The following is a 41,994-nucleotide window of genomic DNA, read 5'->3' as shown; positions in this document are numbered from 1 at the left end:
GCCTTCAGCCCCCGGGGGGGGCGGCGTCGCAGCCGGGGGGCGGTGCGCCGGGGGGCCTGGCCGGCCCCCTGGGGCGGCGCGTCGGTCAGCGGGGCGACCCCGGGCGCGCCCGCCGCGGGCGGGGCGGGGGGCGGCGCCCGCCCCCCCGGGGGGGGGCCGCGCCCGCCGGTCGGGGGCCGTCCCCCCCGACCGGACTCCTGGGGATGCCTCCCGGCGGTGGCCGGGTGGTGTTCCCCGGCGCGGGCCGGGGGATCAGCCCTGGGCGGAGATGCGCGCCAGGCGCTGGGCCTCTTCCCGCGTGGACACGGCGATCGCGTCCTCGTCGGCGAAGAGGAGTCGGTTGTTCTCGACGATCTGCTTGCCGTTGACCAGCGAGAGGGTCACCGGGGCCGCCGCGCCGAACACGAGCGCGGTGACCGGGTCGGCGATGGAGGAGTGGGCCAGCGTGCCCAGGTTCCACATCACCAGGTCGGCGAGCTTGCCGGCCTCCAGCGAACCGATGTTGTCGGCGCGGCCGAGGACCTGGGCGCCACCGTACGTACCCAGCCGCAGGGCCTGGCGCGCGTTGAGGGCGCGCTCGCGGTGGACGGGGTTCAGGCGGTTGATGAGCAGCGCGTTGCGCAGCTCGGTGTGCAGCTCACCGGACTCGTTGGAGGCGGTGCCGTCCACGCCGAGACCGACCGGTACCCCGGCGGCGAGCATGTCCGGGACGCGGGCGATGCCGGCGGCCAGCCGGGCGTTGGAGGACGGGCAGTGCGCGACACCGGTCTTGGTGCGGGCGAACGCGGCGATGTCGGAGTCGTTCATGTGGACGCTGTGCGCCATCCACACGTCCTCGCCGAGCCAGCCGGTCGACTCGAAGTAGTCGGTCGGGCCCATGCCGAACAGTTCCTTGCAGAACTGCTCCTCCTCGACGGTCTCGCTGCCGTGCGTGTGCATGCGCACGCCCAGCCGGCGGGCCAGCTCGGCGCCCTGCCTGAGCAGCTCGGTGGAGACGGAGAAGGGGGAGCACGGCGCGACGGCGACCTGGGTCATCGCGTCGAAGGAGTGGTCGTGGTGCTTCTTGACGGTCGCCTCGGTGTCGGCGAGCGCGCCTTCGAGGGTCTCGACGGCGTGGTCCGGCGGCAGGCCGCCGTCCTTCACGCTGCGGTCCATGGAGCCGCGGGCGAGGGTGAAGCGGACGCCCATCTCGGACGCGGCGCGGATGATCGCGCCGGAGAGATCGCCGGAGCCCTTGGGGAAGACGTAGTGGTGGTCCATGGCGGTGGTGACGCCGCCCTTGGCCATCATCGCCAGGGAGCCCTGGGCGGCCGTGTACACCATCTGCTCGTCGATGCGCGCCCAGGTCGGGTACAGCGCGACGAGCCAGTCGAAGAGGTTGTGGTCGGTGGCCAGACCACGCGTGATCCACTGGTAGAAGTGGTGGTGCGTGTTGACCAGACCGGGGGTCACGAGGTGCCCGGTGCCGTCGATCCGGCGGACGACGTTGTCGAGGTTCTCGGGGGCCCTGCCCGCGCCGATGGACTCGATCTTGTTGCCGGCGACGACGATGTGACCCGAGGCGTATTCGGTGTCGTTGGCGTCGACGGTCGCGATCGCGCAGTTCTGGATGACGATGCGCTCGGCGGCGCTGTCCGGGGCTGCTGATGCTGCCATGGGACGTCCTCGTACTTTCAGTGGCGGTGCGGGCCCGGCAAAACCCAGGGGAATTGAGTGCCGGAGCCGGGGGCCTTGACAGCTGACAGTACTGCCGCCCCGTGTGATGCGTCCGGGTGCCGATTCAGAAGGTGTGGAGGTGTCGCGCCGTCCCGGGGCCACTGCGGAGCCCCGGGACGCGCGTGCCGCATCAGAGGTTGGTCATGTCCACGGGGATACGGGCGTCGACGCCGTCACGCAGGACCGTCGCCTCGATCAGACCGTACGGGCGGTCCGCCGCGAAGTAGACCTCGTTGTCGTTCTTGAGGCCGAAGGGCTCCAGGTCGACGAGGAAGTGGTGCTTGTTCGGGAGCGAGAAGCGGACCTCGTCGATCTCCGAACGGTGGTTGATGATGCGCGAACCCATCTGGTACAGGGTCTGCTGGAGCGAGAGGGAGTAGGTCTCCGCGAAGGCGTGCAGCATGTGCTTGCGCGCCTCGGCGTAGGACTTCTCCCAGTTGGGCATCCGCTGCTCGTCGTCCGACCAGCTGTAGCGCCAGCGAGCCGACACCTGGGTGGCCAGGATGCGGTCGTAGGCCTCCTTCAGCGTCGTGTACTTGTCCTTCACGTAACCCCAGAACTCGGAGTTCGTGGAGTTCATGACGACGAGGTCCTTGAGGCCGGAGATGACCTCCCAGTTGGTGCCGTCGTACGTGACCTGGGTGACCCGGGTCTCCTGGCCCTGACGGACGAAGGAGTGCTTCACCTCGTCCGACCCGATGAACTTCGAGTTCGCGTCGGAGGTGGGGATGCGCTCCCAGGCGTACTCCTCGATCCGGATGCGCGCGCGCTGGATCGGCTCCTGGCTGTTGACGAACCAACGCGCCAGGTGGATGCCGAACTGCTCGGCGGACTCGATGCCGTGCTCCTTGGCGAACGCGTACACCGTGTTCTTGGTGGTGTCGGTCGGCAGGCAGTTGGCGTTCGAGCCGGAGTAGTGGACGTCGTCCATGTCGCCCGAGAGGGCGACCGAGACGTTCAGGTCCTTGATGTGGTGCGTGTCGCCGTCCCGCGTGATCTTGACGACGCGGTTCTCTGCTTTGCCGTACTGGTTCTGGCCCAGAATCGTGGCCATGCTAGCTCCCTCGGTAAACGGAGTAGCCGAACGGGTTGAGCAGCAGCGGTACGTGGTAATGCTCGCCCGGGTTCACCGCGAAAGTGATGGTGACCTCGGGGAAGAACGCACCGCTGTCCCTTACGCGGGGGGCGTCCTGCTGCGCCTCGGCTTGCTTCTTCGAAAAGTACGACTCGGTCTCGAAGTCGAGACGTACGTGGGTGATGCCCTCCGGCAGGGCCGGGAGGTCCTTGCATCGGCCGTCCGCGTCGGTGGCGGAGCCGCCCAGGGGCGCCCACTGCCCGTCGAGGCCCGTACGGGCCGACAGGGAGATGGCGACGCCCTCGGCGGGGCGGCCGATGCTGGTGTCCAGGATGTGCGTGGACACCGAAGCGGTGGTGTCAGTGCTCATGCGCTCTCTTCCTCCACGAGTCGGGTCAGGCGGATCCGGTTGATCTTCACGAGCTCGCCGCGGGCGATTTCCCGCTCCTGTTCCGGCGAGTTCTCGATCCGGACCTTGACCGCGTCCCGCATGAACTCACCGGTCGCACCGGTGGCGCAGATGAGGAAGACGTGGCCGAACTTCTCCTGGTACGCCAGGTTCAGTTCGAGGAGCTCGGTGCGGAGCTCTTCGGAGGCGCCGGCCATGCCGCGCTGCTCGCGGGCGGAGGTCGGGTCTCCCGGCTTCGGGCGGCCGATCGGAGCGTGTCCCGCCATCGCCTCGGCGAGGTCCTCGGCGGTGAGCTCCGCCATGGCGGACTCGTTGGCCGAGAAGAGTGCCTCGACGGTGGTGAAGGGGCGCTGGGCGAGCAGCTTGCCGCCCCATGCCGAACTGGCGCACACCTCGTGCAGTACGGCCGTGGCCGCACTGTCGTCCAAGGCGTTGAACCGGGTGAGACCCGGGGTCGGACTCGAAGTCACGGGTAGACCTCCGTGGCCTGTTGTTGCTTTTTGACGGGCTGCGCATAGCTAACGCCCTCCACAACACCCCGTCAACACTTTGTTGAAACTTCCCGTACACAAAAGCCGCCGCCCGGGTGAATCGGACGGCGGCTGGTCACCATGGGTCAGCGAACGCTCACGATCGGCTGTTCTTCTCGGTCCCTTTGGGCGGGTTGGAGTCCCTGTTCAGGTAGTTGTAGACGGTGAAGCGGCTGACGCCCAGGGCGCCGGCGACCGTCTCCACGCCGTGCCGCACGGAGAACGCGCCCCGCGCCTCCAGTATCCGCACCACGTCCTGCTTGGCCTTCCGGTCGAGCCGGGCCAACGGTACGCCGTGCCGGCGCTCCAGCGCGGCCAGGATGTGGTCCAGCGAGTCGGAGAGCTGGGGCAGGCGGACGGCGAGCAGCTCCTGACCCTCCCAGCTGAGCACGACGTCGTCGGGCTGCGCCTGGGCGGGATCCATCAGCTCGCCGCCCATCGCGTCGACCAGCGGCTTGACGGCGGCGACGAAGGGGTGATCGCGGGGCTCGGTCACGGGGTGCCGCCTTCCGGGATCACATTGACCTGGAGGGACACCCGGGTCGCCCCGGCCTCCAGGGCGCCCCGCAGCAGCGCGGCCACGGCGGTCAGCACCTCGTCGGACTGCCCTTCGGCGGTGTTGCCGAACGGGCCGACGTCCACCGCGTCGAGCCGAGCCCGCTGGATGACCTCGCGCGCGGCCACGGCATGGGCGGGAGCCTCTTCGAGATCGAAGGGCTCGGTCGTGAACTCCACTCTCAATCGCACGCGGGCCAAGCTACCCCGCGGCCGGGACTTTTCGGGAGCTCGCACTTGACAGCCACGCGAACCTCCATGCAGTCTTCCATCAAGCAGAAACTAACTTCCGCAATACGGAAGGAGCGCACACCCCTCATGGGATACACGGACCAGCGCTTCGATGTAAACCTTTCGATCCTCTTCACGGAACTCCCGCTCCTGGAGCGTCCCGCGGCCGCCGCCGCGGCCGGCTTCACGGCGGTCGAGCTGTGGTGGCCCTGGATCGAGACCCCCACTCCCGCCCAGGCGGAGCTCGACGCCCTCAAGAAGGCTCTTGAGGACGCGGGCACCCAGCTGGTGGGCCTGAACTTCTACGCCGGACAGCTTCCGGGCCCGGACCGCGGCGCGGTCTCGGTACCCGGTGAGGAGTCCGACCGCTTCAACGCCAACATCAACGTGGCCGCCGACTTCGCGGCCTCGGTCGGCTGCAAGGCGCTCAACGCCCTCTACGGCAACCGCGTCGACGGCGTGGACCCCGCGGTCCAGGACGAGCTCGCCCTCAAGAACCTGGTCACGGCCGCCAAGGCCGCGGACCGGGTGGGCGCGATCCTCCTGATCGAGACCCTCAACAAGCCGGAGTCGCCGCTCTACCCGCTGGTGAGCGCCCCGGCCGGCATCGAGATCGTGGACAAGGTCAACGAGGCCACCGGTCTCGGCAACGCCAAGTTCCTGCTCGACCTGTACCACCTGGCGATGAACGATGAGGACCTCTCCGAGGTCATCGAAAAGTACGCCGCCAAGACCGGGCACGTCCAGATCGCCGACAAGCCGGGTCGCGGTGCCCCCGGCACCGGCGAGCTGCCCCTCGAAGAGCTCCTCGACCAGCTGAAGAAGGCCGGATACGAGGGCTACGTCGGCCTGGAGTACAAGGCCGCCGACGCGGCCGCGTCCTTCGCGTGGCTGCCGGCCGAGGCCCGCGCCGCCAAGTAGGCGGACCAAGTCCGGGCGATCAGCCAGGCACCCCCCGCACTTTTCGTACAAAGCATTAAGAGAAGGACCCTCATCATGAGCACCTCCACTGCGCTTCCCTCGATCGCCTGGATCGGCCTCGGCATCATGGGCTCCCCCATGTCCGAGAACCTGATCAAGGCCGGCTACTCGGTGACCGGCTACACGCTGGAGCAGGACAAGCTGGAGCGCCTGGCCGCCGCCGGCGGCACCGCGGCCGGCTCGATCGCCGAGGCCGTCAAGGACGCCGACGTGATCATCACGATGGTGCCCGCCTCCCCGCACGTCGAGGCCATCAACTACGGCCCCGAGGGCATCCTCGCGAACGCCAAGTCCGGCGCGCTGATCATCGACATGTCGTCGATCACCCCGCAGACCTCGGTCGACCTCGCGAAGAACGCCGCGGAGAAGGGCATCCGCGTCATCGACGCCCCGGTGTCCGGCGGCGAGGCCGGTGCCATCGAGGCCGTCCTGTCGATCATGGTGGGTGGCGAGCAGGCCGACTTCGACGCGGCCCTCCCGATCCTGGAGACGCTCGGCAAGACCATCGTCCTGTGCGGCCCGCACGGCTCCGGCCAGACGGTGAAGGCCGCCAACCAGCTCATCGTCGCGGTCAACATCCAGGCGTGCGCCGAGGCCGTCGTCTTCCTGGAGAAGTCCGGCGTGAACCTGCAGGCCGCCCTGGACGTCCTCAACGGCGGTCTGGCCGGCTCCACGGTCCTGACCCGCAAGAAGGACAACTTCCTGAACCGCGACTTCAAGCCCGGCTTCCGGATCGACCTGCACCACAAGGACATGGGCATCGTCACCGACGCCGCCCGCAACGTCGGTGCGGCCCTCCCGGTCGGCGCGGTCGTCGCCCAGCTGGTCGCCTCGCTGCGCGCCCAGGGTGACGGCGGCCTGGACCACTCGGCGCTGCTCCGCGCGGTCGAGCGCCTCTCCGGCGCCCAGGTCTGATCCGGGGGCCCGCCCTCGGGCCCTTCGTCAGGCCCCTTCCCGGGTCCGCCACGCCGACCCGGACGCTCCCCCCAGGGGGACCCCGAGTTTCCGGATGGTGCCGGTGCTGACACCTGTCCTGTCGCGCCCAAGCGCCGGCACCGTCCGGATTACCTCCACACTCTTTCTTTCAACAAACTGTTGACGTCGTGTTCACGCCGAAATTAGGCTGTTCCGCATGACGGAAGACGCCTTCCGTCTCAGCAGTTACCCGTACGGAAGGTCACCATGTCGAAGCGCACGCTGACGACCGAGTCCGGCGCCCCGGTCGCCGACAACCAGAACTCCGCCACCGCCGGCGTCGGTGGCCCGCTCCTGATCCAGGACCAGCAGCTCCTTGAGAAGCTCGCCCGCTTCAACCGTGAGCGCATCCCGGAGCGCGTGGTGCACGCCCGCGGCTCGGCCGCGTACGGCTACTTCGAGGTGACCGACGACGTCACCGCGTACACCAGCGCCGCCTTCCTGAACACGGTCGGCAAGAAGACCGAGACCTTCCTGCGGTTCTCCACCGTCGCGGACTCCCTCGGTGGCGCGGACGCCGTCCGCGACCCGCGTGGCTTCGCGCTGAAGTTCTACACCGAAGAGGGCAACTACGACCTCGTCGGCAACAACACCCCGGTGTTCTTCATCAAGGACCCGATCAAGTTCCCCGACTTCATCCACTCCCAGAAGCGCGACCCCTTCACGGGCAAGCAGGAGCCGGACAACGTCTGGGACTTCTGGGCACACGCCCCCGAGGCGACGCACCAGATCACCTGGCTGATGGGTGACCGCGGCATCCCGGCGTCGTACCGTCACATGAACGGCTACGGCTCCCACACCTACCAGTGGACGAACGAGAGCGGCGAGGCGTTCTTCGTCAAGTACCACTTCAAGACGAACCAGGGCATCCGCTGCCTGTCGTCCGAGCAGGCTGCCGAACTGGTCGGCAAGGACGCCAACTCGCACCAGACGGACCTGCTCCAGGCCATCGAGCGCGGCGTGAACCCGAGCTGGACCCTCTACGTCCAGATCATGCCCGCCGCCGAGGCCGCGGACTACCGCTTCAACCCGTTCGACCTCACCAAGGTGTGGCCGCACGCGGACTACCCGCTGCAGCGCGTGGGCCGTCTGGTCCTCGACCGCAACCCGGACAACGTCTTCGCCGAGGTCGAGCAGTCCGCCTTCTCCCCGAACAACTTCGTCCCGGGCATCACCGCCTCGCCGGACAAGATGCTCCAGGGCCGCCTGTTCGCGTACGCCGACGCCCAGCGCTACCGCCTCGGTGTGAACCACACCGTGCTGCCGGTCAACGCCCCGAAGGCGACGAAGGCCGACAACTACGGCCGCGACGGCGTCATGGCGCTGCGCAACGGCTCGCGCCACGACAAGAACTACGAGCCCAACTCGTACCAGGGCCCGGCCGAGACCGGTCTCGCCCTCGGCGCCCCGAAGGCCGTCTCCGGCTACACGGGCACCCACGAGGCCCCGGCCCACACGAAGGACGACAACTTCTTCCAGGCCGGCGAGCTCTACCGACTGATGTCGGAGGCCGAGAAGCAGCGTCTGGTGGCGAACATCGCGGGCGGCCTGTCTCAGGTCACCCTCGAAGACGTCATCGAGAAGAACCTGGCTCACTTCCACGCCGCGGACGCCGACTACGGCAAGCGCGTCGAGGAGGCCGTCCGCGCCCTGCGCGACGCCTGAGCCACCCAGCTGTACCGGGGGTCTGACGGGAGGTCAGACCCCGGGTGCTGAGCCCGAACCGCGGACCCGGATGAGGGGTGGTACGCGGAGCGGGCGGACAGCGCCGGTCCTTGTGGCCGGCGCCGCGTGAGGACCGTGGCGAGCGTGCGAGCCAGTGCGGTGGTAATGGGTTCCGAGGCCCGTCTCTTGACCTGAGGGAGACGAAGCCGGAGTTCTCGTCGCCCGCCCGCCACGGTCCCAGCCACTTGTGTACAGGGGCCACGCACAGAGTCCCCTGTACACAAGTCACCGGCCCCGCCCGGCGGCGCGAACGTCCTGTCGCGCCAGCCTCGCACCGTCGGGCGGTCATACCCAAAGCGCCGAGTCACGGACGGTCCCGTGACTCGGCGCTTTGTCATGCGCGGACGCCCCCTCACGCCCTGGCGGACGGGGCGAGTTGGCGCGCCGAGGGTGTCGAGGGCTTCGGCGGGGGTCATCGGTGCCATGCCGAGAACCGGCCATGGCGTCGCTGATCCCGGTGCGGGAGCCGCCTCCTGATCGGCCGGGTCGACTGGCGCAGGGTCCGGGTCATGTTCCCCACCGGAACCGCTGCCCGCGGGGCCGACCGCGGTACGGGCCCCAGGACTTCGAAGGCCGAGTCCGCCTCGGACTCGATCACCCCGACGGAGACGACGTCTTTCAGCGGCGGGACCACCATCCTCGGGCCGAGGCCGGTCACCGGCGTGCCCGGAGCCGGCTTCCGGCCGTACGCCGCCCCCGCGGCGCGGGCCGTGAGCGCCGGCAGTCGGAGGGCGGCCCGGACGATCCTGCCCTGGATCACCACCGGATCACTACCCGCCCGTGCCGCAGGGCGGGAGAACCCGTCGGTCCCGCCGACTGGGCGGCGTACGGCCGGAGGTGTGGGCACGGTGGCCCGGTCGGCCGGCAGGCCGGGGGCCATCGGCGCGCAGCGGCTCCGCCTGCCCGCACGACCGCCCGGTCTGCTCCGCGTAGACGTGCGCGAAGAGGTCCATCGGGTCGAGCACCGGCTCGCCCGTTCCTCGCACCCCGCAGGGGCCGCCGCCATCACCTCGGCCGCGCCCTGGGCCACCTGTACGCCCTCCGCGTCCAGCGGCCGCGCGAGGTCGGCTCGCGCTCCGGCAACGCCACCGGTCGTGCGCCTTCCACGACCGCCCGACTCCGTCTCTTCGACCGCGTGTTCGGCCTGCTGCCGGCCGGGGGCGTGGAGCGCCAACGAGCCGCCCGAGGCACCGCAGGACCTGATCGCTCTGCACATCGGCGCGGCCGACCTACGAGGTCTCCGCCGCCGCCCCCGGCGCGCGACCGGTGTCGAGGTGCCGAGCGCCGGCCGCGCCCCGGGCTGGGCCGGAACGGGAACGGCCCCCGGAAACCGATGATGGTTTCCGGGGGCCGTTCGCTGAAGCGGTGAAGCGGTGAAGCCGGTGGATCAGGCCGTGGATCAGGCGGTGATCGGGCGGATCGCGGTCGGGGCGTGACCCGGCTCGGTCGCCAGCTCCTCGAACTCGGTGACGTCGCTCATGTCGACCGTCTTGCTCATCGAGATGTTGGTGACGCGCTCCAGGATCGCCTCGACGACGACCGGGACGCTGTACTCGGCGGCCAGCTTCTTGGCCTCCTCGAAGGCGGCGCCCAGCTCGTTCGGGTCGGTGACGCGGATCGCCTTGCAGCCGAGACCCTCGACGACCTTGACGTGGTCGACGCCGTAGACGCCCAGCTCGGGCGCGTTGATGTTCTCGAATTCCAGGTTGACCTCGAAGTTGATGCCGAGACCACCCTGCGCCTGGCGGATCAGGCCCAGGTAGGCGTTGTTCACCAGGACGTGGACGTACGGGATCTTGTGCTGCGCGCCGACGGCCAGCTCTTCCAGCATGAACTGGAAGTCGTAGTCACCGGAGAGCGCGACGACCGGGTTCTCCGGGTCGGCGGAGGCGACACCCAGCGCGGCCGGGATGGTCCAGCCGAGCGGGCCGGCCTGGCCGCAGTTGATCCAGTGGCGCGGCTTGAAGACGTGCAGCATCTGCGCACCGGCGATCTGGGACAGACCGATGGTGGTGACGTAGCGGGTCTCCGGGCCGAACGCCTTGTTCATCTCCTCGTAGACGCGCTGCGGCTTCATGGGGATGTTGTCGAAGTGCGTACGGCGCTGCAGCGTGCCCTTGCGCTCCAGGTGCGATGCGACCCAGGCGCTGTAGTCCGGGAGCTTGCCCTCGGCCTTGAGCTCCTTGGCGATCTCGATGAAGAGCTCCAGCGCGGCCTTGGCGTCGGAGGCGATGCCGAAGTCCGGGGCGAAGATCTTGCCGATCTGGGTGGGCTCGATGTCGACGTGGACGAACTTGCGGTCGCCGAGGTAGGCGTCCAGGTTGTAACCGGTGTGACGGTTGGCCCAGCGGTTGCCGATGCCGAGGACGAAGTCCGACTCCAGGAACGTCGCGTTACCGTAGCGGTGCGAGGTCTGGACGCCGACCATGCCCGCGCTCAGCTCGTGGTCGTCGGGGATGACGCCCCAGCCCATGAGGGTGGAGATGACCGGGACGTTGGTCAGCTCGGCGAACTCGACCAGGAGGTCGGCGGCGTCGGCGTTGATGATGCCGCCACCGGCGACGATCAGCGGGCGCTCGGAGTCCAGCAGGAAGCGGACGGCCTTTTCCGCCTGGGCGCGGGTGGCGCGCGGCTTGTAGACCGGCAGCGGCTCGTAGGTCTCGGGGTCGAACTCGATCTCGGTCAGCTGGACGTCGATCGGCAGGTCGATGAGGACCGGGCCGGGACGGCCGGAGCGCATCAGGTGGAAGGCTTCCTGGAACACGCCCGGGACCTGCGCGGCCTCCAGGACGGTCGTGGCCTTCTTGGTGACCGGCTTGGCGATCGAGGCGATGTCGACGGCCTGGAAGTCTTCCTTGTGCAGCTTGGAGACCGGGGCCTGGCCGGTGATGCACAGGATCGGGATGGAGTCCGCGATCGCCGAGTACAGGCCGGTGATCATGTCGGTGCCGGCCGGACCGGAGGTACCGATGCAGACGCCGATGTTGCCGGGCGCGGTGCGGGTGTAGCCCTCCGCCATGTGCGAGGCGCCCTCGACGTGGCGGGCGAGGGTGTGCTTGATGCCACCGACGTTCTTGAGCTCCCGGTAGAACGGGTTGATCGCGGCGCCGGGGACGCCGAACGCGTGCGCGACACCCTCGCGCTTGAGGATCTCCACTGCAGCGGCGGCGGCTGTCATACGAGGCATCGAGGTCTCCTGCGGTGTGGCGGTCAGGCAGTTTCCGTCATACGGAAGTTTTGTTCTGCTATACGGAACAAGCTAAGCGGCGAGTTCCGCGCACGTCAAGGCGCTTCGACACCCCGGAAACCACCAAAAGCCGCTTCTCGGTCGGTCGGTCGCACAAATCGCGGCCCCCGTGGCGGGAAAAGGGGGTGACGCGGCCCCGGCCGGTCGCGCGTGGTGGAGCATGGACCTACGCACAGCGACGGAGGGGGTCCAGGTCTCATGGCGGAAGCGGTACCGGTGCGCTGTCCGGCGTGCCAGCGCGAGAACGGGTACACGGCGCCGGTCTACCCGTGCGCGTGCGGAAGTCCGATCACCCCGCCGCTGGACCTGGCCGCGCCCCCGCTGCCGCTGACGCACCGGACGTGGACGGACAGCTGGGTGACCGTACGGTGCGCGGCGTGCGGGCGCGAGAGCGAGTGGCCGCACCCGGAGGTGGGGTGCGGCTCCTGCGGGACGGTGGTGCTGGTTCCGGTCCACCCGCCCGAGCCGTCGTGGGACGGCCTCGGCCCCTGGGACGGCGTGGCGGGAGCGGGGGACGGCGTCCGGGCGGAGGGGGTCGGGACCGGCGGGCGCCCCGGCGCGGGCCCGACGGCGGCCGGGCGGCCGGGTGCCGGGGAGGGGCCGCGGGACGGCTCGGCCCCGGGGCGGGTCCCGTTCCGAGGGCAGGGTCAGGAGCCGGGCCGTGGCGCCGGTCCGGGAACGGGTCGAGGGGCGGCGGGGCGAGGGGCGGGGCGGGGGCCGGACGGGGCCGCGGCGGCGGGGCCGCCGGTGTCACGGCCGCCGTTTCGGCCCGTGACCATCCGTACGGCCCGGGACGCGGTGGCGACGGCCGCGCTGTACCTGCGCTGGCTCGGCTTCCGCGACGTACGGCAGCCCGACGGGCCGCCGATACCGTCCGCGGCGGTGGACCTCCGGGCCCCGGGAGTCGTGGCCCAGGTGGACCCGAGTACGGCGCCGGCCGGGCTGCGGGCGGTGGAGTGCGTCTGGCTGAACGGGCTGACGGCCTCCGCGACGAGCGTCTACTTCTCCCTCGCCGGGTACACCTCGGACGCCCGGGCGCGCGCCGACGACCTGGGGATACCGCTGTTCGTCATGGATCTCACGGGGATGCCCCAGCCGGTCAACGACCCGGCGGACGCACTCGTCGGTACGGGGCCCTAATCTCGGGGGTATTCCTTAACCGCGTCTGCCGAGGAGACCCGATGGGCCTGTACGACATCCCGCTGACCACCCTGTCCGACGAGCCCACCAGCCTGGCCGCCCACAAGGGCAAGGCGATCCTGTTGGTGAACACCGCCTCGCAGTGCGGCCTCACCCCGCAGTACTCCGGACTGGCCCGGCTCCAGTTCAAGTACGAGGAGAAGGGCTTCACGGTCATCGGCGTGCCGTGCAACCAGTTCGGCGGCCAGGAGCCGGGTTCGGCGGACGACATCCAGACGTTCTGCGCGGCGGGCTTCGGCGTGACGTTCCCGATGCTGGAGAAGTCGGAGGTCAACGGCGAGAACCGGCACCCGCTGTACCAGGAGCTGGTGAAGACCCCGGACGCGGACGGCGAGGCGGGGGACATCCAGTGGAACTTCGAGAAGTTCCTGATCTCCCCCGCCGGTGAGGTCGTGGCGCGCTTCCGCCCGCGCACCGAGCCGGAGGCGCCCGAGGTGATCGCGGCGATCGAGGCGCAGCTGCCGGCCTGATCCCACGCGCCCTGTCCGGCTTCCGGCTTCCGGCTTCCGGCTTCCGGGTCAGCCGAGGTCGGCCTCGTCGTACTCCGTGGTGGAACCGGCTTCGGTGAGCTCCCGCAGCTCCACCCGGCGGATCTTGCCGGACACGGTCTTCGGGAGCTCGCCGAACTCGATGCGGCGGATCCTCTTGTACGGGGACAGCACGGCCCGGGAGTGCTCGAACAGCACCCGGGCCGTCTCCTCCCCCGGTTCCCAGCCGGCGGCGAGCGTGACGTACGCCTTGGGGACGGCGAGCCGCAGCGGGTCGGGGGCCGGGACGACGGCCGCCTCGGCGACCGCCTCGTGCTCCAGCAGGGCGCTCTCCAGCTCGAACGGACTGATCTTGTAGTCGGACGCCTTGAAGACGTCGTCGGACCGGCCCACGTAGGTGAGGTAGCCGTCGGCGTCGCGCGAGGCGATGTCCCCGGTGCGGTAGCGGCCGTCCGCCATCGCCTCGGCCGTCCGCTCGGGGTCGTCGCGATAGCCCGTCATCACCCCGGCGGGGCGGGTCCGCAGGTCGACGCAGAGCTCGCCCTCGTCGGGGGACTCCTTACCGGTGACGGGGTCGAGCAGCACGATCTCGTAGCCGGGCGCGGGACGGCCCATCGAGCCGGGCTTGACCGGGACGCCCGGGAAGTTGCCGATCTGGAGGGTGGTCTCGGTCTGGCCGAATCCGTCGCGGATGGTGATGCCCCACGCCTGGCGGACCTTCTCGATGACCTCCGGGTTGAGCGGCTCGCCCGCGGCGACGGCCTCGCGCGGCGGGTTGCGGAGCAGGCCCAGGTCGGACTGGATCAGCATCCGCCAGACGGTCGGCGGGGCGCAGAAGGTGGTGACGCCACCCCGGTCCATCTCCGCCATCAGCCGCTCGGCGTCGAAGCGGGTGTAGTTGTAGACGAACACCGTCGCGCCCGCGTTCCAGGGCGCGAAGAGGTTGGACCAGGCGTGCTTGGCCCAGCCGGGCGACGCGATGTTGAGGTGGACGTCGTCGGGACGCAGTCCGAGCCAGTACATGGTGGACAGGTGCCCGACCGGGTAGGACGCGTGCGTGTGCTCGACCAGCTTGGGGCGGGCGGTGGTGCCGGAGGTGAAGTAGAGCATCAGGGGGTCGTCGGCGCGGGTCTCGCCGTCGGGCGTGAAGCCGCCGGCCGCCTGGTACATGTCCTCCAGGCGGCGCCATCCGGTGGGCACCCGCGGCCCCGCGGCGATGCGGGTGTAGGCGCCGGGCACCTCGTCGAACTTGCCGGTGTCCTCGTCGCGCACGATGACGTGGCGCACCTGCCCGCGCTCGACCCGGTCGCGCAGGTCGGCCGCGCCGAGCAGCGGGGTGGCGGGGATGACCACCGCGCGCAGCTTCATCGCGGCGAGCATCACTTCCCACAGCTCGCGCTGGTTGCCGAGCATGACCAGGATGCGGTCGCCCGCGGCGACGCCTTGGGCGCGCAGCCAGTTCGCGGCCGAGTCCGAGCGCACGGACAGCTCCCCGAAGGAGACCCCCCGGCTCGTGCCGTCCTCCTCGACGATCCGCAGGGCGTCGGCCCCGTTCCCGGCGGCGATGTGGTCGAACCAGTCCAGGGCCCAGTTGAAGCGCTCGGGGCGGGGCCAGGTGAAACCGGCCCGGGCGGCTTCGTAGTCCCCTCGGCGTTCGAGCAGGAAGTCGCGGGCGGCCAGGAACTGTGCGGTGGCGCTGTTCTCCGTCATGTGAGGCATCGTGCCGCGTGACGCTGTGGATCACTAGACGGCGTCAGCGCCGGATTGACCCGAAGCGGACCCCGCCCCGGCCGGCCGGGGTCCCGCGCGTCCCCGGGCCCGTCCCGGGGCTCGTCTCCGCCCCCGGGCCCGTCTCGATCTCCATCTCCGCGAGGAGCCGTTCCCCCTCGGCGACGATTTCCGCTTCGGCCTCCTTCGTCACCGTGCTGAACAGCTCTACGGTGAGCACCCCCGCCTCCGCCGTCCAGAGCCCGGCGAGGAACCCGTCGACCAGCAGGGTGCGGTGGGCCTGGTTCCCCGTCCAACTGCGTCCCTTGACATGCGGGGGAACGACCCGGCTGCGGTCGGCGTGCGAGAGCAGGAGGTTGTCGAACTCGGGCAGGAAGCGGGGCGGGGCGGGGGTGTCCGGATCGGGTCGGGGCGCGTCGGGGAGATCGAACAGCTCGGCACCGTTCTCGTCCCGGAAGACGAGCAGACTCGGCCTCAGCCGCTCGAAGGCGTCCCGGAGCCGGGTCAGCCCCGCCCAGCTCTGCATGTCCTTGACGGAGGCGGGCCCGAAGGCGCCGAGGTAGCGCGGCACCACCTCGTCCAGGCGCTGCGGCTCCCCTGCCGGGCGCCCGAGCCAGTGCTCGGCGGTGGTGAGCCGGACCTGCCCGCTGCGGCCCCACACGCCGCGCGGCGTGACCTGCACGAGCGGGAGCCGGCAGCGGGCGGCGACGGACAGGGCCTGCGGGTCGGCGTCCGGCCAGTGGGTGAGGAGTTCGCGCCGGATCTCCGCCATGGTGCGCGGCTCGGCCTCCACGAAGGCCCGCGCGGTCCGCGCCAGCCGGTCGAGGTCCACTCCGGTGAGTCCGGCCCGGAAGTACCCGACCTCCCGGTCCCGGGCGTCCTGGACGAGCGGCCTGAGGGTGAGGGCGTCGTGCGCGGTGTGCGTGTGGAGGGTGGAGCGCATCGTGACCATGCGGACCACCTCCCGGGACTCCATCAGGCCGGCCAGCTCGGCGGGGCGGAAGCCGGCGAGGCGGGCGTGCAGTTGGAAGTAGGGCGGCCGGACGTTCTGCGCCTGGAGTCCGACGAGGTGGGCGACGGCGTCGACCGCGGACATCCGGGCGCGGTGGAGCAGGAGCTGGCGGGCGAGCGTGGCACGGTTGAGCGCACGGGTGCCGAGTACCGGATGGGTGGTGGTGGAGGCCATGCCCGCACGCTAACGCGGCTTGCGGACACCTTCGGTCCGCGACGTCGTCGGCCGCCGCCCCCGCCGTCCCCTTTCGCCCGTATATCCTGCTTCTCGCCCGTAAACGTACGTTCGCCAAGCCACGGGAGCTGACTGCGATGCCGGAGCGCCCAGACCGCCGCCCCTCGTCGCGCACGGGCCGACCGCGGCCCTCCGCGCCGACACCGTCGGACCACCGCAGCGTGGTCGACTCCGCCGTATACCGCGACGGCCGCCGGGTGGCCTCCCCGGCCACCCTCGCCGACACCTTCCGACAGTTGCGCGACCAGAGCGACGGCATGGCGTGGATCGGCCTACACCGCCCGACAGAGGCCGAACTCCACTCCCTGGCGGCGGAGTTCAACCTGCACCCGCTGTCCGTCGAAGACGCCCTGGAGGCCCACCAGCGCCCCAAGCTGGAGCGCTACGGCGACACCCTCTTCGTCGTCCTGCGCGCCGCGCGCTACCTGGACGCGCCGGAGGAGGTGGACTTCGGCGAACTCCACATCTTCGTGGGCCCGGACTTCCTCATCACGGTCCGCCACGGCGCCGCCCCCGACCTCTCGGCGGTCCGCCGCCGCATGGAGGCCGCTCCGGAACTCCTCTCCCTCGGCCCGGAGGCCGCCCTGTACGCCATCCTCGACGCGGTGGTCGACGGCTACGCCCCGGTCGTGGAGGGCGTCCAGAACGACATCGACGAGATCGAGACCGAGGTCTTCCGCGGCGACCCGGAGGTCTCACGCCGCATCTACGAACTCTCCCGCGAAATGGTCGAGTTCCAGCGCGCCACCCGCCCTCTGGTCGGCATGCTCCACGGCCTGATGGCCGGCTTCGCGAAGTACGGCACGGACGAGGAACTCCAGCGCTACCTCCGCGACGTCGCCGACCACGTCACCCACACCAGCGAACGCGTGGACGGCTTCCGCCAGGCCCTTACCGAGATCCTGACGGTCAACGCAACCCTGGTCTCGCAACAACAGAACGCGGAAATGCGCGCCTTGGCGGAAGCCGGCTTCGAACAGAACGAGGAGATCAAGAAGATCTCCTCATGGGCGGCCATCCTCTTTGCACCCACGTTGGTGGGAACGATCTACGGTATGAACTTCGATGCCATGCCCGAGCTACATTGGGCAGCGGGCTACCCTTTCGCAATCCTGCTGATGGCGGTGGTCTGCACGAGCCTGTACGTCATCTTCAAGAAGCGCGACTGGCTCTAGTCAGCACATCGACGCCGTTGATCAACTTCACATTCGCGAACGATCTAAAAGGCCACCTCCGAGGGCCTGGGGGGAATCTGGGGGGAATCCACTCCGCTGGGGAGCAAGCCACTTCACCCTCACCTGCCGTTCCGCACGTCTGATGCAGCCCGACCTCAGGCAAGCCGCCCTCGTGGAACATCACCGAGAGTGAGCCCCACCGCGCCGAGTGGCTGATCTGGCGGCGATGTCATCGGCGTGGGTGGCGATACGACAGGACCGTGAAGGTAAGGAGTGGTCGACCAAGCCGTCGGTCTCTAACGGGCGACTCCGGTCGAGCGTCTTGTCGCTGACGCCATAGACACAGTGGGAAGCTCGCCTCCACGCTTGGTAGAGCGGGACAGCACGAGGTCAATCACCATGCCTCAGCGGCTGGTCACGTGGTCGAGCAACCTGGTGACGCCTCGCCGTCCCCGACCCGTCGAGACCCTCACCAGCCCGCCAGCTTCCAACCCACGATCGGCGACACCACCTACCCTGGCACCTACGCATGGGGCGTCACCACAGCAGAACGGGTGGCACAGCATGCGCTGTGCCACCCGTTTCTCATGCCGTGGTGAGGTTCTCTGGGACGTACTGGGGAGCCACGCCGAGCAGCGCGTCGACGGCCGCTCGTCCCTTCCCACCAGCTTCGGGCATGAAGTGGGCGTAGTGGTCGAGGGTGATGGTCGGACTGGAGTGGCCGAGCCACCGGGCGAGGGTGACGACGGATTCGCCGGCTTCGAGGATGACTGAGGCGTAGGTGTGCCGGAGGACGTGGAAGCCGTCCTTGCGAGATGCCTTCCAGCGCTTCCCCTTCTCCCGAAGGGGATGACACCTGCCTTCGCGAGGGCAGGCTTCCAGTTCTCGTCGTTGAAGATGTTCGCGCGGATCGCATTGCCGTACGTCGTGGTCAGGACGAGCGGGAAGGCCTGCTTCTCCCGCTCGGGCTCAGGACCGCCCCACGGCAACTCGACCTCAACAGCCGGGTGCTCTAGGAAATGGGCGAGCAACTCGGCCGCGACCGAGGGAGGCATGTCGACGATACGCGTCTTCCCACCCTTGGGCAGCGCGAAGTACAAACGGCCGTTGAGTAGTTGAACCTGGCGCCGCACGCGGATGACACCGCGTTCGAAGTCGACGTCCAGCGGCGAGAGGCCGAAGACCTCCCCCTGACGTAGCCCGCATCCGAGGGCGACCACAACCGCGACCCGGTAGCGCGGGTTGATGACGTCCCGCACGCGCTGCGCGGTCTCCAGCGGCCAGATCTCCCGCAGGTCCTCCGGTACCTTAGGCCAGCGCACCGACTTGGCACGCATCGGATTGCGGACGAGGCGCTTGTCGTCGATCGCCGTCTCGAAGATGTTCGAGAGGGACGTGAGGATCTGGCGGGCGTAGCGGGGTGCGCACTCGCCTTCGAGTGTGGCGACGTAACCGCGCAGGACGGTCGCAGAGATGTCCCTCAGAGCCACTGAGCCGAGGTGCGGAAGGATGTGGAGACGTACGCGTTCGTCGACCCGCTTGATCGTGCCCGGCGCACCCCGCACGCCCGCCTTCCAGTACCGGGTGACGTAGTCGGCGACTGTGATGGAGCCGTCACGCGGGTCGACGAACTCGCCCCGCTCGCTGTCGGTACCGGCCCGGCGCAGCCACGCCTTCGCATCCTCCAGGGTGTCGAACGACATGTCCCGGACGCCCGGGATTCTGGCGACTCGATACCGGGTGCCTTTCCCGTAGCGGGCGGATCGCTCCCGCTTGCCGGTGACGGGGTCCTTCTTCTTGTTTATCCATCGGTCTTCGATGTAGCCGGCCAAGTACTTCCTTACGGATAGGGGGTCGCGGGCCGTAGGCCTGGAGGCCTCAGGCGGTTGCCGAGTAGTCGGCACGGCGCCGGTACGGCGCAGCGCTCACAGGGTTCAAAGCAGGATTCGAGCAGGAGTCCGCCTGCTCCTGCTCGCGTATCCAGGCGTCGAGGGCGTCGATCCGGTACGTAACGCGCCCGCGGGCTCCCATACGGAAACTCGGCGGCCCCTGACGGCGGTGACGCCAGACGTACAGCGTCCGGGGCGAGAGACCGAGGTACGCAGCCGCTTCCGCCACACCAAGAAACGCGCGGTTCATGGAGGTTGCACTGCGGGGTGCCGAATCCTGGGTTGGCTTGGTGGGGCCCAGCAAGGAGAAACTCCTTCAGTAGAGAATCAAGGGCGGGGAAGCCACCGGAGTTCTGCTTTGGAATCTCCAGCGGCCCCGAGCAATCGTCCGCACGACTACCATCGACGACGCTGCAGTGCGCCGCCGGACGAGTTCGCGTACATCCCCACTGGGAATCCGAACCCGCGACCTTTCGGTCTCTGTCCGAAGATCAACACTGACAGCTCACCCAGGGCTATGTAGCGGTACGCGGACCGCCGGCTTACATCCAGAATTTGGGCAACACTGGGCACCGAGAGCAGCTTGTCGCACACGGGATTTCCTTCGATTCACGCCGGGACCATTGGGATCTGATGCAGGAAATTGCACAGACCTCAGACAAGGAAGGCAGCCTTGATGGACTGATACGCGCGCACTGCCCACCGCCAAGTAGTCGGTGCGAACTTCATCAATGGTCTGGAGAATCCCCGGTTTGGCTGACCGGGGATCGTCTGCTATGTAGGGACGGAGCCACCGAGCACCTCGCGGCTCACGCCCCGTCGCACCACCGATGCGTGGCCAACCGGTAGGAGCAGAAGAGCGGGTCGGCGACCTCTTCCACGAGAAACAGCAGTCCATCGCGGGTGAGGCGGGCGGAATCCCGGGTCGCGCGCCTCTTAGTGATGCCCAGGGCGCGGGAGGCCTGGCCTGGAATAGCACCAGGGTGTGAGGCCACGTAGACCAGTACGGCGCGGTCACGCCGGTAACTCTCCTGGAGGAGGTCCTCGGCGAGGAGCGCTGCCGCGCACACGCAGAGGCAAAGAGATACGGCGATGGCGGCGTAGTCACGGTGCAGCTGTGCGAAAAAGGCACAGGTGGAGCCGAGGGCGAACAGAAGCGGGGCAGTCAGACGAAGCGAAAGCAGGGTGGTGTTGGGCAGGAGACCCTCCATGGTTAGCCGGATAGAACAGTGAACGGATCGGAGTACCCGCACGGATGGGGCGCTCTGGATCAGGCACAGACCCTGCACTGATCTGCTGTTTCTCGCGGGTGTTGTACGTTGACATGCGCGAACGGAAGGTTCCAGTCGTTTGGGCGTGATTGTCGTCTGCCGTGGGCGAATCCAACGCCAAACGGCCCTGCTATCGAGGAAGGGCGGGCCGATGCGGTCGGTCGATGCGGGGTGGGACCAGTCACTGGGCCGACTAAGAAAGCTGGGGCAGCTCTCCGCCGCGGCGCACGGACGGGCCTCGTCGGCACGCGAGGCGCTCGTCTACGCCGGGAAGGATGAAGAGGCACACAGCCGCTGCAGCGCCACGTTCTCGGCGCTGCGGGCCCGCAGCCAGGTGTGCGATGTGGCCTACCTGAGAGCCGCCGATCTCCTTCTTCGGCGGGCAGCATCGGGACGGCGTCCGCCGGTGTGGCTTCCCCGACCGCGGCCCGTGGGCCCAGCGGCGCCGTCCTGGTGGGTCGAGGCGATCCAGCATTCCGGCTCCGTCTGGCGGAGCATCCCCAAGGCGGGGCCAGAGTGCGCTTTGGGGATGCCGCTGGACCACCCGGCTGTGGCTGCCGTCTCCTCCTGGGCGGAGCAGTTGGGTGCGAGCCACCGGGCCAATGACGTCCGGGGGTCGTCGGCCCGGTACGAAATCACCGAGGCCAGTCACGCCTCGGACGGCCGCCGAGCACCAGCCGGCCTGCGTATCCGCCCCGGCATGGAAGACGAGACCCGTCGGCTTCACACCGACCGGCACCAACTTTGGGAGCGCGCCCGAGCCTACGGCGACGCGACCCAGGTCCTGGACGAATGGCGCAAGAGCACTACCGGGTGAGTGCAGTGCCGCATACTCGGGCCGCGCACCCGGTGATCAGAACGCGAGTCGGCTGGCCTGCGCCTTGGCCGCGACTCCCGCGGTGATGCCCAGCACGCCTGCGAGGGTGCCGGTGTACGCGTGCACCTGCTCCCGGGCTCGCGCCTCCATGCCTTCGGGCGCCGCGAAGAAACCGGGGGTCGTGCCTTAACACAATGAGGTGGTGTGGTTGGGCCTGGTGGCCGTGACCATCACGGGAGCTCAGCGTTCAGCCGGGTGTGGGGGCGTCCGTCGTCGATCGGGCCAGATGAGTTGTGAGACCGCCTGAAGCCGCTGCTGCCGCAGCGGCCTCGGCGGTTCAGGCATCCGGGGCGGAAGCCGTTGCCGGACCGGGAGGTGCTGTGCGGGGTCCTGTACGTCCTCCCCACCGGCATCCAGTGGGGGGACACCTCCCGCGGGACCTCAGGTTCGGCTCGGGCACAACCTGCTGGCGTCGGCTCCGGGACTGGAACGAGGCCGGCGTGTGGCAGCGGCTGCATGAAGTGCTCCTGGCCGACCTGAGCGCGGCCGCCCGCCGCCCAACTGGTCTGCGGCGTTACGCCGTTCCGACCCCTCCCCCTGCATCCTCGCTCTCGTCGAGCTCATCATTCTCGATCTCCAGATCCTCGACCTTGACCACCGGATCACCGCTAGAGTCAGACAGCTCCAGGCCGAGCCAGCCCTTGAGCCGTGTGTAGGCCAGACGTAGGAGGACTTCAGCACGCTGATCCATGAACATCGGATCCCACTCGTCCTCACGCTGCCCCAGTGCTCGCAGGTGCGGGAGGTAGCGCGACATGGCCGCTAGATCTTCAGTCGTCTGCGCGAAAGTCAAGCCAGAGCCGTTGAGGATCGACTTGGAGTCGTCGGCCGTCGGGGCACCGAGTGCCGCATACAGGACCCTCTTCTCGGTCCAAGGCCGCGAGCTGAGGGACGTGTTGGCAGCGCCTGGTGCCAGGACCAGATTGCCCAGCTTGTGGACAGTTTCCTTCTGGCTGTAGAAATCCTGATCCCACCCACCCGTGGCCTGCTGTGGCGCGATGTGTTCGATCGTGAGGTGTGTCTCGTCCGCCCAACCGTCTGCGGTGAAACACGAGGCGACCCCCGCCTTACCTTGGATGATCAGTCCCGGATTCTCCTGATCTTCAAGTGTGTCGTGATATGCAGCCAGAAGAAGGAAACGCGTCAGCGGGCGGCTAATTGAGTAGAGCGGCAGCGCGGAAGCCGATGCCAGGAACGATGGCAAGTTTGGTACGTCACCGTGCTTGGGGTGCGACAAACGCGCCGCAAGTTCCTTCTTCAGCGCCTCAGCGTCGACGATCGGATCAGGCTTCGACGCATCGGTCACTGCCCACTGCCGAGCGAGCGGTCCAATGCCCGTGAGCGAGTCCCCGGCCATGACCGCCCGGTACTGGCTGTCGATGTTGCCCGTGCCGCGGCGGGTTGCTCGCCAGAAGACCGTGAAAGCAGTGATTGCCTTGATCGCCTTCTCGAACTCATCGATACGCTTGCTCCTCGCCTCCCCTTCGTCCGCGTGGACAGCCTCGGAGTAGAAGCGCACGAGCGGCGCGATGGCAATGCTGTGATTGAGCGAATTAAGGAAGGCCAGACACAACTTCACGGTGTCCGTCATGGCGGTCGCTTCTAGGCCGAATAGCGTGCGAGGAGAGTTGGCCGCGGGCTCCCACGTCTTCCCGACAAAGGCCGCCGTGTCGCTTAGGTGGCGCAAGTACGCGCTCCGATCATCGGCCGAGTCTTTGTAGCGCTCAAAGGTATCGCGCATGTAGACCCGCTGATCCGGAAGGCGCTTGGAGAGCTTCTTCCCAGTCTCTGCCAACGCGAAAGTAACCAGCAGGTCTCGGGTTGCGTTCTGAAGTTTGTCTCCGACGTCGAAATGGTCGAGGTAGCCCTGAACCCCCTTCATGTACGTGTATGCGTCCGAGTCCTGGTAGTCCTGAATCTTCTCTGCCATGACCACCCGAGGGAGGAAGGTCTCGAAGGCGGTCAGAGGCTCGCCCGTGGTGTTCAACGACTCGAAGATCGTGAAGGCGTAGTCCTCGTCCTTGCCTTGCACGACCGTCAGAGCGATGCGGTTCAAGCCATAGGCGGCAAACATGACGAGTCGCATCAGCTCAGCCTCGGGCTCGTCTTGCAACTGCTCCAGCCAAGTGCAGAGCTCGGGGTCGAGTTCGTGGTTGAAGAGCGCACGCTGGAACTCGATGCCAGTTGCAAGGGTTGCTAGCGACGGCAGATCCTCCAGCTCCTCGATAGCCTTTCGCTGCGCCAGCTTGGTCAACGCCGTACGGATCTCACTGAACCTCTTGATGAGATCGCCTTCGCCGTCGCCCGCATCCGGTCGCGCCTTCGGTTTGAAGTCCGTCGGCTTGGAGGATGCCGGCTCGCTGTCGGCTAGCACCGAGTACGTGTAGATAAGGTTGGCGATCGGCGACTCATACTTCTTGAGCTTCTCATCCTTGGCCCACTGATCATGGAAGGCTCGAATGAGGCGCGGGTAGATCGGCGTAGTTCCGAAGTTCTTTCGCTCGTAGAACGCCGCCCCAAGCATCTGCAGGATGTTGATCGTTTCCGAGTAGAGGTGAGTCCGAGCACTATCGGCCGGATCCGGCTCCTTGCCCTTGAAGACCTTCCAGGCCTGCTGACGAGTGAGGTTGTGCAGGCCGACCAGCAGGATGAGAAGGCTCGACAAACGCTGCTGCCCATCGATCACGGTAAGAACCTTGGACGGGACCTCGGGCTTGACGATTGGCCTCACCGTGACGTGGTTGACGTCATGGATGGTGATGACGGTCCCCAAGAAGGTGAAGCTGTCTGGCGCCTCACCTAGATTCTTGAGGCCATGCAGTGTGTCGTCGAGCAACTTCTCGACCTTGTCCTTGCCCCAGCCGTACGGACGCTGGTAGGGCGGTAGGTAGAGGCCCAGGCCGTTGTCAGACAGCAGCTCGCGGAGACTCTTGCTCTGCGCCTCGAATATTTCCTTGGCCTGCGTAGGCACCCCGTAGTCCTCTTTCGGTCAGCAGGTTCGGTCAGATCAGATGTGGCACACGAGGCAAGCGTCGTCGCCACCGTCCTCAGCAAGGACATCATCTAGTACTCCAGCGTTGGTAGTTGCTGAGACGGGCTGTTGTCTGGTGGCGTCTGCGCCAGATGGGCCAGTGCAGCAGCCTGGCCGCGGATGTGAGCGGTGGGATGAACACCGCGGCGAGTGGTCGGCGGACCTCCGGGACGGTCAACGCGTCGGGTCACAGCTGCGGGCCGGGTGGTGCGGATCGGCGGGCCGGTCGGGGGTCGAGTCGCCGGCGACGGCGGTCAGGAAGACCAGGGCGAGCATGGCAAGCGTGATGTGCCGGTGCCACGAGGTCCAGTTGCGGACCTGATAGCGGTTTCGCGGCCTGGAAGCACTGCTCGATGCTCCAGCGGATGCCGGTGACGCGAACCCGTTCGGCTGTGGACCCGGGACCGAACCCGAGGTCCCGCGGGAGGTGTCCCCATTGGATGCCGGTGTGCAGATCGTACAGGACCCCGCACAGCACCTCCCGGTCCGGCAACGGCTTCCGCCCCCGGACACCTGAACCGCCGAGGCCGCTGCGGCAGCAGCGGCTCCAGGCGGTCCCACAACTCATCTGGCACGATCCACGGCGACGCCCCCACACTCGGCTGAACGCTCAACTCCCGTCATGGACGCGGCCACCAGGCCCAACCACATCACCTCATTGTGGGGCTGCTGCTAGCCCCGGGCCGCCTCGTACTGGGGCCAAATCGACCCGGTGCACCGCTCGCGCTTCCAGGGAGAACTTGCCGGTCTCCAGGGAGCCCAACCGTTATGGTCGTCGTGATCACGAAGAGCACGAGAAGGGGGAGCGATGGGCCGGACAGGCAGGACGCGACGATGGGCCGCTGCTGCGGCGGGAGTGACGCTGGCGGCAACGGCGTTGGTCGCCTGTGGAGACAGCGGCTCATCGGATGCGAAGTCGTCCGGCAAGTCCGCGGAACCGTCCCACGCGACTTCCGGGAAGCCAAGCCGTCCGACGTTCGACCCACCCGTGCGCTTCGACGGGCCTACGGTCGAATTGCCGAATGCCAGCCAGCCGAGTACGACGAGCGGGGGTGCGGCACGGCCCGCGGTCACGCTTGCCGATGGGGTTGCCTACATCACCGCCGAGGAGGGACTGGAGGCAATCGACACCGAGACCGGTGCGCCGCGGTGGGACGTGACCACGAAGTACGCCGCGGAGAAGGGCGGATTCGGAAGTAATCGTGCCGCTCCCCTCGTCTCGGTTGACGGTAAGACCGTGTACGCCGCCTGGAACAGGGATGTGAAGGGCCAAGGGACAACGCCGGACCGAGCCGTGATCGAGGTGCTGGCCGTCGAGACGGCCACCGGCAAGACGGCATGGTCGGCCGAGATCGCGGCCGCTCCCAGCTCCCGCGGGCTCGCCGCCACATCCATCGGGGCCGACGAGATCCTCGCACCACAGGTCATCGGAGTCGACGCCGGCACAGCGCTCGTCACCGCGGCTGACACCACGTACGCCGTTGAACCCTCTGCGGGCACCGTCCGCTGGAAGAAGCCCGACTTCCGTGCAGTGACCTTGGCCGACGACGTCGTTGCCGGCGGCGAGAAGACGGGATTCGGCGCGGGCAAGCTGCTGGGCCTTGCCGCGGCCACGGGTGAACAACGATGGACCGTGGCGGAGGCGCGGCAGCCGGCCGCAGCCGCGCCCCGGCTGCTGAGCGCAACCCTCAAAGACAAGACGCTCATCGTGGATGCCGTCAGCGGTGAGCAGCGAGTGTCTCTCGATGGCGCGGGCTGGCGGTGCCGCCACGACGCCCAGTCCCTGGTCCTGTGCTCCAAGTACGGGTACGGGACGGCAGACCGCGGGATCACGGTCTTCGACGCCGCTTCGGTTCAGAAGCGGTGGGCCTTGCCCGACGGTTCCGGACGGAAGGTGCCGAAGGTCAACGGATTCTGGCACGGTGCCGTGTACGGGGAAGTGGGCGACGAGCCAATCGTCCTGGACGGCACGACGGGACAGGATCGACAGACGTCTGCCGGCGCGGCGCCATACGAGATCGATCGATACGGCGGTGTAGTGGGATCCAAATTTTACCGCGCCGCAGGCTGACACGAGCGGATCCCGGAAGCGTCACGGCGTCACGGCAGCCCTTGACGCCTGAGGCACACAAGTGCAGCGTCACGGCGTCCTGCGGCTGACGTTGATCAGGCCAACGACCGCCCCAACCGGTCGATCCGCGCTCACTGCGGGTCAGTCAACGGCACGCATAAACCGACGAACAACAAGAACGGCAGACTGGGGCCCATGGACTCAGGACTCGCCGCACTGCTGGGCGCCGCCGTCGGTTCCGCCACCACCCTCGGGGCCGCATTCGTCAACGGCCGTGCTCAGGCACGGTCCCAGCACGCCCAATGGAGCCGCCAGCATCGCCGCGACGCCTACGCCGGCTACCTCAGCGCTCTCCATGATCGCGACATCGCCATGGACGCCGTTCTCGATGCGCTGCGTTCAGACCAACCCGACCTCCCCGACATCGACGAGAAGATAGGCCGCTTTATCGCCCTGGCCCGCGAGGTTCACCGCGCCTGCGAAGTCGTCATCCTCGAAGGGCCGGCACCCCTCGCGGAAGTCGCGGAACGCGTGACCAACGCCTCCAGCGATCTCTCGCACGTCATGCGACGGATGGCCGAGAACGCCCACGCGGGAGACACCACCCACAAGGCAGAAGACACCGCCCTTGCCGCCGAACGAGAGCGAACCCTCTACCAAGCAGTCAAGGACTTCCGCCTCGCCGCCCGCAGCGTCATCGGAAAGGCCAACTGACCCAGGGTCTCTCGGCCCCGGCCGCCCGGACCGCTGAGAGACAGAGCCGTTGTCAGCCTGAGACGTTGTTGCTCTTCCTGGCCCTACGCGGCAAAGTCCTCCACGTCTACGGTCGGGCTCTCCCTGATCCTCTGACGCTCCAAGGCGAGGCCGACCGCCGAAGTGGAAGGTGTGAAGACGCGGAGCGCTTCGGTACGTGTCCCTACAACAAACTCAAGAGCGCCGCGTCGCTGCCAGGCCATCTGGGGCACACGATCGCGGCCCTCATGCGGCTGTAACTCGACCACGCGATGCCGACGCCACCGAAGGGGGGATTCAAATGCACGACGGTACTGGAAGAAGCGAAGCGAGGCTCCGCGCACCGTGCGGCGAGGCCAGCGTTCCGGCCTCGCTGTACGAGCGGGTCACCTTCGATGAAGTACACCGCCAGGTGCTCCACCTATTTCCGACTGAGCCGGTCAGGGTCTTGGACATCGGTGCCGGTACGGGCAGGGACGCAGCTGCAATGTCGCTCCTTGGGCACACAGTGGTCGCGGTAGAACCTGCCGAAGACCTACGGTCCGTAGGACAGCGCGTCCACGCCGGTCACACTATTGACTGGGTGGATGACGCATTGCCCGAACTAAGGAACCTCGGTCGACAGAACGAGCGCTTTCAGCTGGTGATGCTGACGGCGGTGTGGATGTTCCTTAACGAGGATCAGCGCCACAGTGCCCTGATCCGCATCGATGAGTTGCTGGAGGACGGCGGCCGACTGGGGATGGTTCTACGCGGCGGACCGGTGCCGGCCGACCGCGTCATGTACACCGTGTCCGCAGCTGAGACGATTTCTCTGGTATCCGGCCGGGGGCTCCGTCTAATCCACCAGAGCCAGCAGGACGACGCCCTCGGGCGCGACGGCGTGGTTTGGAACAACCTGTTCTTCGAGAAGCCATCGGCTGCCAAAACGACAGCAGATGCGGCGCGATCCTAGGGCTTCCGGGCTGGCTGGCCGCTACCTCAACCAGCCACAACCCGTGGAGCATCAACCCAGCTCGCGACCACGGCGCAGTTTCCAGGACCCCACCTCGGTGTAGTACCTGTCGAAGTGTTGGAGCCAGGCCGCGATGTTCTCCGTTCTCCGGCGGGCCAAAGCGTCGTTCACACCCGAGTGCTGCGCAATGGCTGCCTCCAGCTCTACGTTGCTAAGGCCCTCGCCCTCCTGCAGCTTCCGTAGTTCTGGTATGGCATGCAACCGAGTCCGCACAGAAGCGTTGAACTCATCCTCATCCAGTCCGGCTGGAACATTAAGCAGGGCGAGATCCCGCACGATGCCGGCCTCTACAGCGGACGCAAACGTTCCGCGCCCGCTGTAGAGGGCGAAAAGGTTCTCTGGTCGCCGAGTGGCCGGGTACCAAAGTGACGTCCCCTCCGGGCCTTCCGTTTGCGGAGGACCTGCCTCTGCCTTGAGGAGTTCAGCCTGTTTACGGATGAGGGCTGCCTGTTGTGGTGTTGCCTCACTGGAGGCGGCTTCCACTTGGTCCAAGACGCGCTGGACCTCAGGGTGAGCCGCGGGGGCCTCGACCAGTAGCTCGAAGTTGCTGTGCGGGACGCGACCAGTGGCCTTGCCCGTCAGGTTTGCGGAGCCGACCAGACAGCGGTCGTCAGCGAGGTAGATCTTGGCGTGCAGCGGAGGGCAGAGATGTACCTGGATGCGTTTATCGCTCTGTGTCACTTCCATGATCTCCGGGTCGGAAACCCCGGCGGCGACCTCCGCAGGAGTCCACCGCGTAACGCAGCGGATACGCTCCACGGATCTGGGCACGGCTGCGACAGCCGCCTCGAAGATCGGCTTCTTGATGAACGGCGCGATGAGGGTCACGTTCCGGGAGGAATGCCGTAGCAGTCCATCGATCTGCTGCCACACGTGGTCGGGTGCATTCACTCCCTGTCGCCTTCGCCGTCGACGAAGTCGCGGGCGTAGCGGCCCCAGTCCTGCCGCGCATCCGCGATCTTCTCGCGCTGCTTGTCGCTGGGGATCTCGTCCTCCATGCGTGCCCATGAGAAAAGAAGCAGCTTGAACGTGTCGGCCGCGCGGCCGAGGCGGTATCGGAGTTCGTCGGTGTTGGCGTCCTCGGGGACATCCTCGAGGACAGCCATCAGCTCGCTGTGCAGGGGATGCTTCTCGTTGAAGATCACCTGCAGCATGCCGGCCATGAGGTCGATGCTGAAGAAGGCGTGTGAATCCTGGTAACTGGAGATCCAGCGAACGCGCCAGTCCTTCTCCAAGGCCTCGTCCACCATGGACTGCGCAGTGTCCTCATCGAGATGGTGGCGCCCGGTCAAGACACCAACTTGTTCCTGTCGCTTGTCCTCGGTACTCGCACCCTCCGCGAGGTCATCAGTCTTGCCGGTGTACCCCTCCTCGCTCCGGCGCTTAACCGCATCGGTTGCCTTCGATGTGACTTCGACGTCATGGCGCTTCTTGCTCTTGCGGTTCCCGATGGTCTGCTGCCTCAGCTGCCTACGGATACTGGGCAGCAGCTTGCCCTCCAGGTAGTTGGCAAGCTCGAGCAGGTCCACTCGCGGGTCACCAAGGTCTGCAAGTCGGTCCTTGAATGCTTTGAAGCTCTCTCCGTCCTCCGACTCCGCCTTAATCTTGTCCTTCAGGTGAGCGAGAGACGTGAACGTTGTAGCGCTCTGCTTGTTGTTCGTGACACCGAACACGTCATCGAGTGCTGGCGGGAAGTCCACCTCAACGCCCCACCAGCGCTCCACAGGGTCATATCCGATGGCCCAGGAGGAGTCCAGGTCGAGTTCACGGCCCTGGCGAACCAGGGAAATTCCGATGTTGCGTCCGGCGTGCTTGCCCCAGGGGTGGTTACCGGCTTCTTGGTTGGGATTCGCGTTCTCAGGCCACGGGTGGCCCTCGATGTCTGCGCGCCGGGCTTCGGGCCGGGCGATGGATGCCCGAACCGTGACGAGGTGCTGCTTGCCCTTGACGGTGATCGGGAAGTGCGCGACTCCGGGCTCGTCCTCGTTGCCCATGTCGAACGGTTCGAACATCGGCTTGTCAACAAACGGCGCCGGCGTCCCAGAGGATTCGGTCAGATACAGCGGGTCATTTGCCATGACGTAGTTGGCGGTGCCGACCACCTTGCCGTCGCGGACCGGCGCCATCTTGATGGCGGCCTTGTCGGCAGTCAGGTAGTGCCGGTAGACGCGACCGATCAGTTCCGTGGTGTTCTTGAGCGTTGCCGCAGCACCATGCCAGTTGACCCGGTCGAGATCAGACCAGACGACGAGGGTGCCCGTGTTTCCGAGCCCTTCGCTGAGGTCACGCCAGTAGTCCGGCAGGGGGTCATGTTTCGGTGCCGGCACGTCATCGAGGCCGTCGTTGATCTCTGCGAGGTCGAGGTAGCTGTACATGGCGTTGCCGGGGCCGTTGGTCCAGGACCACACCTCGAGCCGGGTGCACTGCGACATGCTGGAGTTGGGCAAGCCCATGCCGAAACGGCCGATGCGTTTGCGGTCATCACCGAGCCCATCGCCGTACTTCAAGGCGCGGCGCAACGCGTCCGTGTCCATGCCGGTGCCGTTGTCGAGTACGGCGATCGTCTCGACCCGGTGGCTGGTGCGGGAGGAAACCTGCACCGGACTCTCGCAAGCGAAGACCTCCACGAGCGTGGCCTTGGCGTCGATGCTGTTATCGATCAGCTCCGCGAGCGCGTACGCCGTACTCTTGTAGCCACTGTCGCGCATGGCCTTCACGGTCAGCGAAGGGCTGACGATCCGGAAGTTGTTGCCTTCGCTGGTCACGCGGTCTCCCATACGTCTTCCCAGTTGATGAATGCCTCGGCCACGTCTCCGAATCCGGGAAGCTCCGGGTCGACGACGGTGACGATCTCGCAGGTGGCGGTTCCGTCGGCCTTCGGGCCGCGGATGACCCGGCCGACCATCTGGCTGTAGAGCACCAGAGACATGGTCGGCCGGGCAATGACTGCGGCGCTGGCCGCCGGCGCGTCAAAGCCCGTCGTCAGGACCCCGTAGTTGCACAGGATCATTGGGCGGGGTGCAGCGCTCTTGAAACGGGTGATGACCTGGTTGCGGTGCCGTGGCGAGGATTCACCCGTGACGAACTCGGCGTCGAGTCCCACGGCAGACAGCACCGCCGCAATGAGGCGGCAGTGGTCGACGGACGCCGCAAACACCAGGATTCTGCGGTGCTTTCGCTCCAGCAGATCCATGATGGTCTGGACGACCTTAAGGTTCCACTGCTCGTCCCGGGCGAGCTCGGCGATGATCCTAGCCGGGATGTCGAACGAGTTAGCCAGCAGGCGCTGGTCCTGTACCGACAGGTGCAGGCCGGCCTCGGACGCCACGGTCTTCATGGTCGGCTTGGAGAGATAGCCCTGCTCGATCAGGGCGGTGACCGGATTGCTGTAGCCCTCGATCTTCAGCATGACCTTCTGGCGCGAGAAGAAGTCGGACAGTCGCTCATCCTGGGCAACGTCTGCCCAGGTACGTCCTGGTGTGGCTGTAAGTCCCAGCAGGCTCGCGTCCGGGCGGATGGTCAGTGCGTCCACGACCCGCTGGAAGGTGGGCGCGATGATCTGGTGCGCCTCGTCGAACACCGTCAGGCTGCTGCGGGCAGCGAGAAGCCGCAGAAACTCCGGCCTGCTCTTTGCTGCCGAGACCGCCTTCTCCAGGCCGAGGATGACCACGCCATCCGTCACACCCTCCAGGTCGGTCGGCGCATCAGCCCACATTCGGACCACGGATACCGGCCGGTTACCCAACTTGCCCCAGGCCCGCTCGAATTCAGCAGCTGCCTGCTCGAGGAGCTCTTGCCCATGAGCCAGCCACACCACGAGTGTCGGCTCATGCTGCCGCAGATGATCACAGATCAGGTTCATACCGGTGCGGGTCTTGCCGACCCCGGTGGGCAGATGGAGGACCACCCGCCGTGGGCCGTCGTACAAAAGCTCCTTCACCCGGGCCGCCGCAGTGCGCTGATGCGGGAAAAGGGCGTACTCCGGCCCGCAGTGCTGACGAAACAGCGGCTGCGCCGCCGGCGCCCGGTCGATAGTGAACCCGAAGAACTCCAGCAGCTCCCGACGCTGGTCGAGCGACCACTTCAGGGACTTGAGGCAGACGAGCGGCTCGGTGCTGGCCTCCTCGGAGCCCAGCCTCAGCGCCAACTCCCGCTGCTTCACGGCCGACAGCAGCGCGAACAGCTCCTCCCGTTCCGCCGCATCGGCGACCAACGACTCGGCATCGATTGCCACGGACGCCACAGCGCGGAGTCGCTCATCTTCTGCCGCGCCTCCGTCGATGAGGTCCAACAAGGCGCACAGGTCCTTGCCGAGCCGCTCGCGGATGTACGACATCGGAGCAGCGTCCAGGACCGCTTGAAAGGCCACACCAGGCGACCACGTCGTCAAGGGGCCACCACCCCGAAGGCAGCCATCGCTGTACAGCGCGACGTACACACCTGACCAACCATCAACATGAAGTGCCCCCACCTCAATACAGCCGACGCCAAGCTCGCCCCAGCGATGAGTAGCCCCAGCGCAACAACGTGCGATCACCTTAAGCCCGCCCACTGACAATCGGGTTCACGTCCCGCATATCAGCAGACCTCTTTCGGGCATCCGCCTGATCGAAATCACGCCACGAAGACGCTTGACCGTTTGCCCCGAGCCCGACCTACCCAGATAATAGAAAGTATGTTCGATACCGTGCGGCGCTAACCCTGTCAGCCCCCCACCCAGATGACTGGCAGAATTCGACTCCTGGTGAAACCCGGAGGCCGGTGCCCCGTATTCACCAGGAGTGCTAGTCGGACGGAGATCGCACGGGCAGCCGGCCTCGTCGCAGGCCGGGCACGAGCGCGGAGAGGGACCGGATCGGGCCCGCGCTGCGACCTGAGGACGGCGCGCGGTGAGACCGAGCCGCAGGAGGCCGGTTGTGGCGAGCCTGTCCCGGTTGTCTCAGGCGTTCGTTAGGATCTCAGTGCACTCCTGGTGGAAGATGAGAGCCGACCGAGGAGAGCCACCAGGAGTGACCGGAGCGCACAGCAGCAAATGGGGGCAGAACATGGCAGGTGACCTGCGAAATGCAGATGTGGTCTACCTCGACTACAACGCCACCGCGCCCCTACGACCCGAGGCCCTTGAAGCGACCCTCAGCGCACTCCAAAGCGTCGGCAACGCCTCTAGCATGCACCACCCCGGACGCGAGGCCGCGGGCCGAGTCGATGCGGCCCGCCGAGACCTCGCTGACCTGCTTAATTGCAGGCCCGGCGAGATCATCTTCACCTCGGGGGCGACGGAGGCGAACAACCTGGCCCTGCGGACCGGCTATGCGCGCGGCGGCTTGCTCGTGACCACCGCCGCGGAACATCTGGCCGTGATCGAAACCGCCCGCGCCATCACGGCGGAGCACCCCGAGTCGCTGCTCGTCCTGCCCGTCGACAGGGACGGCGTTGTTGATCTTGAGCCTCTGGACGCGGCACTTCGCGATGGCCCCGTGGCTCTCGTCTCCCTGATGATCGCGAACAACGAGACCGGAGTGCTGACGGACCTGGCACCTGTCTGCAAGGCGGCGCACGAGGCTGGCGCCCTGGTCCATACCGACGCCACGCAGTACGTCGGAAGGCTCCCCTTGGATCTCCGCGAGCTCGATGTCGACCTGCTGTCCCTCTCAGCCCACAAATTCGGCGGACCGCAAGGTATCGGGGCTCTCTTCGTCCGTCGGGGGACGCCGCTGCCGCACCGTCCACTGCTCGTCGGTGGCGGGCACGAGCGGGGATGGCGTGCCGGCACGCTGAATGTGGCCGGTATCACAGGCCTCGGAGCAGCCGCGCGAGCTGCTCGACAGCAGCTTGCACATGAAGCAGAAAGAATCGCTGCCCTGCGTGACGCCCTCGAATCGGCGCTGACCGCCGAGGTCGCCGAGTGCCGCATCAATGGAGCTCGGACCCGTCGCCTCCCTGGGGTCACCAGCATCACCTTCCCTGGTCTGCCAGCAGACGCTGTCCTTGCGGCAATGCCGCACGTGGCCGCATCCGACGGGAGTGCATGCTCATCAGGAGCGCCGAGCCCGAGCCATGTGCTCCTCGCTATGGGGCACAGCCGCGACGACGCAGACTCCACGGTGCGCTTCTCTCTCGGCTACGCCACCACCGAACGCGATATCGAACGGGCCGCCACGGCGGCCGTGAACGCCGTACGGCACGTCCGGTCGGTCATGGCCGCGACGGCCGAGCCCTAACCGGCGTTATCCCCTCATAGACGTCTCCCTCTCGTTCTTGTCACTGAAAGGCCCCTCGCATGTCAGACAGCCGGCTTCCTGAAGCCGTGGAACTCTCCTTCGGGCGCCACGAGACGTTTGCCCCGCGTTTCGGCTGGCTGCACAAGGCGTACATGCAGGTCAAACACGACAGTGAGATCTTCCATCGCGAGGACGCCCCGGTCCTGCTCGGTGTCGGTAAGAACATGGTCTATTCCATGCGTCACTGGTCGAAGGCATTCAAGCTCACCCAAGAGCACCCTCACGAGGACCCCTCTTACCGCGCTCTAGTCGCATCCCCGACCTGGCGGGCCCGGTGGCTGCTCGACGAGGAGGGAGCCGACCCCTACCTCGAGGACACGGGCAGCCTGTGGCTGCTGCACTGGTGGCTGCTGTCGAGCGGCTCTGAGGCGAAGTGCTGGGTGCCTAGCTGGTACGTGATCTTCAACCTGGCGCCTCGCTCCCGGGTCACCTCTGCGGAGATGACCAGCGTCATCACGCGCCACGTCCACGAGAACTTCGAGGAAAAGGACTGGCCCGCAGGAGAATCCATCTCGCGCGATGTCGAATGCATGATCAAGATGTATGCGCTGGATCAGGAGTTCAACCCGCTGTCCCCTGGAAGCTTCGAAGATCTCCTCATGTCACCGTTCCGTGAACTTGGCCTGCTGGAAGGCCAGGGCAAGGGCAGGGAGCGCACCTGGCGCTTCACCAACGGGGCCCGCTCGAATCTGCCGGCACCTGTGCTGGCCTATGCCTGCCTGGACTTCGCCGCGCGATTCTCGACGAACGCCGGCTCGGTCTCCCTGGCCCGACTCGCCCAGGACCCGGGATCTCCGGGCCGGGCCTTCCGCATGCGGGAGCCGGAGCTGACTAAGGCCATCGAGTCTCTGGTGAGTGACCACCCGGACCTGCAGATCATCGAGGCACTCGGCCAGCGCAGCCTCGCCTTCTCCAAGGCTCCGCTGGCGCTCGCGTGGGACATCCTCGACGCTCACTACGGACGCGTCCGGGAGCGCGAGGGATTCCCCACCCCGCAGGAATGGACCAAGAAGTACCCCGGCCTTGACGGCAACGCTCCCAAGCGAGCGCGCAAGAAGCAGCCCCAGCAGGTCGAGGCGCTGGACCTGATCGAGGAGAACGCGTAACCATGGCGACGAAGACCATCCAGCGTCCTCAGCCGGCCGCTGCTCAGCTCCCCGCTGGCATCACCCTGGTCGGTTCTGAGCTGCGGTCGACCAATCTTGAACGTGACGTCCAGGAGAAGCACCTCAACGACCCCTACGTAGGGGTCCGCACGCTCGACGTCCTTGATCGTGTCACCAATGCCGTGGCCGATCCCCGCCGAACCCGTGCCTGGTCGTTTACCGGTCCGTACGGCTCCGGTAAGTCCACCCTCTCGAACCTTTTCGACGCCTTCCTCGGCCACGACGAAACCCGCCGTGCCGAGGCCGAGGCTGCGGTGAGGGCTACGAAGCCCGGGCAGGCCACCCGGCTGGCCCGTGTACGTGACGAACTCAGCGACGGGGCTGGCTTCCTCGGCGCCGTCGCCACCGCTCGACGCGAGCCTCTCACTGCCACCGTGCACCGGGCTCTCCAGACTGCAGTCGAGCGCAAATGGAAGAAGCGGGTTCCCAAGGAGATCGCCCAGGCTCTGGCGGCATGTGCTGAGCGCGAGGTGCCGAGCCAAGAAAGCCTCGTCAACGCCGTCACGATCTTGTGTGAACGGCACCCTCTTCTGTTGATCATCGATGAGTTCGGCAAGACGCTCGAGTACCTCGCCGCCAAGGGCGACTCGGGCAGTGCCGAGAGCGACGTGTTTCTGCTGCAGGAGCTTGCCGAAAAGGGTGCTGGCCCCTCGGGCATGCGTCTGTTCATGTTCACGCTGCAGCATCTGGCGTTCACGGACTACGCAGCGCGTTCCAGCGCCATCCAGACCCAGGAGTGGGCCAAGGTCCAGGGTCGCTTCGAAGACATCACGTTTACTCCGAACCTCGGTGACGCCGTCCATCTGATGCGCCGGCGCCTCGACCTAACGGGCGTCGCAGAACCGGGCCTGGAACTCATCCGCAAGCAGGCCGACGCCGCGGCACACTCCTGGGGTCACCACGCCTTGAGCGCAGTCGTGGACATCTCTGCGGAGACGTTCGCCGGTCTCTACCCGCTTCACCCGCTCACCGCTGTTGCCGCACCGCTGCTCGCCTCCCAGATCGGCCAGCACGACCGCAGCCTCACTGGCTTCCTGGCCAGCGACGAACCCAACACGGTCCGCCGCACGTTGGACACCCTGTCATCTGACACCCCTGAGCGAGCTTGCACGGTTCGCCTGCCGCAGCTGTACGACTACTTCTTCGCGTCCGGTCGTACCACCATCCTTGCTTCGGCGAACGCCAGCCGCTGGCTCGAGGTCGACAACCGTCTTAACGAGGCACACGGATTGCCTGCCGAGGACCAGGAGGTCCTGAAGGCAATCGGCATCCTCAACCTCATCGATGCCGATGGCCTGTTGCGGGCCACTCCCCCCATGATTCAGTTCGCGCTGAATGACCCGGCTGACGCGCCCGACCCTGAGCGGTTCACGGCCCTTCAGAAGCAGCTGAGCAAACTCGTCGATGACGGCTTCATCGTGCACCGCTCCTACAGCGACGAGTACCGCGTCTGGCAGGGCACTGACGTCGACATCGACGCGCGGGTTCGTGAGGTGGCCACCCGCATCGCCCCTGCAGACGTGATGGGCTATTTCAGCAAGCACCTAGGGACTGTGCTGCCTGCGGCGGTCGTGGCCGGCGGACACAGCCAGCGCACCGGCATGCTGCGCTACTTCTCGACCGCGGTCAGCCACAAGAGCGAGAAGCTCACGGGGCCACAGGTCGTCCAGGACGCTGCCGACGGTCTGATCGTCTATCACCTCGGGCCGCTGGGGACCCGTCCCGTGGTGCAGTCGCCGCTGCCGGTGCTGATCGGTACGACCAAGAACCCTGAAGCTGTTCTGCAGGCAGGCATCGACCTCGTCGCCCTCGAAGAGCTCCTCGACGATGACACCATCGACCACGTTGCCATCCGCGAGATTGAGGAACGCGCCACGTACCTCTCGCAGACCATCGGCGCGCTGCTGGACGAGGCGTTCAACCCCCTGAGCCCGCAATCCAGCTGGTACCTGTGGCACAAGGGAACCGAAGTCCTCGGCGACGAAAGCGAACCCATCGAGGCCCGCAGCTACGCCAACCTGGCCTCCCAGGCATGCGACCGGGTGTACCCCCACACCCCGCACATCCGCAACGAGATGGTCGGGCGCCACCAGCTCACGAGCAACGGTGCCCGCGCCCGCCGCGAGCTGCTCACCTCCATGCTGCAGCGGTCGGGAAACCCCTTGCTCGGATACGACAAGACGAAGTACACCCCCGAGCGGGCCATGTACCACGGCGTCCTGGAGTACCTGGGGCTGCACCGGGCCGCGGGCGAAACGGACGCAGGCACCGACACCACCAGCATCCTCACCCACGGCCTCTCGCGCCCCAACCCCGAGAAAAACCCCAGCATCACCAAAGCCTGGGAAGCCCTCGAGGAAGCACTGACCGGTGCGAAGCACGCTACGCCGATCGTCGACATCTACCAGCAGCTCATGGCGCCGCCCTACGGCGTCAAGGCCGGCGTCGTCCCGATCCTCGTGGTCACCGCACTCATCCTGCGGACACAGGACATTGCCCTGTTCGAGGACGGCAACTACTGCCAGCGGCTGACCCCGGAGATCGTCGAGAGGCTCAACGTCCCCTACCCGGACCGCTTCACGGTCAAGGCCGCACCGACCGGTCGCGGACAGCGCCTCCTCGTCGTTAACAGCCTGGCCAAGGCACTCGACGTGGACACCCCTCGCTCCCGAGCTGCGCGTAACCCCGCACTGCTCGGCGTGACACGGGCCATGCTCGAGCGCGTCATGGTGCTGGAGCCCTACGCCCAGAAGACACGCCGGCTGAGCACTGAGGCACTCGCGATCCGCGACGTCCTCTCCCAGGCCACCGACCCCGACGAACTGGTCTTCACCTCCCTGCCCGCGGCGTTGGGCTTCGAGCCGATCGGGGCCACCACCCCCCGGGACGAAGAGACCGCCCAGGCATACGTCGCGAGCCTGACCACAGCACTCGACGATCTCACCAGCGCCGGCGCCGCGCTGCGCCAGGAAGTCGTGGCCACCATCGGACGGGAGTTCCGTCTTCCCGCCGAACTCACCAGACTCCGCACCGGGTTGACCGATCGGCTCCTGGGCTTCGCCAATGCCCCGCTCGAACTCAACCTGCAGGGCTTCGTCTCCCGGGTCCTCAACGAGAGCCTGCCGGACGAGGACTGGCTCGACCCGATCATCATCCGCCTGGCCAACAGGGCACTGGGAGACTGGAGTGACAAGGACGTCACCTCCTTCCCTCGACAGGTCAAGGAGGTGGCCCGCGCACTCGACCGTGTCAGCCACCTCTACGAAGCCCACACGCGGTCCGACTCCGCTGAGAAGGAGACCGAGTCCCGGCAGATCGAGACCCACCTGCTGACGCTCACCACCCCCCAGGGAACAGAAGAACGCACCCTGATCCACGTGCCCAAGCAGTCCCGTCAGGTGGCCGACGAACTCGTTGTCAGTGTCATCAGGCAGGCTGAAGAAGCACTGGGCCCCGACGGCGCACGCATCCTGCTCGCCGCCCTGGCCGAGCGCCTGGCCGCACAGGACACCGCCGCGGCCCCCCAGATGAAGGAGACGCTGTGACCGACACCGACAGCTCCAGCGGGAAGAAGCGCCACGTCCTCGGCCTGTCCGGAGGCAAGGACTCCTCCGCTCTCGCGATCCACATGCGCGACCAAGTGCCGGAGATGGAGTACTTCTTCTGCGACACCGGCGCCGAGCTGCCAGAGACCTACGAATACCTCAACCGCCTCGAAGCGGCCGTCGGCAAGCCAATCGTTCGTCTCAACGCGACCCGCGACTTCGACCACTGGCTCGAGGTCTACCAGGGCACGCTTCCCAGCCCCCAGATGCGCTGGTGCACCAAGAACCTGAAGCTCAAGCCCCTGGAAGAGTGGGTCGGTGACGACGAGGTGATCTCGTACGTGGCGATCCGCGCAGACGAGAACCGTCTCGGCTACGTCAGCACCAAGCCGAACATCAGCGCTGTCTTCCCGTTCCGCGAGGACGGGATCGACCGTGCTGGCGTCGACCGGATTCTCGACGAAGCTGGTATCGGCCTGCCCGCCTACTACGAGTGGCGCACGCGATCCGGGTGCTACTTCTGCTTCTTCCAGCGCAAGCACGAATGGGTCGGTCTCAAGGACCGTCACCCTGAGCTGTTCGAGAAGGCCATAGCGTACGAGGAGAAGGTCAACTACCGGCGGACCGCGATGCAGGGCCGGGAGTACACCTGGTCCCAGGGCGAGTCCCTGCACGAGTTGATCGAGCGCCGGGACGAGATCGAGGCCAAGCACCAGGCCGCGCTCGACCGCGCGGCCAAGCGCGTGAAGCCGAACCGTCCGTTGCTGGAAATACTCGCTGACGCCCACGATGAGGACGACGACGAGGCCGGCTGCGCCGTGTGCCATCTGTAGAGCTCTGATCCGTTACGGGGCCTTGCTGTTTCCGGAAGATGCCGGAGACAGCAAGGCCCCTTTTTCTTTCGGCGCGCGTCGTTCCCGATGAGCCTTCGGATCTCCACATTCACTCGAGGACCTGCGACGGATGCCACGCCATCCGCCTACGGCCTCCGCCGGCGGTGGTACCGCTGCAGCGTTACTCAATTCCCCTGCACTTCCTGCCGTCGCTCTACCATCACTCAATAGCAAGCTTTAGCAGCTACTTTTGAGCTCCTCCACAACTAGTCGTTGACTTCTTGCCCGTACGTAGGGTTTGGTTGCATAGCCGAAGACCACGGAGGGGCGGACATTGACCGAATCGACAGTTGCAGACAGCTCCGATCCGATGGGAGAACGTGAACCACGGAAGGCAATAAGAATTGTCTCATATGGAGGCGGAGTGCAGTCCACAGCACTCCTTGTTCTCGCAGCTGGGGGGCATATTAATTTCCCCACCTTCGTTTTCTCAAACGTCGGCGACGACAGCGAGAACCCAACGACACTGAAATATATCCGAGATATTGCATCACCTTTTGCCCAGCAACACGGGCTGACCTTGGAGACTCTGGAGAAGACGCGGCGCGATGGACGCACAGAGACGCTCTGGCAGCGTCTACATAGACCTGAGACCCGTTCCATACCAATCCCCGTCCGCATGGCTAATGGGGCCCCTGGGCGTCGTAATTGCACGGCCGACTTCAAGATCAAGGTGATCTCCAAGTGGCTCAGGGAGCAGGGCGCAACAGCGGAAACCCCAGCCACTGTCGGGATTGGCATATCTGTCGACGAGATCCACCGGGCCAATAGGAGGAGGGCCGAACCGAACCAGGAGGTCGCTTACCCTCTACTTGATCTGGGACTGCGTCGCGAAGACTGCGTACACCTGATCAAGGAGGCTGGCCTTCCTGTCCCACCCAAGAGTTCGTGCTATTTCTGGCTCATTCCATACCGTAGGCGAGTGGCGCGAACAGCGCAGAACCGAGCCCGAGCTTTTCGCCAAGTCCGAGGAGCTGGAGGCGTTCATCAACAGCCGTCGCGCAGCCCTGGGCCGCGATGATGTCTATCTCACGCGATACGGCATCCCCCTGGGCGCCGCCATTCAGAATCCGCCCGGCGATAACCATGGCGATGGGGACTGCGACTCTGGCTGGTACATGACGTAGGGGTCCTCCACCGCCGAACCGAGGTGGCTTCTCTGCTTGTCACGGAAGCCACCTCGGCCTGCCGGACGGGGCTATCGCACCGGAGGTTCTCCGTGTTCAAGATGTAGGAATGCCAAATATTCCGCATAAGGAATTTCGGAATCCACCCAGACCGGCTTCCCATTGGCCTTCTGTACCCACATGCCGTCGAGCAAGTACTTATCCTCATTCGGCACCGGAAGTCGCCCCATCTTCATCGCTGATGAGAGAAGCACTTGCCCTCCGAGCAGCAGAGTCGACGTGGCTTCTCGGCTGGCGCAGATTTCGTCACGTGCGCCCGGCAAGGAATTCATGTCGTCATCACCTACGGGCTCGGGAACCCTCGCCTTACCGCGGGATGCCATCCTGTGCAGCTCGACAGCAGCGCGCACGGCGGACGATACCGAGTTGAGGTGGCATCCGGTCGCTGAGAGATGAGCGCCAAGGTGCTCTCCAAGGGCCCGACCGTGCAGGAACGACGCCTCCCTCAATCCGAGATCAGACTCAGCGACGTCAATCGCAGACGCAATGTCCTGGTCGGATAGTCGAAGAGCGCGTACCAGTGCGTGAATGGCTGCAGTCGCGTAGCCGAGGCGCACCTGCTGTAGCTGCCACTCGTTCATCATGTCCGACCATACGAGGTCGAAGTCACCGCCGGCGCACATGCCGTCATCGTCGTAGGCCATATCGAAGGACACCGCCCTAACTGATCGTTTCAGAATGAGATTCCGGTGAGGGGCTTGGCAGTTGGGTGTGGGATCGGCAGGATCTGTGGCGTGTCTGCTGATCTCGTCCCT

General features: G+C 66.9%; 31 protein-coding genes and 2 pseudogenes. 14 read left to right on the top strand and 19 right to left on the bottom strand.

The window, feature by feature from the left end; all coding sequences use genetic code 11:
* Positions 1 to 252: 252 nt before the first annotated feature.
* The 6 genes from ACFVXJ_RS12080 to ACFVXJ_RS12055 form a co-directional block, all read right to left on the bottom strand.
* Positions 253 to 1,656: an 8-oxoguanine deaminase gene (locus tag ACFVXJ_RS12080; RefSeq protein WP_389661606.1), complete on the bottom strand. Its 1,404-nt coding sequence runs from the start codon at positions 1,654 to 1,656 to the stop codon at positions 253 to 255.
* A 190-nt stretch (positions 1,657 to 1,846) separates the two neighbouring features.
* Positions 1,847 to 2,770: a factor-independent urate hydroxylase gene (gene pucL, locus ACFVXJ_RS12075; protein ID WP_389661605.1), complete on the bottom strand. Its 924-nt coding sequence runs from the start codon at positions 2,768 to 2,770 to the stop codon at positions 1,847 to 1,849.
* Position 2,771: 1 nt separating this feature from the next.
* The gene (gene uraH / locus ACFVXJ_RS12070) at positions 2,772 to 3,161 is read right to left on the bottom strand and encodes a hydroxyisourate hydrolase (RefSeq protein ID WP_389661604.1); all 390 of its coding nucleotides are present in this window, start codon (positions 3,159 to 3,161) and stop codon (positions 2,772 to 2,774) included.
* Positions 3,158 to 3,670, bottom strand: coding sequence for a 2-oxo-4-hydroxy-4-carboxy-5-ureidoimidazoline decarboxylase (gene uraD, locus ACFVXJ_RS12065; RefSeq protein WP_389661603.1), 513 nt, complete (start codon positions 3,668 to 3,670; stop codon positions 3,158 to 3,160). The genes uraH and uraD overlap by 4 nt, the downstream gene beginning before the upstream one ends.
* 157 nt (positions 3,671 to 3,827) lie before the next feature.
* A complete protein-coding gene (locus tag ACFVXJ_RS12060; RefSeq protein WP_389661602.1) occupies positions 3,828 to 4,226 on the bottom strand; it encodes a helix-turn-helix domain-containing protein in 399 nt (132 codons plus the stop codon).
* On the bottom strand, positions 4,223 to 4,477 hold the full coding sequence (locus ACFVXJ_RS12055) for a hypothetical protein (RefSeq protein WP_389661601.1): 255 nt from the start codon (positions 4,475 to 4,477) through the stop codon (positions 4,223 to 4,225). The genes ACFVXJ_RS12060 and ACFVXJ_RS12055 overlap by 4 nt, the downstream gene beginning before the upstream one ends.
* A 126-nt stretch (positions 4,478 to 4,603) precedes the next feature.
* Here ACFVXJ_RS12055 and ACFVXJ_RS12050 point away from each other — a divergent pair, with 126 nt between their 5' ends.
* The 3 genes from ACFVXJ_RS12050 to ACFVXJ_RS12040 all read left to right on the top strand — a co-directional run bounded on the left by ACFVXJ_RS12050 (position 4,604) and on the right by ACFVXJ_RS12040 (position 8,137).
* Positions 4,604 to 5,437: a TIM barrel protein gene (locus tag ACFVXJ_RS12050; RefSeq protein WP_361308134.1), complete on the top strand. Its 834-nt coding sequence runs from the start codon at positions 4,604 to 4,606 to the stop codon at positions 5,435 to 5,437.
* 75 nt (positions 5,438 to 5,512) lie between these two features.
* The gene (locus ACFVXJ_RS12045; RefSeq protein ID WP_190186555.1) at positions 5,513 to 6,412 is read left to right on the top strand and encodes a 2-hydroxy-3-oxopropionate reductase; all 900 of its coding nucleotides are present in this window, start codon (positions 5,513 to 5,515) and stop codon (positions 6,410 to 6,412) included.
* 267 nt (positions 6,413 to 6,679) lie between these two features.
* Positions 6,680 to 8,137: a catalase gene (locus ACFVXJ_RS12040; RefSeq protein ID WP_389661600.1), complete on the top strand. Its 1,458-nt coding sequence runs from the start codon at positions 6,680 to 6,682 to the stop codon at positions 8,135 to 8,137.
* A 1,459-nt stretch (positions 8,138 to 9,596) separates the two neighbouring features.
* Here the strand turns inward: ACFVXJ_RS12040 and gcl are convergent.
* Positions 9,597 to 11,384 carry a glyoxylate carboligase gene (gcl, locus tag ACFVXJ_RS12035; RefSeq protein ID WP_389661599.1) on the bottom strand — a complete coding sequence of 596 codons (1,788 nt, stop codon included), beginning with the start codon at positions 11,382 to 11,384 and terminating at the stop codon, positions 9,597 to 9,599.
* A gap of 831 nt (positions 11,385 to 12,215) precedes the next feature.
* Here gcl and ACFVXJ_RS12030 point away from each other — a divergent pair.
* Both ACFVXJ_RS12030 and ACFVXJ_RS12025 read left to right on the top strand, forming a co-directional pair.
* Positions 12,216 to 12,584 (top strand): hypothetical protein, encoded by a 369-nt coding sequence (locus ACFVXJ_RS12030; RefSeq protein ID WP_389661598.1) that lies wholly within the window; start codon positions 12,216 to 12,218, stop codon positions 12,582 to 12,584.
* 41 nt (positions 12,585 to 12,625) lie between these two features.
* The gene (locus tag ACFVXJ_RS12025) at positions 12,626 to 13,114 is read left to right on the top strand and encodes a glutathione peroxidase (protein WP_361308142.1); all 489 of its coding nucleotides are present in this window, start codon (positions 12,626 to 12,628) and stop codon (positions 13,112 to 13,114) included.
* Positions 13,115 to 13,162: 48 nt separating this feature from the next.
* Here the strand turns inward: ACFVXJ_RS12025 and ACFVXJ_RS12020 are convergent, their stop codons facing one another.
* Both ACFVXJ_RS12020 and ACFVXJ_RS12015 read right to left on the bottom strand, forming a co-directional pair.
* Positions 13,163 to 14,842, bottom strand: coding sequence for an AMP-binding protein (locus ACFVXJ_RS12020; RefSeq protein WP_389661597.1), 1,680 nt, complete (start codon positions 14,840 to 14,842; stop codon positions 13,163 to 13,165).
* Between the two features lie 43 nt (positions 14,843 to 14,885).
* Positions 14,886 to 16,046, bottom strand: a complete 1,161-nt coding sequence (locus ACFVXJ_RS12015; RefSeq protein ID WP_389661596.1) for a winged helix DNA-binding domain-containing protein — start codon at positions 16,044 to 16,046, stop codon at positions 14,886 to 14,888.
* A gap of 137 nt (positions 16,047 to 16,183) precedes the next feature.
* Between ACFVXJ_RS12015 and ACFVXJ_RS12010 the strand changes: the two genes are divergently transcribed.
* The gene (locus ACFVXJ_RS12010; protein ID WP_389661595.1) at positions 16,184 to 17,281 is read left to right on the top strand and encodes a magnesium and cobalt transport protein CorA; all 1,098 of its coding nucleotides are present in this window, start codon (positions 16,184 to 16,186) and stop codon (positions 17,279 to 17,281) included.
* 585 nt (positions 17,282 to 17,866) lie between these two features.
* Here ACFVXJ_RS12010 and ACFVXJ_RS12005 read toward each other — a convergent pair.
* From ACFVXJ_RS12005 to ACFVXJ_RS11995, 3 genes are all read right to left on the bottom strand, one after another.
* A complete protein-coding gene (locus tag ACFVXJ_RS12005) occupies positions 17,867 to 18,049 on the bottom strand; it encodes an integrase (protein WP_389661904.1) in 183 nt (60 codons plus the stop codon).
* Positions 18,050 to 19,159: 1,110 nt separating this feature from the next.
* The gene (locus ACFVXJ_RS12000; RefSeq protein ID WP_389661903.1) at positions 19,160 to 19,420 is read right to left on the bottom strand and encodes a helix-turn-helix transcriptional regulator; all 261 of its coding nucleotides are present in this window, start codon (positions 19,418 to 19,420) and stop codon (positions 19,160 to 19,162) included.
* A gap of 559 nt (positions 19,421 to 19,979) precedes the next feature.
* Positions 19,980 to 20,381, bottom strand: coding sequence for a MarR family transcriptional regulator (locus ACFVXJ_RS11995; RefSeq protein WP_389661594.1), 402 nt, complete (start codon positions 20,379 to 20,381; stop codon positions 19,980 to 19,982).
* Positions 20,382 to 21,515: 1,134 nt separating this feature from the next.
* Here ACFVXJ_RS11995 and ACFVXJ_RS11990 point away from each other — a divergent pair.
* A pseudogene (locus tag ACFVXJ_RS11990) lies at positions 21,516 to 21,806 on the top strand (transposase); the annotation flags it as partial.
* A 26-nt stretch (positions 21,807 to 21,832) separates the two neighbouring features.
* Here ACFVXJ_RS11990 and ACFVXJ_RS11985 read toward each other — a convergent pair.
* Entirely contained in the window at positions 21,833 to 24,289 is a 2,457-nt protein-coding gene (locus ACFVXJ_RS11985; protein WP_389661593.1) for a DUF262 domain-containing protein, read from the bottom strand.
* Between the two features lie 457 nt (positions 24,290 to 24,746).
* A pseudogene (locus ACFVXJ_RS11980) lies at positions 24,747 to 24,963 on the bottom strand (transposase); the annotation flags it as partial.
* 374 nt (positions 24,964 to 25,337) lie between these two features.
* On the opposite strand from ACFVXJ_RS11980, the gene ACFVXJ_RS11975 reads away from it, so the two are divergent.
* From ACFVXJ_RS11975 to ACFVXJ_RS11965, 3 genes are all read left to right on the top strand, one after another.
* Positions 25,338 to 26,420, top strand: coding sequence for a PQQ-binding-like beta-propeller repeat protein (locus tag ACFVXJ_RS11975; RefSeq protein ID WP_389661592.1), 1,083 nt, complete (start codon positions 25,338 to 25,340; stop codon positions 26,418 to 26,420).
* A 195-nt stretch (positions 26,421 to 26,615) separates the two neighbouring features.
* Positions 26,616 to 27,134 carry a proline dehydrogenase gene (locus ACFVXJ_RS11970; protein WP_389661591.1) on the top strand — a complete coding sequence of 173 codons (519 nt, stop codon included), beginning with the start codon at positions 26,616 to 26,618 and terminating at the stop codon, positions 27,132 to 27,134.
* Between the two features lie 319 nt (positions 27,135 to 27,453).
* Entirely contained in the window at positions 27,454 to 28,107 is a 654-nt protein-coding gene (locus ACFVXJ_RS11965) for a class I SAM-dependent methyltransferase (protein ID WP_389661590.1), read from the top strand.
* Between the two features lie 51 nt (positions 28,108 to 28,158).
* Here ACFVXJ_RS11965 and ACFVXJ_RS11960 read toward each other — a convergent pair whose 3' ends face one another.
* From ACFVXJ_RS11960 to ACFVXJ_RS11950, 3 genes are read right to left on the bottom strand one after another with little or no spacing between them, the layout of a single operon-like run.
* On the bottom strand, positions 28,159 to 29,058 hold the full coding sequence (locus ACFVXJ_RS11960) for a phospholipase D family protein (RefSeq protein WP_389661589.1): 900 nt from the start codon (positions 29,056 to 29,058) through the stop codon (positions 28,159 to 28,161).
* Complete coding sequence (locus ACFVXJ_RS11955) at positions 29,055 to 30,932, bottom strand: ATP-binding protein (protein WP_389661588.1); 1,878 nt, start codon at positions 30,930 to 30,932, stop codon at positions 29,055 to 29,057. Before ACFVXJ_RS11955 ends, ACFVXJ_RS11960 begins: the two co-directional genes overlap by 4 nt.
* On the bottom strand, positions 30,929 to 32,503 hold the full coding sequence (locus tag ACFVXJ_RS11950) for a DEAD/DEAH box helicase (protein ID WP_389661587.1): 1,575 nt from the start codon (positions 32,501 to 32,503) through the stop codon (positions 30,929 to 30,931). Before ACFVXJ_RS11950 ends, ACFVXJ_RS11955 begins: the two co-directional genes overlap by 4 nt.
* Positions 32,504 to 33,176: 673 nt before the next feature.
* Here ACFVXJ_RS11950 and ACFVXJ_RS11945 point away from each other — a divergent pair.
* The 4 genes from ACFVXJ_RS11945 to ACFVXJ_RS11930 all read left to right on the top strand — a co-directional run bounded on the left by ACFVXJ_RS11945 (position 33,177) and on the right by ACFVXJ_RS11930 (position 39,992).
* A complete protein-coding gene (locus ACFVXJ_RS11945) occupies positions 33,177 to 34,388 on the top strand; it encodes a cysteine desulfurase family protein (RefSeq protein WP_389661586.1) in 1,212 nt (403 codons plus the stop codon).
* Positions 34,389 to 34,474: 86 nt separating this feature from the next.
* Positions 34,475 to 35,554 carry a DUF4007 family protein gene (locus ACFVXJ_RS11940; protein WP_389661585.1) on the top strand — a complete coding sequence of 360 codons (1,080 nt, stop codon included), beginning with the start codon at positions 34,475 to 34,477 and terminating at the stop codon, positions 35,552 to 35,554.
* Between the two features lie 2 nt (positions 35,555 to 35,556).
* On the top strand, positions 35,557 to 39,159 hold the full coding sequence (locus ACFVXJ_RS11935; RefSeq protein ID WP_389661584.1) for an ATP-binding protein: 3,603 nt from the start codon (positions 35,557 to 35,559) through the stop codon (positions 39,157 to 39,159).
* Complete coding sequence (locus ACFVXJ_RS11930) at positions 39,156 to 39,992, top strand: phosphoadenosine phosphosulfate reductase family protein (protein WP_389661583.1); 837 nt, start codon at positions 39,156 to 39,158, stop codon at positions 39,990 to 39,992. Before ACFVXJ_RS11935 ends, ACFVXJ_RS11930 begins: the two co-directional genes overlap by 4 nt.
* A 962-nt stretch (positions 39,993 to 40,954) precedes the next feature.
* Here ACFVXJ_RS11930 and ACFVXJ_RS11925 read toward each other — a convergent pair.
* Complete coding sequence (locus tag ACFVXJ_RS11925) at positions 40,955 to 41,140, bottom strand: hypothetical protein (protein ID WP_389661582.1); 186 nt, start codon at positions 41,138 to 41,140, stop codon at positions 40,955 to 40,957.
* Between the two features lie 110 nt (positions 41,141 to 41,250).
* Positions 41,251 to 41,994: hypothetical protein (locus ACFVXJ_RS11920; RefSeq protein ID WP_389661581.1), on the bottom strand; the 744-nt coding region annotated here is incomplete at its 5' end.

Origin of the sequence: Streptomyces sp. NPDC058279 (assembly GCF_042881255.1) — a bacterium.
Lineage (GTDB): Bacteria > Actinomycetota > Actinomycetes > Streptomycetales > Streptomycetaceae > Streptomyces.
Note: the sequence above shows the minus strand (reverse complement) of the source record. Positions and strands in the feature narration are given on the sequence as shown.

Excerpts from the sequence above, each read along its gene's own strand:
- ACFVXJ_RS11935 (WP_389661584.1), top strand. The coding sequence starts at position 35,557 with ATGGCGACGAAGACCATCCAGCGTCCTCAGCCGGCCGCTGCTCAGCTC.
- ACFVXJ_RS11970 (WP_389661591.1), top strand. The coding sequence starts at position 26,616 with ATGGACTCAGGACTCGCCGCACTGCTGGGCGCCGCCGTCGGTTCCGCC.
- ACFVXJ_RS12000 (WP_389661903.1), bottom strand. The coding sequence starts at position 19,420 with ATGAACCGCGCGTTTCTTGGTGTGGCGGAAGCGGCTGCGTACCTCGGT.
- ACFVXJ_RS12010 (WP_389661595.1), top strand. The coding sequence starts at position 16,184 with ATGCCGGAGCGCCCAGACCGCCGCCCCTCGTCGCGCACGGGCCGACCG.
- ACFVXJ_RS12040 (WP_389661600.1), top strand. The coding sequence starts at position 6,680 with ATGTCGAAGCGCACGCTGACGACCGAGTCCGGCGCCCCGGTCGCCGAC.
- uraH (WP_389661604.1), bottom strand. The coding sequence starts at position 3,161 with ATGAGCACTGACACCACCGCTTCGGTGTCCACGCACATCCTGGACACC.
- ACFVXJ_RS12015 (WP_389661596.1), bottom strand. The coding sequence starts at position 16,046 with ATGGCCTCCACCACCACCCATCCGGTACTCGGCACCCGTGCGCTCAAC.
- pucL (WP_389661605.1), bottom strand. The coding sequence starts at position 2,770 with ATGGCCACGATTCTGGGCCAGAACCAGTACGGCAAAGCAGAGAACCGC.
- ACFVXJ_RS12045 (WP_190186555.1), top strand. The coding sequence starts at position 5,513 with ATGAGCACCTCCACTGCGCTTCCCTCGATCGCCTGGATCGGCCTCGGC.
- ACFVXJ_RS11950 (WP_389661587.1), bottom strand. The coding sequence starts at position 32,503 with ATGTCGTACATCCGCGAGCGGCTCGGCAAGGACCTGTGCGCCTTGTTG.
- ACFVXJ_RS12080 (WP_389661606.1), bottom strand. The coding sequence starts at position 1,656 with ATGGCAGCATCAGCAGCCCCGGACAGCGCCGCCGAGCGCATCGTCATC.
- ACFVXJ_RS11925 (WP_389661582.1), bottom strand. The coding sequence starts at position 41,140 with ATGGTTATCGCCGGGCGGATTCTGAATGGCGGCGCCCAGGGGGATGCC.
- ACFVXJ_RS12050 (WP_361308134.1), top strand. The coding sequence starts at position 4,604 with ATGGGATACACGGACCAGCGCTTCGATGTAAACCTTTCGATCCTCTTC.
- gcl (WP_389661599.1), bottom strand. The coding sequence starts at position 11,384 with ATGCCTCGTATGACAGCCGCCGCCGCTGCAGTGGAGATCCTCAAGCGC.
- ACFVXJ_RS11965 (WP_389661590.1), top strand. The coding sequence starts at position 27,454 with ATGCACGACGGTACTGGAAGAAGCGAAGCGAGGCTCCGCGCACCGTGC.
- ACFVXJ_RS12025 (WP_361308142.1), top strand. The coding sequence starts at position 12,626 with ATGGGCCTGTACGACATCCCGCTGACCACCCTGTCCGACGAGCCCACC.
- ACFVXJ_RS12020 (WP_389661597.1), bottom strand. The coding sequence starts at position 14,842 with ATGACGGAGAACAGCGCCACCGCACAGTTCCTGGCCGCCCGCGACTTC.
- ACFVXJ_RS11995 (WP_389661594.1), bottom strand. The coding sequence starts at position 20,381 with ATGGAGGGTCTCCTGCCCAACACCACCCTGCTTTCGCTTCGTCTGACT.